General features: G+C 64.9%; 51 protein-coding genes (1 of these 51 only partly in view). 24 read left to right on the forward strand and 27 right to left on the reverse strand.

The window, feature by feature from the left end; translation table 11 throughout:
• Window positions 1-267 precede the first annotated feature (267 nt).
• Window positions 268-1,392: a lysozyme inhibitor LprI family protein gene (locus tag CT676_RS25515; RefSeq protein ID WP_085398856.1), complete on the forward strand. Its 1,125-nt coding sequence runs from the start codon at window positions 268-270 to the stop codon at window positions 1,390-1,392.
• A 200-nt stretch (window positions 1,393-1,592) separates the two neighbouring features.
• On the opposite strand, the gene CT676_RS25520 is transcribed toward CT676_RS25515, so the two are convergent.
• The 6 genes from CT676_RS25520 to CT676_RS25545 all read right to left on the reverse strand — a co-directional run bounded on the left by CT676_RS25520 (window position 1,593) and on the right by CT676_RS25545 (window position 8,410).
• Window positions 1,593-2,792: an ABC transporter substrate-binding protein gene (locus CT676_RS25520; protein WP_085398855.1), complete on the reverse strand. Its 1,200-nt coding sequence runs from the start codon at window positions 2,790-2,792 to the stop codon at window positions 1,593-1,595.
• Window positions 2,793-2,873: 81 nt separating this feature from the next.
• Window positions 2,874-4,712 (reverse strand): AMP-dependent synthetase/ligase, encoded by a 1,839-nt coding sequence (locus tag CT676_RS25525; RefSeq protein ID WP_085398865.1) that lies wholly within the window; start codon window positions 4,710-4,712, stop codon window positions 2,874-2,876.
• A 118-nt stretch (window positions 4,713-4,830) separates the two neighbouring features.
• Window positions 4,831-5,619 carry an ABC transporter ATP-binding protein gene (locus CT676_RS25530; protein ID WP_085398854.1) on the reverse strand — a complete coding sequence of 263 codons (789 nt, stop codon included), beginning with the start codon at window positions 5,617-5,619 and terminating at the stop codon, window positions 4,831-4,833.
• Between the two features lie 3 nt (window positions 5,620-5,622).
• Window positions 5,623-6,381, reverse strand: coding sequence for an ABC transporter ATP-binding protein (locus CT676_RS25535; protein WP_085398853.1), 759 nt, complete (start codon window positions 6,379-6,381; stop codon window positions 5,623-5,625).
• On the reverse strand, window positions 6,378-7,529 hold the full coding sequence (locus CT676_RS25540; protein WP_085398852.1) for a branched-chain amino acid ABC transporter permease: 1,152 nt from the start codon (window positions 7,527-7,529) through the stop codon (window positions 6,378-6,380). Before CT676_RS25540 ends, CT676_RS25535 begins: the two co-directional genes overlap by 4 nt.
• A gap of 5 nt (window positions 7,530-7,534) precedes the next feature.
• A complete protein-coding gene (locus tag CT676_RS25545) occupies window positions 7,535-8,410 on the reverse strand; it encodes a branched-chain amino acid ABC transporter permease (RefSeq protein ID WP_085398851.1) in 876 nt (291 codons plus the stop codon).
• Window positions 8,411-8,673: 263 nt separating this feature from the next.
• Between CT676_RS25545 and CT676_RS25550 the strand changes: the two genes are divergently transcribed.
• The 5 genes from CT676_RS25550 (at window position 8,674) to CT676_RS25570 (ending at window position 13,619) form a co-directional block, all read left to right on the forward strand.
• Window positions 8,674-9,423 carry an ABC transporter ATP-binding protein gene (locus CT676_RS25550; RefSeq protein ID WP_085398864.1) on the forward strand — a complete coding sequence of 250 codons (750 nt, stop codon included), beginning with the start codon at window positions 8,674-8,676 and terminating at the stop codon, window positions 9,421-9,423.
• Window positions 9,420-10,946, forward strand: a complete 1,527-nt coding sequence (locus CT676_RS25555; RefSeq protein WP_135215602.1) for a permease — start codon at window positions 9,420-9,422, stop codon at window positions 10,944-10,946. Before CT676_RS25550 ends, CT676_RS25555 begins: the two co-directional genes overlap by 4 nt.
• A gap of 105 nt (window positions 10,947-11,051) precedes the next feature.
• Window positions 11,052-11,867, forward strand: coding sequence for an MBL fold metallo-hydrolase (locus tag CT676_RS25560; protein ID WP_071916860.1), 816 nt, complete (start codon window positions 11,052-11,054; stop codon window positions 11,865-11,867).
• A gap of 65 nt (window positions 11,868-11,932) precedes the next feature.
• Window positions 11,933-12,454, forward strand: a complete 522-nt coding sequence (locus CT676_RS25565; protein WP_085398863.1) for a hypothetical protein — start codon at window positions 11,933-11,935, stop codon at window positions 12,452-12,454.
• 112 nt (window positions 12,455-12,566) lie between these two features.
• Window positions 12,567-13,619, forward strand: coding sequence for an amidohydrolase family protein (locus tag CT676_RS25570; RefSeq protein WP_085398848.1), 1,053 nt, complete (start codon window positions 12,567-12,569; stop codon window positions 13,617-13,619).
• 80 nt (window positions 13,620-13,699) lie between these two features.
• Here the strand turns inward: CT676_RS25570 and CT676_RS25575 are convergent, their stop codons facing one another.
• Window positions 13,700-14,155 (reverse strand): cupin domain-containing protein, encoded by a 456-nt coding sequence (locus CT676_RS25575; protein WP_028157215.1) that lies wholly within the window; start codon window positions 14,153-14,155, stop codon window positions 13,700-13,702.
• Window positions 14,156-14,393: 238 nt separating this feature from the next.
• On the opposite strand from CT676_RS25575, the gene CT676_RS25580 reads away from it, so the two are divergent.
• Window positions 14,394-14,948 (forward strand): hypothetical protein, encoded by a 555-nt coding sequence (locus CT676_RS25580; protein ID WP_135215603.1) that lies wholly within the window; start codon window positions 14,394-14,396, stop codon window positions 14,946-14,948.
• 13 nt (window positions 14,949-14,961) lie between these two features.
• On the opposite strand, the gene CT676_RS25585 is transcribed toward CT676_RS25580, so the two are convergent.
• Both CT676_RS25585 and pcaB read right to left on the reverse strand, forming a co-directional pair.
• Complete coding sequence (locus CT676_RS25585; protein WP_085398846.1) at window positions 14,962-16,218, reverse strand: aminopeptidase; 1,257 nt, start codon at window positions 16,216-16,218, stop codon at window positions 14,962-14,964.
• 112 nt (window positions 16,219-16,330) lie between these two features.
• A complete protein-coding gene (gene pcaB / locus CT676_RS25590) occupies window positions 16,331-17,692 on the reverse strand; it encodes a 3-carboxy-cis,cis-muconate cycloisomerase (RefSeq protein WP_085398845.1) in 1,362 nt (453 codons plus the stop codon).
• A gap of 492 nt (window positions 17,693-18,184) precedes the next feature.
• On the opposite strand from pcaB, the gene CT676_RS25595 reads away from it, so the two are divergent.
• The gene (locus CT676_RS25595) at window positions 18,185-19,744 is read left to right on the forward strand and encodes a winged helix-turn-helix domain-containing protein (protein WP_085398843.1); all 1,560 of its coding nucleotides are present in this window, start codon (window positions 18,185-18,187) and stop codon (window positions 19,742-19,744) included.
• 202 nt (window positions 19,745-19,946) lie between these two features.
• Here the strand turns inward: CT676_RS25595 and CT676_RS25600 are convergent, their stop codons facing one another.
• Both CT676_RS25600 and mddA read right to left on the reverse strand, forming a co-directional pair.
• The gene (locus CT676_RS25600) at window positions 19,947-20,369 is read right to left on the reverse strand and encodes a GFA family protein (protein WP_085398345.1); all 423 of its coding nucleotides are present in this window, start codon (window positions 20,367-20,369) and stop codon (window positions 19,947-19,949) included.
• A 207-nt stretch (window positions 20,370-20,576) separates the two neighbouring features.
• A complete protein-coding gene (mddA, locus tag CT676_RS25605) occupies window positions 20,577-21,365 on the reverse strand; it encodes a methanethiol S-methyltransferase (RefSeq protein ID WP_085398346.1) in 789 nt (262 codons plus the stop codon).
• A 133-nt stretch (window positions 21,366-21,498) separates the two neighbouring features.
• Between mddA and CT676_RS25610 the strand changes: the two genes are divergently transcribed.
• Window positions 21,499-23,049 (forward strand): winged helix-turn-helix domain-containing tetratricopeptide repeat protein, encoded by a 1,551-nt coding sequence (locus CT676_RS25610; protein WP_135215604.1) that lies wholly within the window; start codon window positions 21,499-21,501, stop codon window positions 23,047-23,049.
• Window positions 23,050-23,104: 55 nt separating this feature from the next.
• On the opposite strand, the gene CT676_RS25615 is transcribed toward CT676_RS25610, so the two are convergent.
• The 5 genes from CT676_RS25615 to CT676_RS25635 all read right to left on the reverse strand — a co-directional run bounded on the left by CT676_RS25615 (window position 23,105) and on the right by CT676_RS25635 (window position 27,727).
• Window positions 23,105-24,349 (reverse strand): acyl-CoA dehydrogenase family protein, encoded by a 1,245-nt coding sequence (locus tag CT676_RS25615; protein ID WP_085398347.1) that lies wholly within the window; start codon window positions 24,347-24,349, stop codon window positions 23,105-23,107.
• A gap of 95 nt (window positions 24,350-24,444) precedes the next feature.
• Window positions 24,445-25,377, reverse strand: a complete 933-nt coding sequence (locus tag CT676_RS25620) for a helix-turn-helix domain-containing protein (RefSeq protein WP_085398348.1) — start codon at window positions 25,375-25,377, stop codon at window positions 24,445-24,447.
• A gap of 193 nt (window positions 25,378-25,570) precedes the next feature.
• Complete coding sequence (locus tag CT676_RS25625) at window positions 25,571-26,140, reverse strand: DUF2147 domain-containing protein (protein ID WP_085398352.1); 570 nt, start codon at window positions 26,138-26,140, stop codon at window positions 25,571-25,573.
• A 32-nt stretch (window positions 26,141-26,172) separates the two neighbouring features.
• Window positions 26,173-26,835 (reverse strand): DUF3313 domain-containing protein, encoded by a 663-nt coding sequence (locus CT676_RS25630; RefSeq protein WP_135215605.1) that lies wholly within the window; start codon window positions 26,833-26,835, stop codon window positions 26,173-26,175.
• A gap of 253 nt (window positions 26,836-27,088) precedes the next feature.
• Window positions 27,089-27,727: a TetR/AcrR family transcriptional regulator gene (locus CT676_RS25635; RefSeq protein ID WP_085398350.1), complete on the reverse strand. Its 639-nt coding sequence runs from the start codon at window positions 27,725-27,727 to the stop codon at window positions 27,089-27,091.
• Window positions 27,728-27,942: 215 nt separating this feature from the next.
• Here CT676_RS25635 and CT676_RS25640 point away from each other — a divergent pair, with 215 nt between their 5' ends.
• The 4 genes from CT676_RS25640 to CT676_RS25655 all read left to right on the forward strand — a co-directional run bounded on the left by CT676_RS25640 (window position 27,943) and on the right by CT676_RS25655 (window position 33,160).
• Window positions 27,943-29,493 carry an ABC transporter substrate-binding protein gene (locus CT676_RS25640; RefSeq protein ID WP_085398351.1) on the forward strand — a complete coding sequence of 517 codons (1,551 nt, stop codon included), beginning with the start codon at window positions 27,943-27,945 and terminating at the stop codon, window positions 29,491-29,493.
• A gap of 237 nt (window positions 29,494-29,730) precedes the next feature.
• Entirely contained in the window at window positions 29,731-30,702 is a 972-nt protein-coding gene (locus CT676_RS25645; RefSeq protein WP_085402596.1) for an ABC transporter permease, read from the forward strand.
• Entirely contained in the window at window positions 30,699-31,538 is an 840-nt protein-coding gene (locus CT676_RS25650; RefSeq protein WP_028148686.1) for an ABC transporter permease, read from the forward strand. Before CT676_RS25645 ends, CT676_RS25650 begins: the two co-directional genes overlap by 4 nt.
• Window positions 31,539-31,540: 2 nt before the next feature.
• On the forward strand, window positions 31,541-33,160 hold the full coding sequence (locus tag CT676_RS25655; protein WP_167768156.1) for an ABC transporter ATP-binding protein: 1,620 nt from the start codon (window positions 31,541-31,543) through the stop codon (window positions 33,158-33,160).
• 18 nt (window positions 33,161-33,178) lie between these two features.
• On the opposite strand, the gene CT676_RS45350 is transcribed toward CT676_RS25655, so the two are convergent.
• Window positions 33,179-33,451, reverse strand: a complete 273-nt coding sequence (locus CT676_RS45350) for a hypothetical protein (protein ID WP_085402681.1) — start codon at window positions 33,449-33,451, stop codon at window positions 33,179-33,181.
• A gap of 383 nt (window positions 33,452-33,834) precedes the next feature.
• On the opposite strand from CT676_RS45350, the gene CT676_RS44285 reads away from it, so the two are divergent.
• The 3 genes from CT676_RS44285 to CT676_RS25670 all read left to right on the forward strand — a co-directional run bounded on the left by CT676_RS44285 (window position 33,835) and on the right by CT676_RS25670 (window position 35,254).
• Window positions 33,835-34,008 (forward strand): hypothetical protein, encoded by a 174-nt coding sequence (locus CT676_RS44285; RefSeq protein WP_167768152.1) that lies wholly within the window; start codon window positions 33,835-33,837, stop codon window positions 34,006-34,008.
• The gene (locus CT676_RS25665) at window positions 34,005-34,214 is read left to right on the forward strand and encodes a hypothetical protein (protein ID WP_028148688.1); all 210 of its coding nucleotides are present in this window, start codon (window positions 34,005-34,007) and stop codon (window positions 34,212-34,214) included. Before CT676_RS44285 ends, CT676_RS25665 begins: the two co-directional genes overlap by 4 nt.
• Before the next feature lie 104 nt (window positions 34,215-34,318).
• Complete coding sequence (locus tag CT676_RS25670) at window positions 34,319-35,254, forward strand: AEC family transporter (RefSeq protein WP_135215607.1); 936 nt, start codon at window positions 34,319-34,321, stop codon at window positions 35,252-35,254.
• 30 nt (window positions 35,255-35,284) lie between these two features.
• Here the strand turns inward: CT676_RS25670 and CT676_RS25675 are convergent, their stop codons facing one another.
• Together CT676_RS25675 and CT676_RS25680 are read right to left on the reverse strand one after the other, a co-directional pair.
• Window positions 35,285-35,572: a hypothetical protein gene (locus CT676_RS25675; protein ID WP_071917770.1), complete on the reverse strand. Its 288-nt coding sequence runs from the start codon at window positions 35,570-35,572 to the stop codon at window positions 35,285-35,287.
• A gap of 126 nt (window positions 35,573-35,698) precedes the next feature.
• Window positions 35,699-36,040, reverse strand: coding sequence for a hypothetical protein (locus CT676_RS25680; protein ID WP_063980791.1), 342 nt, complete (start codon window positions 36,038-36,040; stop codon window positions 35,699-35,701).
• A 120-nt stretch (window positions 36,041-36,160) separates the two neighbouring features.
• Between CT676_RS25680 and CT676_RS25685 the strand changes: the two genes are divergently transcribed.
• The 4 genes from CT676_RS25685 (at window position 36,161) to CT676_RS25700 (ending at window position 40,952) form a co-directional block, all read left to right on the forward strand.
• A complete protein-coding gene (locus CT676_RS25685; RefSeq protein WP_085402600.1) occupies window positions 36,161-36,481 on the forward strand; it encodes a hypothetical protein in 321 nt (106 codons plus the stop codon).
• A 224-nt stretch (window positions 36,482-36,705) separates the two neighbouring features.
• Complete coding sequence (locus CT676_RS25690; protein ID WP_085402682.1) at window positions 36,706-37,431, forward strand: outer membrane protein; 726 nt, start codon at window positions 36,706-36,708, stop codon at window positions 37,429-37,431.
• A gap of 167 nt (window positions 37,432-37,598) precedes the next feature.
• Window positions 37,599-39,755, forward strand: coding sequence for a methyl-accepting chemotaxis protein (locus CT676_RS25695; RefSeq protein ID WP_085402601.1), 2,157 nt, complete (start codon window positions 37,599-37,601; stop codon window positions 39,753-39,755).
• Window positions 39,756-39,890: 135 nt separating this feature from the next.
• Window positions 39,891-40,952 (forward strand): MBL fold metallo-hydrolase, encoded by a 1,062-nt coding sequence (locus tag CT676_RS25700; protein ID WP_085402602.1) that lies wholly within the window; start codon window positions 39,891-39,893, stop codon window positions 40,950-40,952.
• A gap of 59 nt (window positions 40,953-41,011) precedes the next feature.
• Here CT676_RS25700 and aroQ read toward each other — a convergent pair whose 3' ends face one another.
• From aroQ to CT676_RS25720, 4 genes are read right to left on the reverse strand one after another with little or no spacing between them, the layout of a single operon-like run.
• Window positions 41,012-41,443: a type II 3-dehydroquinate dehydratase gene (gene aroQ, locus CT676_RS25705; protein WP_085402603.1), complete on the reverse strand. Its 432-nt coding sequence runs from the start codon at window positions 41,441-41,443 to the stop codon at window positions 41,012-41,014.
• 19 nt (window positions 41,444-41,462) lie between these two features.
• Complete coding sequence (locus CT676_RS25710; RefSeq protein ID WP_085402604.1) at window positions 41,463-42,743, reverse strand: TRAP transporter large permease subunit; 1,281 nt, start codon at window positions 42,741-42,743, stop codon at window positions 41,463-41,465.
• Window positions 42,740-43,288 (reverse strand): TRAP transporter small permease, encoded by a 549-nt coding sequence (locus tag CT676_RS25715; RefSeq protein WP_085402605.1) that lies wholly within the window; start codon window positions 43,286-43,288, stop codon window positions 42,740-42,742. Before CT676_RS25715 ends, CT676_RS25710 begins: the two co-directional genes overlap by 4 nt.
• A 25-nt stretch (window positions 43,289-43,313) precedes the next feature.
• Complete coding sequence (locus tag CT676_RS25720) at window positions 43,314-44,342, reverse strand: TRAP transporter substrate-binding protein (protein WP_085402606.1); 1,029 nt, start codon at window positions 44,340-44,342, stop codon at window positions 43,314-43,316.
• A gap of 158 nt (window positions 44,343-44,500) precedes the next feature.
• Here CT676_RS25720 and CT676_RS25725 point away from each other — a divergent pair, with 158 nt between their 5' ends.
• The 3 genes from CT676_RS25725 (at window position 44,501) to CT676_RS25735 (ending at window position 50,457) form a co-directional block, all read left to right on the forward strand.
• Window positions 44,501-45,235, forward strand: a complete 735-nt coding sequence (locus tag CT676_RS25725) for a GntR family transcriptional regulator (protein ID WP_085402607.1) — start codon at window positions 44,501-44,503, stop codon at window positions 45,233-45,235.
• A gap of 198 nt (window positions 45,236-45,433) precedes the next feature.
• A complete protein-coding gene (gene hemA / locus CT676_RS25730; RefSeq protein ID WP_071916882.1) occupies window positions 45,434-46,663 on the forward strand; it encodes a 5-aminolevulinate synthase in 1,230 nt (409 codons plus the stop codon).
• A 284-nt stretch (window positions 46,664-46,947) separates the two neighbouring features.
• Window positions 46,948-50,457 (forward strand): PAS domain-containing hybrid sensor histidine kinase/response regulator, encoded by a 3,510-nt coding sequence (locus tag CT676_RS25735; RefSeq protein ID WP_085402608.1) that lies wholly within the window; start codon window positions 46,948-46,950, stop codon window positions 50,455-50,457.
• A 7-nt stretch (window positions 50,458-50,464) separates the two neighbouring features.
• Here CT676_RS25735 and CT676_RS25740 read toward each other — a convergent pair whose 3' ends face one another.
• The 4 genes from CT676_RS25740 to CT676_RS25755 all read right to left on the reverse strand — a co-directional run bounded on the left by CT676_RS25740 (window position 50,465) and on the right by CT676_RS25755 (window position 53,426).
• Window positions 50,465-51,289: an SDR family NAD(P)-dependent oxidoreductase gene (locus tag CT676_RS25740; protein ID WP_085402609.1), complete on the reverse strand. Its 825-nt coding sequence runs from the start codon at window positions 51,287-51,289 to the stop codon at window positions 50,465-50,467.
• A 17-nt stretch (window positions 51,290-51,306) separates the two neighbouring features.
• The gene (locus tag CT676_RS25745; protein ID WP_085402610.1) at window positions 51,307-51,870 is read right to left on the reverse strand and encodes a cytochrome P460 family protein; all 564 of its coding nucleotides are present in this window, start codon (window positions 51,868-51,870) and stop codon (window positions 51,307-51,309) included.
• Between the two features lie 72 nt (window positions 51,871-51,942).
• Entirely contained in the window at window positions 51,943-52,971 is a 1,029-nt protein-coding gene (locus tag CT676_RS25750) for an alpha/beta hydrolase (RefSeq protein WP_085402611.1), read from the reverse strand.
• A gap of 35 nt (window positions 52,972-53,006) precedes the next feature.
• Window positions 53,007-53,426, reverse strand: coding sequence for an organic hydroperoxide resistance protein (locus tag CT676_RS25755; RefSeq protein WP_063980781.1), 420 nt, complete (start codon window positions 53,424-53,426; stop codon window positions 53,007-53,009).
• 199 nt (window positions 53,427-53,625) lie between these two features.
• Between CT676_RS25755 and CT676_RS25760 the strand changes: the two genes are divergently transcribed.
• Window positions 53,626-56,421, forward strand: partial view of a winged helix-turn-helix domain-containing protein gene (locus CT676_RS25760; protein WP_085402612.1) — the 5' portion only. It continues 39 nt past the right edge of the window; 2,796 of the gene's 2,835 nt are visible here — the first part of the coding sequence; it begins with the start codon at window positions 53,626-53,628; the stop codon falls past the right edge of the window.

The following is a 56,421-nucleotide window of genomic DNA, read 5'->3' on the forward strand; positions in this document are numbered from 1 at the left end:
CGATCTCATCCTTCGGCCGCCGTCTCAGCAGTGCCCATATTGCCGAAAGCAAATCCTTGAAAAACAGGGGCGCAAACACATTCTGCCAAAGTAGTGCTAACCACTAGCACCGGCCCCGGATTACGCGGAGCCTGTCATCGGGCGGCGCTTTGCGCCGACCCGTTGGCTCCATCCGGGCTACGGGTCTCGCGTAAACCGTCACGCCACAAAGCCGTTTCGCCGCGCGATCCGGGGCGCTAGCATGGCGCCTTTGCGGGGGCGTCTGGAATGCGGTTCATCTTGCTGTCTGTGCTTGCGCTGCTGGTATTGCCGGCGGCACCAGGCTCCGCGCAATCGGGCCCGTCTGACCGCTCCATCGCCGACAGGCTGCCGCTATTTGCCCGAAACAACTGCCAGCAGATCCGCGATCCCGGCAATCAATTGTTCTGCGGTGACGCCGAGCTGGCCGCCGCCGCCGAGAAGCTCGGCACGGCGATCGAGGCGCGGCTCGCCCGCCTGCCCGATCGCCTCCCCGCGATCGAGGAGAATGCGATCTGGATCCGACAGCGCAACCTCGGCTGCGGCATCGTTGGCCAGACCGCGATCCGCGCCGACGATTTCGACCGCGTGAAGGCGTGCCTTCTCAAGGTCACCGAAGAGCGCGCCGCAATAGTGCGTGATCCGGATTTCGATTGTCTCGCGGCCAACACGGCCGCGGGCGCGCTGATCTGCGCGGACCCGTCGCTGGCGCTCGCCGAAACCGAGCTCAACAGCCAGGTACTGGGCCTGATCGGCAGGCTGGACCCGACCGCGGCCCGCTTTGCCTTCGCCGAATACGGCCGATGGACGAGAGAGCGCGATCGCAAGTGCAATCTCGTCGGCAAGGAGAACGTGCCGCTTGCCGAGCTTTCGTCCGCGGAAGATTGTCTCGCCGAGCATCTGAAGCGCAAGACCGAGGAGATCGCCGCCGCCAAGGGCGATCCGAAGAAAGTGTTCGGCCGGCAGGTCGCGGCGCGCTCGCCCGACACCGACGCCGTCGATTTCTGCGCCGCACGGATTCACGCCGCCAATTCGTGCGGCAATTTCCTCCGCATCAACCGCGTCTACGCGCTCGACAGCCAGGTGACCGACCAGGAGGCGCAGGTCACGGGCGAGATCGAGATGGTCGTGCTGGCGCCCTTCACCATGTGCAGCAAGGTCGCTTCCACCTGCACCGGCACCTGCTGGGACCCCAGGACGGGCCGTCCGCAGCCCGGCCTCGGCAGCAAGGAGCGATCCGGCGAAGCCTTCAACGTCACGCGCCGCCTGAGAATCCAGCGGACCTTCGCCTTCGTCAAAGCCGCCGACGGCTGGCGCTGCCGGGAAGACGAGCTCGCGCCGGTGAATTCGGGCACGGCGGGTGGGGGATCGTAGGTTCTCCCCGTGGCGTGCTTTCTTCCTTCTCCCCTTGTGGGAGAAGGTGGCGCGCACATCGTGCGCGCCGGATGAGGGGTTCTCTCCACTCGCACGACCATTCATGAGGATAGAGACCCCTCACCCGGCTTCGCTCACGCGAAGCCACCCTCTCCCGCAAGGGGAGAGGGTGCACCGTCAGCGCCGCAAGAGCGAAGCCATCAAAACATCAGATTGTCCTTCACCAGCACCCAGCGGCCGTTCTTCACCTGCTGCACCTGGGTGACGGTGGTGGCGAGATGGTTGGTCTTCGAGAACACCGTCGGCGGCGAATTAAAGATATCCTGGAACTTGTCGCCGGACTCCAGCGCGTCGAGCATCTTCTGGCCAGTGAGATCCTTGCCGGCCTTGTTGGCATAATGCGCGAACGTCATCACCGCATTGTAGCCGATGATCGCCTGGGTGTTGGCGTCGGCGTTGAACATCTTCTTGTAATTGACGAGCCAGTCCTTCACCTTTCCCTTCGCGGTGTCTTCGTAGGGAATTTCGAAGTTCGAGGCGGAATACAAGCCTTCCACCACTTCCTTGCCGAGCGCCGGCACTTCGAGCACGTTAACGGGCGTGGCGCCGAGGAAGGTGACGTCCCATCCGAGCTTCTTCGCTTCACCCATCGTGCCGATCGGCTCACGGAGGACCGCGCCGAGCACGACGAGGTCGCAACCGTCGGACTTCATCTTGGCGACCTGCGCGCTGAAATCGGAGGCGCCGCGCTTGTAGCTCGTGATCGAGGCCGGCTGCAGCTTCATGGCGGTGAGCTGCTGGTTGAAGCCGTCGAGCACGTTTTTGCCGTACTCGTCGTCCTGATGCAGGATGCACGGCTTCTTGAAATTCTTTGCCTCTATCATGTATTTGAGCGCTGCGCGTGTGCTCTCGACATAGGGCAGGAGGTTGTTGAACTTCAGCCGCTCCTGCGGCTTGGCCGGATCGAACTTGAAGGTGAACTCGGCCGCCGTCAGCGGGAAGAGCTGAAGCACGCCGGCGTCGAGCAGGATATCCTGCGCAGCGAGCACGGTCGGCGATCCCATTGGTCCCACCATCGCGAAAATCTTGTCGCGCTCGATCAGCTTTTGCGAAGCCAGCACCGCTTTCTTCGGATCGTAGCCCGAGTCCTCGACAACCAGCTTGATCTTGCGGCCCTGGACACCGCCGGCCGCGTTGATCTCCTCGACCGCCATCTTCATGCCGTTGGAGACCGGGACGCCCCAGCCCTTGATCGGCCCCGACAGGTCCTGATGGGTGCCGATGACGATCTCGGATGCCGAGATGCCATCGTTGGTGACCTTGGTTTGCGCCGCGGCCGGCAGACAGGTGAGCACCACGGCGCTCACAGCAAGGCCGAGCGTGCTGAACGATTTCGACATTGACGTCTCCTCTCCTTTGGGCCCGTATGGTGCGAAGGGCGGGGGCCACAGCTCCTTCGCTTTCTCGAACTGGCAGGCTCGTCACGCCACCGCGCGCTGGCGATACATCGCCTCGATCTCGGCAGCGTAACGCTTGTTCACGAAGCCGCGCTTCAGCTTCATGGTCGGCGTCAGCTCCTCGTCCTCCGGGGTCAGCTGGCGCTCGATCAGGTAAAATCTCTTGATGGTCTCGACGCGGGCGAAATTGCCGTTGACGCCTTCGATCTCGCGCCAGATCAGGTCCTGGATCTCCGCCGCGCGGCACAGGCTCGCATAATTGGTGAAGGGGATGTCGTGGTCCTGGGCGAATTTCTCGACATTCTCCTGGTCGATCATCACGAGGCAGGTGAGATAAGGCCGCTTGTCGCCGATCACCACGGCATCCGAGATGTAGGGCGAGAATTTGAGCTGGTTCTCGATCTCGGACGGCGTGACGTTCTTTCCGCCGGAGGTGATGATGATGTCCTTCATCCGGTCGGTGACGCGGACAAAGCCTTCGTTATCGATGGTGCCGACGTCGCCGGTGTGCAGCCAGCCGCGATGGTCGATGGTCTCGGCGGTCTTCTCGGGCTGATTCAGATAGCCCATGAACAGGAAGTCGCCCTTGATCAGGATCTCGCCATCGGGCGACAGCGCGACCTCGCCCCAGGACACGGCAGTGCCGACCGAGCCGAACTTGATGCGTTCCGCCGGCATCATAGTCGCGACGCCGCAGTTCTCGGTCTGGCCATAGACCTCGTGCATGTCGATGCCGAGCGCGAGATACCAGCGGATCAGCTCTGGTGCGATCGGCGCAGCGCCGGTGAACGCGATGCGGCAGCGGTCGAGCCCCATCATGCGGCGGATGTTGCGGAACGCGAGCCGGTAGGCGATGCCGTTGGCGATGCGCAGCGAGAGCGGGGGCGCCCTGCCCTCGATCCGGCAATCGACCATGCGATAGCCGACCTTGATGGCGCGGCGATAGACCCATTGCTGGAGCGGCGTCGCGTCCTTCAGCGCGATCGTGACGGAGGAATAGAACTTCTCCCAGATGCGAGGCACCGCAAAGAAGACGGTCGGCTGCACCTCGCGCAGATTGTCCGGCACCGTCTCCGGGCTCTCGGCGAAATTCATCACCGAGCCGAGTGCGACCGAGATGTAGTAGCCGGCGACCCGCTCGGCGACGTGGCAGAGCGGAAGGAAGATCAGCCGGTCTTCGTCCTCCCGCGCCGAGATGAAATCGTTGGCATGCCGCATCTGGTGCGTCACGCTGCGGTTCGCGTGCATCGCGCCCTTGGGCGGACCGGTGGTGCCCGAGGTGTAGACGAGGATGACAAGGTCGTCCGCGCTGCGGCTGTCGATCATCTCCTGCCACAGCGCCTCGCGGCCGACCATGTGGTTGCGGCCGAGCGCACGGAACTCGTCGAGCGACATCACCATGTCGTCGAAGAAGCCGCTGAGGCCCTCCATGTCGAACACGATGACCTTTTGCAGGGACGGACAGCGCGCGCGGCAGGCGAGCACCTTGTCGAGTTGCTCCTCGTCCTCGGCGAAGATCACCTTGGTCCGGGAATCGTTGACCAGGTATTCGACCTGGGAGGATGCATCGGTCGGATAGATTCCAGAGGAAACACCGCCGGCGCACAAAATCCCCATGTCGGCATGAACCCATTCCGGCACGGCATTGGCGATGACGGAGGCGACGTCGCCGGGCAGAAAGCCGGAGGCGCGAAGCGCGTAGGCGATCTCCTTCGAGATCTCCAGCCACTCGCGCCAGCTGGTCGGCTGCCAGATGCCGAATTTCTTCTCGCGAATAGCCGGCCTGTCGCCCCGCGTCTCGGCGGCGCGCAAGAAGCTCTTCGCGATCGTATCAGCGACCGTCAGCACCGCCGGTCGGGCCATGCGCGTCTCCTCCTTGTCGCTCTCCCCTCCGCTGCCTGCCTTGCCGGCGGTCTGTCGTTGCGGATGGGCCAATCCATTTAACGCCTTCCCCTAGCGCCAAGTCTTCGGCGCCAAATCTTCAGCGCCAGGTCTTCTTCTTTTTCCAGCGGCGCTCGCCTCGCGCGCCCGCCTCCTTGGCGCCGAGGTAGAATTCCTGGATGTCCTGGGAATGCATCAAGCGGTCGCAGGTGTCATTCATCACGACGCGGCCGATCTCGAGCACGTAGCCGTAATGCGCCGTCTCCAGCGCCACCTTGGCGTTCTGCTCGACCAGCAGGATCGACATGCCCTGCTCCTCGTTGACGCGGCGGATGATGGTGAAAATCTCCTTCATCAGCAGCGGCGACAGGCCGAGCGAGGGCTCGTCGAGCAGCAGCAAGGTCGGCCGGTTCATCAGCGCACGCCCGATCGCGAGCATCTGCTGCTCGCCGCCGGAAAGCTGGCCGGCCGGCTGGTTGATGCGCTCCTTCAGACGCGGGAAATAGCCGTAGACGCGCTCCAGATCCTCCGCGACGCCATCACGATCCCGGCGCGGATACGCCCCCATCATCAGGTTCTCACGCACCGAGAGGAACGGGAACACCTCGCGCCCCTCCGGCACATGGCTGAGACCCAGCCGCACGATCCGGTCCGCCTCCATACGCTGGATCGACTTGCCCATGAATTCGATCGTGCCCTTCTGCGGATCCAGAATGCCCGAGATCGTCTTCAGCACCGTCGTCTTGCCGGCGCCGTTGGCGCCGAGCAGGGTGACGATGCGGCCGCGCGGCACCTCCAGCGAGATGCCGCGGATCGCCATGATCGGCCCGTAATAGCTCTCGATGTTGGAGAGCTTCAGGATGATGTCGGGCGTGACGGCGGCATCCATGCGTCAGGCTCCCAGATACGCGGCGACGACATCGGGATGCTGCTGCACCTCGGCAGGCGAGCCCATCGCCAGCACGCGGCCATAGTTCAGCGCGATGACGCGATCGGAGACGCGGTTGACCAGCGACATGTCGTGTTCGACCATCAGCACGGTGACGCCGAGCTCGTTCTTCATGTCGCGGATCCAGAAAGACATGTCGCCGGTCTCCTCGACATTCAGTCCGGAGGACGGCTCGTCGAGCAGGATCAGTTTCGGCTCCGAGCAAAGTGCGCGCGCCAGCTCGATCACCTTGCGCACGCCGTAGGGCAGGCCGGAGATCAGCTTGTCGCGATAGGGTTCGAGATCGAGGAACTCGATCACCTGCTCGACCCTGCGGCGATGCACCTTCTCGTTCGCCCGCACGCTCGGCAGGAACAGCAGCTCCTGCCAGAGCTGGGTGGTCGAGTGACGGTGGCGGCCGACCAGGAGGTTGGCGAGCACGGTCGCGTTCTCGAACAGCTCGATGTTCTGGAAGGTTCGCGCGATGCCGAGCCTGGCGATGTCGTAGGGCGGCTGCTCCGTGATGTCCTGGTCTTCGAAGAAGATGCGGCCCGTGGTCGGCCGGTAGATCCGCGAGATCAGGTTGAAGATCGAGCTCTTGCCGGCACCGTTCGGCCCGATGATCGAGAGGATCTCGCCCTTCTCGACCGCGAAGGATACCGCATCGACCGCCTTCAGCCCTCCGAAATGCAGCGACAGGTTCTCCGCGCGAAAATAGCTCATCGGTTGCGCTCCGACTTCACGTAGATCTTCTGCCGCTTGAAGGTCGCGCGCTTGTAGAGCGGGAACAGCTGGAAGAAGAGCTTGATCTTGAGCCAGCGGCCGTAGAGCCCGAGCGGCTCGAACAGCACGAACAGCACGATGATGATGCCGTAGATCGCGCCCTTCAGCCCGTTGAGCGAGGCGAAGGCCGCGACTTTCGACTGGATATTGCCCGCAGTCGCCGCGCCCGCCCCGAACGTCGCGGCAATGCCGGCGATGATGCCGGGCAAGTCGTCCTTCAGATAGGTCAGGAACGGGTCGATCATCACGATGAAGATCGCGCCCAGCACCGCGCCGTGCAGGCTGAAGGTGCCGCCGATCAGGATCACGATGATGAACTCGATCGAGAGCTGGAGCGTGAACATCTCCGGCGAGATGAAGGAGAGCTTGTGCGCGAACAGCACGCCGGCAAAGCCGGTGATCGCCGCCGAGATCGCAAAGGACTTCACCTTGTACAGCGCGACGTTGACGCCCATGCTGCGCGCCGCGGTCTCGCTGTCGCGGATCGCGACGAACGCGCGCCCTGTCGGCGAGCGCAGCAGATTGAGCGTGCCGACGATGGTCAACACCAGCACGGCCAGGCAGAGGAAATAGAAGGTCGGGCTGTCGCGCGGGACGGTGACGCCGAGCAGCGACAATGTCTTGACCCGCATGCCCTCGTTGCCGTTGGTGACGCTCTCCCAGCGCGCCAGGATCTCCTCGACGATCAGGGCAAAGGAGATGGTGGCGATGACGAGGTAGATGCCGGTCAGGCGCAGGGCGGGAAAGCCGACCATCGCGCCGATCAACCCGGTCAGGGCACCGGCGGCGAGGAAATAGACCGGGAACGGCACGTTGTATTTCTGCAAGTATGCCGCCGTGTAAGCGCCGATCGCGAGGAACGCGGCGTGGCCCAGCGAGGCTTGCCCGGTAAAACCGGTCAGGATCAGAAGGCCGACACCGACCGTCGCGTAGATGCAGACGAAGACGAGCTGGCTCATCAGATAGCTGGAGAGCACATAGGGCGCGATCAGCAGCAGCGCGAGCAGGATGCCGTAGGAGACGACGTAGCCCGAATGCGGGAACAGCTTGATGTCGTCCTCATAGTCGGTCTTGAACAGGAAGCGCATGGCGTTCAGACCTTCTTGCGGACGTGAAGGCCGAACAGGCCTTCAGGCTTGAGCAAGAGCACGGCGAGCAGCACGAGATAGGGCGCGACGTCCTTCCAGCCCTCCGCCAGATAGAAGCCGGCCATGCTCTCGATCACGCCGATCAGCACGCCGCCGACGACCGCGCCGGGGATCGAGCCGAAGCCGCCGAGGACTGCGGCGGGAAACGCCTTGAGGCCGAGCACGAGGCCGACATTGGAATGGATGAACGTGATCGGCGCCAGCAGCACGCCGGCGCAGGTCGCGACCGCCGCGCTGATCGCCCAGACCACCGACACTACGCGCTTGACCGGGATGCCCATGTAATAGGCCGCCAGCATATTCTCGGAACTGGCGCGCATCGCGGTGCCGAGCGTGGTCCTGTTGAAGAACAGCCAGAGCAGCGCGCACAGGATCATCGTCGCGGCGATCACCGAGAGCTTGTCATAGGCCAGCACCAGCGAGCCGACGCGCAGCACGCCATGGCTGAACGGCGTCTCGATCTTCAGATCGTCGGTGCCCCAGATCATCCCGGCGACCGAGCGCAAGAAATAGCCGAGGCCGATGGTGGCCATGATGATGGAGAATTGCGGATAGCCGAGGATCGGCCGCACCACCACGCGCTCTGCCAGCATGCCGAACAACGCCATGGCAGCCACCGCACCGGCAAAGCCGATCCAGTAGTTCAGTCCCATCATGCCGATGAAGGTGAAGGCGAAGAAGCCGCCCAGCATCATCAAATCGCCCTGGGCGAAATTGACGACCTCGGTGGCCTTGTAGACGAGCACGAAGCCGAGCGCGATCAGGCCGTAGACGCAGCCGAGCGCAACACCGCTGACCAGCTGCTGAACGAAATCCAGCATCGCCGCGCTTCCTCCCGATACAACCGGCGGCTCTTCGCGACCGCCTTGCTGCATCTTGTGTCCAGTCGCTACGCGGTCGTTTCGCCGCGTTAGCGCCATTTGTCCCGACGCCAATTCAGCCTGAACCGTCCAGCGCTGTCAACAAACGGTGACTTGCCATTAGTAGCAACCGGATGGCGGAATTTGTGGGCCGTAGATTCACGGTGCCGAAACATCTTGGGATCATGGTCGCGAGCGATGCAAAACCGGATGGTATGGCCGTCATGAAGCCGGACAGATCGGCGCTGGAAGTCCTGGGGTTAACGAAGCGTTTTGACCGTCTGGCGGTCGACAGCCTCGATCTCACTATTCACGCCGGCGAATTCTATGCGCTGGTCGGCCCCAACGGCGCCGGCAAGACCACCACTTTGCGCATGGTTGCGGGCCTGTTGCGGCCCGATGCCGGCGCGGTCACGATCTTCGGCATCGATGCGCTCGCAAATCCCGTCGCCGCCAAGCAGGTGATGGCGTGGGTGTCCGATGAGCCCATGATCTACGACAAGCTGACGCCGCTTGAGTACCTCGAATTCGTCGCCGGGCTCTGGGGCATCGCGCCGTCGGTCTCGGAACCGGTCGCGCAGGACCTCCTGACCTCGCTCGGGCTCGAGCCGCACCGGCACGAACGCTGCGAAGGCTTTTCCAAGGGCATGCGCCAGAAGGTCGCTCTCGCCGGCGCGCTGGTGCACGATCCCCGCCTCATCATCCTCGACGAACCGCTGACCGGCCTCGATGCCGTTTCCGCCCGCCACGTGAAGGGGCTGCTGAGCGAGCGCGTCCGCGCCGGCTGCACGGTCATCATGACCACGCATATTCTCGAGGTGGCCGAACGCATGGCCGACCGCATCGGCGTGATCGCCTCGGGCCGTCTGGTCGCCGAGGGCACGCTGACCGAGCTGCGCCAGCAGAACGGCCATGCCGACACCAGCCTGGAAGATCTCTTCATCGCGCTGGTCACGCTTCCGGAAGCCGCATGAGCTCGGCAACCGCACTGTCCTGGTTTGCCCGCCACGAGCTCCGGCTCGCCTGGCGCGAATGGTTCGCCATGATGACCGGCGGGCGGCGCAAGCGGGCGCGCGCCGCAATGATCGGCCTGCTGTTCTTCGCGGCCCTCCTACACGTACCGGCCTGGGCTGTGATCGGCCGCTTCGCCGACCTGCAGCTGCCGCTCGACAAATCCTCGCTGATCGTGATCTCGGCGACGATCTTTCTCGCCTGGACGCTGATGCTGTCGCAGGCGATCGAATCGGTGACGCGGGTGTTTTACGCCCGCGCCGATCTCGACCTGATCATGTCCTCGCCCGCGATGCTGGCCAATCTGTTCTCGGTGCGCATCGCCGCGATCGCACTGGCCGTCACCGTGATGGCGCTGCTGTTCTCGACGCCGTTCATCGACGTGCTGGTGATCGGCGGCGGCGCGCGCTGGCTCGCGGCGTTCGGCGTCGTCGTCGCCATGGGCCTCTCGGCCGCGGCGATCGCGATCGCCATCACCATCCTGCTGTTCCGCCTGATCGGCCCGGCGCGCACGCGCTTCGTCGCCCAGGTCCTCGCCGCGATGATCGGCGCCGGTTTCGTGATCGCGCTCCAGGTCGCCGCGATCATGTCCTATGGCACGCTGTCGCGCTTCACCATCCTGACCTCGGGCAGCTTCGCCGCCTACGCGCCCGACGTCGACAGCATCTGGTGGTGGCCGGCGCGGGCGGCCATGGGCGACAGCGAGGCGCTGCTGCTGCTCCTGGCGCTCGGGCTCGTGCTGCTCGGCAGCGTGATGGCGGTCTTCTCGCACCGCTTTGCCGATACCGCAATCGATGCCGCCGCTTACGGCGCCTCCGGCAGCAAGGCCGCGAAACAGCGCCCGTTCCGCGGCGGATCGCGGCAACAGGCGCTGCGGCGCAGGGAATTTTCGCTGCTCTGGCGCGATCCCTGGCTGATCTCGCAGACGCTGATGCAGCTGCTCTATTTGGTGCCGCCGGCGCTGCTGCTCTGGCGCAATTTTGCCGACAGCTCCGCGGCGCTGACGCTGATCACACCTGTCATCGTGATGGCGGCGGGACAGCTCGCGGGCGGGCTCGCCTGGCTGACGATCTCGGGCGAGGACGCGCCCGACCTGGTCGCGACCGCGCCGCTGACGCCGTCCAGCGTCATCCGCGCCAAGATCGAGGTGGTGCTGATCGCCATCGCCGCCATCTTCTGCCCGCTGATCGCGGCACTCGCTTTCGCCTCGCCGTTCCAGGCCGCGGTCAGTGCCGGTGCTGTCATCATCAGCGCGGCCTCCGCCACCGCAATCCAGCTCTGGTTCCGCGTGCAGGCCCGGCGCAGCCAATTCCGCCGCCGCCAGACCTCGTCGCGGCTCGCGACCTTCGCCGAAGCCTTCTCCTCGATCGGCTGGGCCGCCAGCGCAGCGCTGCTGCTCGCCCTCCCCATCGCCGGCCTCATCAGCGGCCTGATCACCGCGGGCCTCATCGCCATCACCTGGAAGTTCAGCCCAAGGCGCAACTAAAAGCCGGGAGTAAGGCTGCGACACTGACGCGCTGTTGATCGCTGCCTATTGGCCACGCGCTGCATTGCACGCTAGACTTCTTCCGAAGTCATCGGGGACGGATTCATGCGGCGACTGGTTTCAGCGGCTCTGGCGCTGTTCGGCGCATTCCTCTCTCCTGCTCTCGCCCAGCAGCCACCTCAGCGGAGCGAATGCCTGGCGATGGCAAACGCCATGCCCCGCGCAATGCCGGCCGCCTTCCGGCAGGCCGCAGGCTCGGCTGAAGTCCAGATCACCTATGCCGGCCATTCCACCTATTTCATCGACACGCCCGGCGGCTTGCGCATCGCGACCGACTACAGCGGCGCCTACCAGGTCGGACGTCTGCCCGATGTCGTCACCATGAACCGGGCGCACAGCACCCACTACTCTTTATTTCCCGACAAGCGCATTCCCCATGTGCTGCATGGCTGGGGCGAGGACGGCAAGCCGGCCGTCGTGTCGGAGCGCATCGGCGACACCTTCATCCGCAACGTCACGACCGACATCCGCCGCTATTTCGGTGACGATTCCGGCACCGATATGATCCGCGACGGCAATTCGATCTTCATCTTCGAGGTCGCCGGCCTCTGCATCGGCCATCTCGGCCATCTCCACCACAAGCTCGACGAAACCCATTTCGCCCAGATCGGGCGGCTCGACATCGTGATGGTGCCGATCGACGGCACCTACACCATGTCGCTCGACGGCGTCTCCGAGATCACCAAGCGGCTGCGCGCCTCTGTGGTGCTGCCGATGCACCGCTTCGCCACCCCGCTCGACGAGTTCATGCACCTCATCGGCCGCCAGTTCGAGATCGACCGGCGCAGCGAGCGCTCCTTCCGGATGTCGCGGGACGCGCTGCCGACGACGCCGACAGTGATCATCCTCGACGGCGTCTGACGCGCAATTTTCTCCAAGTCGATTGGCGTTCGTTCGTGCTGATCTCCTCACGACAGGAGATCGACATGACCGACTTTGCCAGACTTTTGCACGCGGACGGACCGAACCCCGAGCACGCGGCAGCGCTCCAGCTTTACGGCCGCTTCGTCGGCGACTGGGATGCCGGGATCACCGCTCATGGCCCCGACGGAACCAAGCACACCGCGCCCGGCGAAATCCATTTCGGCTGGGTGCTGGAAGGCCGCGCCGTTCAGGATGTCTGGATCATCCCTCGCCCAGCGGCTGCGCCGGCGTTTGCGATCGCCGGCAATTGGTACGGCACGACGCTGCGGGTCTACGACCCCTCCATTTCCGCGTGGCGGATTTCCTGGTTCGATCCCGGTCGTAGCGTGTTCCGCCAGCAGGTCGGCCACCCGCGCGGCGCGGACATCGTGCAGGAAGGCACGACCGATGCGGGCGACCTGACACGCTGGAGTTTCACGGAGATTACCGATGATTCCTTCCATTGGCTCGGCGAAGTGAAGCCGGCAGCCGCCGTCGATTGGCGGCTTGTGGTCGATGTGAGGGCGAAGCGGCGCAAGGGCTAACGACGGCGTCGCTGTGCTCGCGATGACGGGTGCGGTTGCGCAGCACGCGCAGCTGGATGCGGAGACGAGGTGCTAGGCTCCCCCCACAAAAAACATAAGGGAGCGAATGCCGATGGCTGCAAGCGGTGTGCCCGCCAACACGAGCGGGCTATTCGTCGAGCCGCGCGAGGACTGGCTCGCGCAATATCAGGAGGAGATCATCGATCCCTTGCGGCCGATCGTCGATCCTCATCACCATCTCTGGAATCGCGGGCATCGCTATCTGATCGAGGAGATGGCGGCCGATATCGCCTCCGGGCACAACATCATCGCCACCGTCTATGTCGACTGCCGTTCGATGTATCGCGCGCACGGGCCCGAGGCATTCCGGCCGGTCGGCGAAGTCGAGTTCGCCAACGGCGTCGCCGCCATGAGCGCAAGCGGCGGCTACGGCACGGCCGCGATCTGCGCCGGCATCGTCAGCCACGTGAACCTGCTGCTGGGCGATGCCGCCAAGCCGGTGCTGGAAGCCGAGATCGCGGCGGGCAACGGCCGCTTCCGCGGCATCAGGCATTCCTCGGCCTGGGACGAAGACCCTGTCGTCGCCGGCATGTATGCCAACCGGCCGAAGGGGTTGTTGCGGGATCCGACTTTCCGCAAAGGCTTTGCCTGCCTCGCACCGCTGAACCTGAGCTTCGATGCCTGGCTGTTTCACCCGCAGATCGGCGAGCTGACCGAGCTCGCGCGCGCCTTTCCCGACACCAAAATCGTGCTCGACCATTGCGGCGGCCCGGCCGGCGTCGGTCGCTTTGCCGGGCGGCGCGAAGAGGTGTTTCCGCAATGGCGCGCCTCGATCCAGGAGATCGCGAAGTGCGGGAACGTCTCGGTGAAACTCGGTGGGCTCGCGATGTGCCTGCTCGGCTATGACTTCCATCTGCGCGCGAAGCCGCCGTCATCCGAGGAGCTTGCCGCGGCCTGGCGGCCCTATGTCGAGACCTGCATCGAGGCGTTCGGCCCCAGGCGCGCGATGTTCGAGAGCAATTTCCCGCCGGACAAGGGCCAGTGCAGCTACCAGGTGATCTTCAACGCGTTCAAGCGTATCGCGGCGCCCTTGAGCGAGGCCGAGAAGACGGCGCTGTTCTCGCAGACGGCGACCGATGTCTACCGGCTCGAACTGCCGTCATGACGAGAAGAGGGGCCGGGATGTCGGTCCCGGCCCCTCTTCCGTCGTGGCCGCTGGGAAGCGTCCTTGGATATGCTTGAACTCTAGCCAGCCCCCAACAGCGAGGCGGGGCGGCGCTCGCCGGCGGAGACGAACATCCGCTTGAGCTTGTTGACGACGCGGATCAGGAATCCGATCATCACGGGATTGGTCTTGCGGCAGAAGGCGATCTTCTTGACGTGGCCTTCGACATGCCATTTGGCATGCGCGCCGTCGCGGAAGAAGATGACGTCGCCGGGCCCATAGCGCTTCGGCGGCATGCCGTCGCTTTCGAGCACGATCGATCCTTCCATGATCATGATCGTCTCGTCGATGTCGTAGTACCAGTTGAAGCGGCCTTCGGTGCACTGCCAGATGATGGTCGAGGCGGTGCCGTCTGCGCTGGTGGACAGGATGTGCGAGCGCGACACCGGATTGCCTTCGATAATCCAGGACGGCTCGATCGGCCGCAGCTCGAGATCCACGTTGCAACTGCTGATTTCAATCAATGACGGCGACATCTGCTTCCCCAGGGAATAAAATATGTATGGCCGGGTCTGGGCCCGGATTGTTTCCAAAGATGTTGGAACGCTAGTAGCCGGTTTTTAATTCTTTCTTACGCAGGCGCCGACAATCAGCCGCAAGTTGCAGTGCGAAGAGGTTAACGTCGGGATTTGCCTGCAAATTCGCGCACATGAACCCATTTTTTCCGGGGTGCGACAAAGTGCGCGAAAGTGACCAGCGAAGGAGCCCACACCGATGCCCCTCACCCCGGAGGTTCTGACAGCCCAAGGCGAGGTCGTCGCGTGGCTCGGCAGCCTCGATGTTTCCTTCGCAACCGAAGATGAGCCCTGGTTCACCATCGACGGCGTCGAAAACCCCCGGCAGATCGGCAGCGACGGCTGCGGCGGCACCTTCGTGCTGCTGCCGTCGCGGAATGTGCTCTACGTCTCATCGGAGGGCCGCGCAGGAATTATCGCCGGCACGTTCGAGGCCTTCATCCAGCTCGTTGTCGCCCGCCCCTACTGGCTGGACATCCTCAAATTCTCCGCCGGCGGCGATCTCGCGGAGATGCGGCGCGCGGCGGATGCGCTGGAGGCGACACTGGACGAGGAGGATGACGTCAACGCGGCCCGCGAGGAAATTCGCGGCGGCCTCGACCTGCCCGAGGCGGACGATCCCATCGGTGCGCTTTACGAGGCGGTCGCCACGTCCGACGCCATCGTGCGGGCCACCGACGGCAGCCCGTTCACGACGCTGTTCAACCGCTTCAGCATCGACAACAACCGGATGCTGCGCAACGCGGCGGCGTAAGAGAACGAACGGACTACTTCGCCCACTCGCCCTTGCGGAACACCGGCACCTTGCTTCCGTCGGCGAGAATGCCGTCGATGTCGGTCTCGGCAGAACCGATCATCCAGTCGATATGGATCAGGCTCTGGTTGCCGCCTTGCGCGGCGATCTGCTGCGGCGTCAGCTGCGCGCCGTTGACGAAGCATTTCGAATAGCACTGGCCGAGCGCGATGTGCGAGGCCGCGTTCTCGTCGAACAGCGTGTTGTAGAACAACAGCCCGCTCTGCGAGATCGGCGAGGAATGCGGCACCAGCGCCACCTCGCCGAGACGCCGCGCGCCTTCGTCGGTGTCGAGCACCTTGTTCAGCACCTCCGCGCCGCGCGATGCCTTTGCGTCGACGATCTTGCCGTCCTCGAAGCGCACCGCGATGTTGTCGATCAGCGTGCCCTGGTAGGACAGCGGCTTCGAGCTCACGACATGGCCAAAGACGCGCCGGCAATGCGGCGTGGTGAAAACCTCTTCGGTCGGGATATTGGCGTTGCAACTGATGCCGTTCTTGGACAGCGAGGCGCCGCCCTCCCACTCGTGTCCGTCGGCAAGCCCGATGGAGAGGTCGATGCCGGGACCTGAATATTGCAGCGCGCGAAAACGCTGGCCGTTGAGCCAGTTGGTACGCTCGCGCAACACCGCGTTGTGGCTCGCCCAATTGCCCATCGCATCCTCGCGGTCGACGCGGGAGGCCGCGAAGATCGCGTCTGCCAGCTTGCCGATCGCAACGTCCTCGGGATCATCTGGGAAGACCTGTTTGGCCCATGACGGGCTCGGATAGGCGATGATGTTCCAGTTGGTGTCGAAATTGACGATTTTTTCCAGCGCCGGCTGATAGGCTATCGAATTGGCCTTGCTGGCGCGCGCCACCTTGGAAGGATCTTCGCCGGACAGCAGCATCGGATTGTCGCCGACGATGGCGAGCCGCGCGGTGTTGTCGGAGAACGCCTTGGCCATGCCCTCATAGAGCCAGTTGGCGGCACGATCGAAGCTGTTGTCCTGGCCGTGGCGGTAGCGCGCCAGCGTCATCTCCTCATCCGACAGGATCGGCGTCACGATACCGGCGCCGGCCTTGTAGGCGTGCACGGCGATCCGCCGCACCAGCGGCAGCGCGATCGCGGGCGCCGTCAAGAGCAGATCCTGTCCCGGCCGCAAGCCCAGGCCCACCTTCACCGCCACCTCGGCCAGCCGGTCGAGTTTCACGGGATCGATGGGAACGGCGGAATTGCGGTGATCAATCATGCGGGGTCCTCTGCCGAAGCTCTCTCGTTCAATCTAAGTCTAGCATCGCAAGGCGCAAGTGCGCGAGCGCCTTGCGACACGGAGAGATACGGAGTTTCGCGCATTTTGGTTTTCAACGCGTTGCCGATTTCAGCACCCGGTCGACCATGGCAGGCGCAAGGCCGAGGTAATTTTTCGGTGAAGTCAGCGCTTCGATCGTGGCACGGTCGATCCTGACGGAGACGCGGGCGTCGGACGAGAGCGCGTCCGCCAATGTCAGACCCTTCTCATTGGCGAGCCGGCAGGCATCATAGACCACGTCATGCGCCTCCTGCCGCCCGATCTGCGGCGCCAGCCCCATCATGACCGCTTCGGCCACGATCAGGCCGCGGCTGATGGAGAGATTGTCGTTCATCTTCCTTTCATCGACGATGAGGCCTGCTAGCGCAAACTTCGCCTGGTGCAGCGCGCCGGCGGTCAGCACGAAGCTTTCCGGGATCGCCATCCATTCGGCATGCCAGGGCCCGGTGGCGCGCTCGAAATCCTGCACCATCGCATCCAGCATCAGACCGGCATGCTGGCGCACCGCCTTGGACGCCGCGAGCATCAGCTCCGAGGAGATCGGGTTGCGCTTCTGCGGCATGGTCGAGGAGGCGCCGCGGCCCTTGACGAAGGGCTCGTAGACCTCGGCGAACTCGGTCGAGGCCATGATCATGATGTCGAGTGCGATCTTGCCGAGCGAGCCTGTGACCAGCGCGAGGAAATTCACGGCCTCGGCAAAGCCGTCGCGCGCGACGTGCCAGGTCGAGGCGGGAACGCCGAGCCCGAGCTCGGCGCAGAGCGCCTCCTGCACCTCGAACCCCTTGCCGCCGAGCGAGGCCAGCGTTCCGGCGGCGCCGGCGAACTGTCCGACCAGCACGCGCGGCTTCAATTGCACGAGCCGCTCGGCGTGGCGGTCGAACATCGCGAGCCAGATCGCGGTCTTGTAGCCGAACGTCACCGGCAGCGCCTGCTGGAGATGGGTACGCCCGGCCATCGGCGTGTCGCGGTAGCGCTTCGAGAGGTCCGCGAGGATGTTTCGCAGCTCGGCGATGTCGCGCTCGACGATCCCGAGCGCGGCGCGCAATTGCAGCACCACCGCGGTATCCATGATGTCCTGCGTGGTCGCGCCCCAATGCACATAGCGGCCGGCCTCGCCGCACTGCTTCACCATCTGATGAACCAGCGGCAGGATCGGATAGCCGACGATGTCGGTCTCCTGTCGCAGCAGATCGAAATCGAATGCGGCGACGTCGGTCAGCGCCGCGATCTGGTCGGCGGCTTCCTGCGGGATCACGCCGCACTTCGCCTCCGCCTTCGCCAGCGCCACCTCGACCTCGGCATAGCGCGCCACCAGCGCGACATCGGAAAACACCTCGCGCATCTCGGGCGTGCCGAAGGCGTCGCGGAACAGCATGGAATCGAGCACGGTCGTCGAGGCGGGAAAAGCGGGCATGGGCGTTTCTTTATGGTTTGCGTTTGTGTGAGAGCAGCTTACGCGGGCCGCGCTGTTCGGCAATGGACATTCATGGCTCGCCACCCATTCGATGCCGTACGACGACATTACGACGGCGCATCGCTCCATCACCCCCGCCATCCTGAGATGCGAAGCGTGCGACGCGCGGCGGCGCACGAAGCGCCTCGAAATGATGAGCGGCCGCGATGCAGCCGGGCCGTCGCCCTTCGACGGCCGTGACAAGGCGGCCACTTCAGGGGAACGGGGATAAATTGTGCGCGCGGCAAGATCGGGCTATGTGCGCAGCCCGCGACAGTCCACCAGACCCGCCACATTCTCATTCAAGTTGCATTCCTATCCGAAAACGGCATAGCAGCCATCACGCGATCGTGGTGAACCCGGCAGGCCGCTCAGCGGACTCACAGTCTTAGAGTCGAAATCCATTCTGATTTCATCATTGCCTGATGTCATTGCGAGGGTTGAGTTTTCGACGTGCAGTTTATGTTCCGGGACCACCTTCTCGACACCGACCGGCGCGAGCTGAGCCGCGAGCAGGTTCCCGTGGCCGTGGAGCCGCAGGTCTTCGACCTCGTCGTCCACCTCATGGAGAACCGCGACCGGGTGGTCAGCAAGGATGAGCTGATCGACAAGATCTGGCACGGGCGCAGCGTCTCCGAATCCACCCTGACCAGCCGGATCAACGCGGCGCGCAAGGCGATCGGCGACAGCGGAGCCAACCAGGCGCTGATCCGCACCATCGCGCGCAAGGGCTTTCGTTTCGTCGGCGCTGTCCAGACGCAGCGCGGCGCGGCCTTGCCGGAGCTGGGCCGTGTCGCCCAGGCGCCGCAGGCGGCGCTCGCGCTGCCCGACCGTCCCGCGATCGCCGTTCTGCCCTTCACCAATATGAGCGGCGACCGCGAGCAGGACTATTTCTCCGACGGCATCAGCGAGGACATCATCACGGCGCTGTCGAAGCTGCGCTGGTTCTTCGTCGTCGCCCGTAACTCTTCCTTCGTCTACAAGGGCCGCGCCGTGCACATGCACGAAGTCGCGCGCGAGCTCGGCGTACGCTATGTGCTCGAAGGCAGCGTGCGGCGCAGCGGCGATCGCCTGCGCATCTCGGCGCAGCTCAACGACGTCTCGACCGGCAGCCATCTCTGGGCCGAGCGTTACGACCGCGAGCTTGCCGACATCTTCGCCGTGCAGGACGAGATCACCGAGGCGATCGTCGCCGCGATCGAGCCGCAGCTCTATACCGCCGAAAGCTTTCGTGCCCAGCAGAAGCCACCGGGCAGCCTCGACGCCTGGGACCTCGTGATGCGTGCGCTGTCGCATTACTGGCGCATCACGCGCGAGGACAACGCCGCCGCGCAAGGACTGCTGGAACAGGCGACCGCGATCGATCCCGCCTATGGCAAGGCGCTGGGCCTGCTCGCGACCAGCCATATCTTCGGCGCGCATATGGGTTGGGCCGACATGGCCATGACCGTGCCGGTCGCCGAACGCGCGGCGCTCGCGGCGGTGGAAGCCGATCGCGAGGACGCCTGGGCCCATCACGGTCTGGCTTACACTTATTTGTTCCGCCGCCGCTTCGACGACGCGCTGGCTGAGTTCGAGCTGACGCTGCAACTCAATCCGAATTTTGCGATGGCGCACGCTTTCTACGGCGTGACGCTGTGCTACGCCGGGAGATGGCGAGACGGCGATGCCGCCGCACGCCGCGCGCTGCGGCTGAGCCCGCGCGATCCGCTCGCGGCGATCTATTGCGGCGTAGCCGCCTATGCCCAGTTCATCGGCCGCAACTATGAGGGAGCCGTGCAGATGGCGCGGGAATCGATGCGACAGCGCGCCGATTTCGTCGGCGCCCATCGCGTGCTGACGGCAGCCGCCGGCATGTTGGGCGATCCTCAGCTCGCGGCGTACGCGTTGCGGGGCCTGCAACGCACCCAGCCCGGCATCTCGCTGGCCTGGCTCACGCGCGAGCTTCCGATGCGGCGGGCAGAGGATCGCGAGCACTATCTGCAGGGGTTTCGGCGCGCGGGAATGAGGTGATGCTGTTTACCCTCCCCTGGAGGGGTCCGGGACGAGCGTAGCTCGCCCGTGGGTCGGCTCGCATCTGAGCGCAGCGAAGATGAGAGACGGGGTGGGGTGACGGTCTCTCCACAACGAACACTGCCTGCGTGGAGAGATCACCCCACCCCGCTCGCGCTTCGCGCGATCGACCCTCCCCCTCCAAGGGAGGGTAAGAGCACCTCTACTCCTGCATCATCTCGCCGCTGCCGCCGAACTCGGCCGGAAAGTCCTTCAGCTTCGGCAGGCCGTCGCGCATCGGCAGCACCGTCTCCGAATAGTTGACGTGGACGCCGGGCGTGAAGGCGAGCGTGGGGATGGTGGCGGTGAAGACGTCGATCAAGTCGAGCGGCGGGTGGTTGGTCATGAGATGACCGCCGCACTTCTTGCAATATTTGCGCTGGCTGAGCGGCGTCTTGGCAAAGGTCTCGACGTTCTGGGCGCCTTCGGTGATGCGCACGGCTTCCGGCTTCCACAGGCTGAAGGCATTCACCGGTCCGCCCGACCACGAGCGGCAGGAGCGGCAATGGCAATAGCCCATCGCCGCCGGCTCGCCTGTGACCTCGATTGTGACCGCGCCACAGAAGCAGTTTCCGACATGTTTCATTGGGTCGTCTCCGTTGGATGAAGGTTGAAATTCCTCTCCCCGCTCCGGCTCGCCGATAAACCGGCAAAGGCGGATGCGGGGAGAGGCGTCGGAGCGGAGGGAATCACCCCGAGGGACGTTGAAGGCTGGAGGCCGGCAACGTCCGTTACGCGCTTCGGTTCCGCCGCGCGTCCTCCTTTCGGTGGACGCGGCGGAAAGATGCTACGGCTATACCGATCTGCGCCAGGGAATAAGCATCGACACCCGTTGTTTGTACTGCCGGTATTCGTCGCCGAAGAGATCGACGAGGTCGTGCTCCTCCAGCGCGATGCCGACGAAGATGTAGAGCGTGGTCACGGCCGCGAACAGCAGATGGCCCGCCGTCATGACCGGCGCCGCCCAGAACGCGATGATGAAGCCGAGATAGATCGGATGACGAACGAACTTGTAGAACAACGGCGTCTTGAAGCGCGGCGGCGCCGCCTCATTGCCCACGAGATGGTTGGTCACCTGGTGCAACCCGAACAATTCGAAGTGATTGATGATGAAGGTCGAGGCGAACACCAGCACCCAGCCCGCGAGGGACAGCGTGACCAGCGTCACGGCGAGATCCGGGTTTCCGACATCCCATACGACCGTAGGCATCGGACGCCACTGCCAGAACAGGAGCAGCAATGACAGGCTCGCGAACAGCACGTAGGTCGAGCGCTCGACCGGCTTGGGGACGAACTGCGTCCACCACGCCTTGAACTGCTTGCGCGCCATCACGCTGTGCTGAAGGGCGAACAGCGTCATCAGCAGTAGATTGATGATGACGGCTTCGGCCGTCGGCGTGTCGGTTCCGGTGTCGATGGTCTTCGGCACCACCAGCCCCATGACGAAGCCGATGGCATAGAGAATGGTGACGAAAAACACGAGATATGCCGCAATTCCGTACAGAAAGCCGATGAATTTGAAAATGCGTGAGCCCGCAACCTCCGGGCCGATGGAATGAAGCTGGTGATCAAGTTGGGTCATAGAACGCTCCGTTGTGCCGAGGCATCGGCACTGTTTAGTGTTCGCACCATGCCGGATCGGACACCCCCTGACTTTCGCGGACGGTTGATTTTCGCCTGAGACCACTTTGATTTTTGCTTGAGACGACAGAAACGTGCGATTTCTCTTTGAAAACAACGTGCTCGACGGCGACCTGCGGGAACTGACCTGCAGCGGCGCGGCCGTGCCGCTGCAGCCGCAGGTGTTCGATCTGCTGCTCTATCTGGTCGCGCAACGCGCCCGTGTGGTCAGCAAGGATGACCTGATCAGCCAGATCTGGAGCGACCGCATCGTCTCGGATTCCGCCCTGAACAGCCGAATCAATGCCGCACGCAAGGCGCTTGGCGACGACGGCGCGACGCAGCGGCTGATCAAGACGATCCCGCGCAAAGGCTTTCGCTTCGTCGGCGACGTCCGGGAAGATGTGGCAGCGACGCTTGCGCCGGTGGAACCCGGCCCTGCCCCGGTGCGCGCCGTGACGGACCGCCCGGCGATCGCGGTGCTCGCCTTCGAGAACATGAGCGGCGATCCCGCGCAGGAATATTTCGGCGACGGGATCAGCGAGGACATTCTCACCGCGCTGTCGAAGCAGCGCTGGTTCATGGTGATCGCCCGCAATTCGTCCTTCACCTACAAGGGGCGCTCGGTTCATATCAGGCAGATCGCCGAAGAGCTCGGCGTCCGCTACATCGTCGAAGGCAGCGTGCGCAAGGTCGACAACCGTGTGCGCATCACCGCGCAGCTCAACGACGCCACCACCGGCAGCCATCTCTGGGCCGAGCGCTACGACCGCGAGCTTGTCGACGTCTTCGCCGTGCAGGACGACATCACCAACGCGATCGTCGCGGCGATCGAGCCGCAGATCCATGCGGCAGAGAATTTTCGCGCCGACCGCAAGCCGCCCGCGAGCCTCGATGCCTGGGACCTGTTGATGCGCGCGCTGTCGCATTACTGGCGGGTGACGCAGCAGGACCACAAGGCTGCGCAGGCGTTGCTCGAACGCGCCATTTCGATCGACTCGAACTACGGTCAGGCGCTGTCGGTGCTCGCGGCAAGCCACATGTTCGGCGTCCATCTCGGCTGGGCGGAGCTTGCCACGACGGTGCCGATCGCGGAGGCCGCCGCGCTCGCCGCGGTGCGCCATGACCACGAGGATGCCTGGGCGCATGCCGCGCTCGGCAGCGTCTTCTTCTCGACGCGCAGGCTTTCCGACGCGCTGTCCGAGTTCGAGCAGGCGCTCGCGCTCAACCCGAACTTCTCGCTGGCGCAGGGTTATTACGCGCTGGCGCTGTCCTACGCCGGCCGCTCCGGGGAATCGTTCGATGCGGCGCAGAGGGCGATCCGGCTCTCGCCGCGCGATCCGTCACTGGCGATCTATTACGGCATTGCCGGCTATGCGCGCTTCACCGAACGGCATTACGACGAGGCGATCGCGCTGGCGCGCGAGGCGATCCGCCATCGCGGCGACCTCACCGGCGCCTACCGCGTGCTCGCGGTGTCCGCCGGCATGACCGGCGACGGCGCGCTCGCCGAGATGGCGCTGGGTGAACTCCGACGTACCCAGCCCAACATCTCGCTGCACTGGATCGCGACGCAGCTGCCTTGGGCCAGTGACGCCGATCGCGAGCACTATCTGGAGGGATTCCGGCGCGCGGGGTTGGGGTAGAGACTCCCTCTCCCCGCAAATGCGCAAAGGGCGGATGCAGATACGACGCGTCGTCTCAGGCTCCTCCGCACGCGGTCAGTGGATCGTAATCGGGCCGCATCAGCATCGCGTGGAGCTGGCGCCGCCGAACGCCCATGTTGCCACCGTCGAAGATCGGCAGCGCCAACGCGTCCTGCAACAAGCGGCCGAACGGCGCCGCGTGATCATAGCTGTCGATGCCGACCACGCGCATCAGGTCGGTGATGACCCGCACCGCGGCTTCGGAGCCGAAAATCTTGGCCTGGACCGCGAGCTCGTCGGCGCCCGGTGATTGCGTATCGAGCGCATGGCAGGCCCGCCAGCTCAGGTAACGCGCGGCTTCGATAGTGGTCTTGGCATCGGCGAGTGCATAGCCGACCGCCTGATGCTCGATGATCGCCTGTACCCCGCCGCGTTTCTCGGTGCGGGCAAAATGCAGTGCGAAGTCGAAGGCGGCCCGCATCAGGGCGACACCGAAGATGCCGACCAGCGCCGCCGTGCCGGTGAAGGCGGCGGACGCCAGCATCAAGCCGCCCCCCTCCTGCCCGAGCAGATTGCCGTGCGGCGCGGTGACGGCACGCAGGCTGAATTCCGGCACGAGGTGAGCGCGGTGGCCGATCGAATCAATGGCGCGTTCGAACACGATGCCATGCACCGGGCCTTCGACCGCAATGATGGAGACACCCTGCTCCGGTGGCGCGGCGGGATTGGTCCGGCACACCACGCACAACACGTCGGCGCCATTGCGGTCCCACCCGGTGGCGGACGACACCCATTTCTTGCGGCCGTTGATGATCCAATTGCCGAGCTCGCGTTTTGCGGTGGTGCGCACGCCCTCGCCCGGCGGCGGTGCGGCAGCATTGGCGCTGCCGCCGGGTTCCGAGGAGCAGAAGCCCGCAAGCGGAGCGCCGCTCGTCTTCAGGAACGGTGCAAGCAGGCGGGCGCATTGCTCCGCGGTGCCACCAAGCAGAATTGGCAGCAGACCGAGCACCGTGCCGAGCATGGTCAGCGTCACGCTCGGATTCACAGCGTAGAATTCTTCCGCCAGGATCGCCATGTCGATGAGTCCGGCATTGTCGCCGCCCGCCGGCGCCGGAATGCATTTGCGCAGATAACCAGCAGCGACCATCGCCTCATAGGTCGGCTTCGTCGCGAGGAAGCGCTCTTCCGGCGTCGCCAGCAACTCGGCCTTGCCGGCGCCGGCCAAGACCTCCGCCGCGAATTTTCGCGATTGAAGCTGCAACGCGCGCTGCGCAGGTGAAAGCGTGAAATCAATCGCCATCGAACATCTCCCTCGCTCCGGCAGGTCACCAGGGTGAGCCGAGCGAGGGCGGAAAATCTTGGTCGGCAGCGACCTAATTCTTGGCTGGAGGTGAACTACTCGCCCTTCCCCTTCGTCCTCCGAAATTCGCGCGGGGCGAGGCCGTGGCTGCGCTTGAAGAGGCGGTTGAAGTGCGAGATGTCGGAAAAGCCGGCCTCATACGCGATCGTGGAGATGGCCTTGTGACGATGCTGCGCGTCGAGCAGGTCGCGGGCGCAGATCAGGATCCGCCGATCGCTGACATGCTCGCCGACGGAGCGGCCGGTCGCGACGAACAACCGGTGCACATAGCGCTCCGAGCAGCGGAACTTCCGGGCAAGCAATTCGGCATCGAGACCGGGATCGTCGCTGTGGCGGTCGATATGGTCGAGCATCATCGACAGCAGCACGGGCGCATTCACGCGCGCAACCGGCATTTCACCCAGCATCTCCGGTGCATGCGCGATCAGCTCGACCACATGCGTGCCGCTGCTTGCCGCAACGGCGGGTGCTGCCAGGCAAAGCTCGGCATAGCCTGCGAGCGTGCGCGACAACGCGCGGCCATTTTCCGTCCTCGACAACGCAAGCCGCGGAGAATCCGCAAAGCTCTTTGGCAGGTGCCGCCGCGGCACGGCAAAGCAAAAGAGGCGGAAGTCGCGGCCGTTGGCAATCTCGAACGGCTCGGTCGTATCGGCGACCGCGAGGTCGCCGGGCGCACAGACCTGCTCGTGTCCCCGCTGCGTCGTGCGGCCCAGACCCTCGAGCTGGAGATTGACGAAGCAGAGATCGTCCGTGCTTCGCGCAATATGGGGCCGCAGCCGGAGAACGCAGTGCCCTGTGGCTTTCACCAGCGAAATCTGGACCGACGCAGCGTCGGTACGCGCGATCGAACCTTCGAAGGGACGGTCGGCGATTTTACGCGGCTCGAGCCGGACAAAGGCCGCAGCGAGATCGTCGGCCCAACTGCCGAAGGGCTGATCGGCGCGAGATGGCTTGGCTGACCATTCCATAGGTGCGCCCCCGGAACGAGGAATTCGCGCGTGCAAATTCAGATTGGACGACCCAGCGGGACGGAAGGATAGCTTTTGGCGAACAACCGGTCAAATCTCGAAGGCGCGCAATATGCGACCGTCATCACGTCGTCATTGCGAGCGCAGCCGTCGGCGCACCGGAAACCAAGTGAGTGGTTAGAGGAGCAATCCGCTACCTGGCTTTCGCCTGCATCGGCTTCGGTGCCGGCACGGCGGCCCATTCCTTGTCGGCGCGGGGGCCGTTGAGATCGCCGGTGAGGCCGACGAGCTGGCCGGGCAGCACGTCGAGGGTCTGTTGCCAGGTCTGGGTCTGGCACAGGAACTTGATCAGGCAACCCCTGAGCTTGAGGCGATCGGCGGAGTCGCGCCACAGCGAGACCGAATAGGATTTGCCGTCCTCGGCATTGTAGATCTCGCCGGCGAACTGTCCCTCCGGCGTCGCCTGCAAACCCATGATGAGCTGATGGCCGAGCAGCGCGCGGGCGCGCTTGTCGGGATCGGGATTCTCCTTGTCGCGATAGGGCTGGCCGCGCTTGTCGGCCGGCTCCTTCATCCAGATGATGAAGCCGCAGATGCGGTCGCGCGACGGCCCGCAACGCTCGAGCCTGATGCGCGCGCGGCCGTCCTGGACGAGCCAGGTGCCGCTGGGATCGGGCGGCGCCGCGGCGCCGGCGCGGCCGCCAAACACCATCATCAGGATCGTGATCGCAACGCGCAACACGAAGCGAAGGACAATGTTCATCAGCGGCACCTTTCGTTGGATGGGTCGCGGCGTCAGTTCAATTGCGCCATCAAGGCGTCGGCGCCCTTGTCGAGGCCGGCGGTGGCGGCGGCGAGCGCGCCGGCGGTGGCCTTGATGTCGTAGGCAGCCGGGTATTGCTTGGTGACGTAAGCGGAGAGCAGGCGCGCGGTCGCGGCGTCGAAGATCTCGACGCCGTAGATCACCGAGCCGGTCATGGTGCCCTCGCCGTCGCGCGCGGCCTGCACGCCGTTGTAGACGGCGCCGGCGACGTCGAAGCGGGAGAGCGTGCCGAGCACCGGCGTGTTGGCGACGGCGCCGGTGAGTGTCAGCCTGATCCGCAGTGTCTCCGGCCCACGCTCGCGCACCAGCGCGAAGCGGCCGCGCAGACCCTCGGCGAAACGGGTCTGCATGTAGGCGGCAAGCGTCGCCTTGTCCTTGTCGGACATGTCGCCGAACTGGTGATCCCTGCCGCGATAGACCACGACCGGTTCGAGGATGACTCTATTATAAGCGCGCCAGTCGACCGGCGTGGAATAGCGGTAGGGCACGCGGCCGGAGGCGTCCGAATTGTCCGGAGCCATGTAGGCTGAGGACGCCATCCCGGAATACGGCACGGGCGCGACGGTGGCGCAGCCCGCGACGGCTGCGCCGAGCAGGAGCGTTCCCAGACCGCGCAGGGCGATCGAGCGATTCATTCCAGACTCCTCTAGCGGCTTGCTGCCCAGGCAGTGGCGACCGCAGCCGCGTACGGGACCAGACGCGGCTGCGGCGCTCACCAGTGCCAACCCGAGGCTTCGTCCGGGGCCATTTCGGAAGCCTTGGGCCGTCTCAGTGTGTCCATGTGTAAAACCGACTAGGCGGTTTGTAAAGTTCAAAAACACGGGCCTGGCGCATTTGGCCGCAGGCGCGGCTTTGGGCAGCTATCGGCGGGAAATCGTTAACGATGAATCAGGCGCGCTTGCGCGGCGTTGCGGCCTTCGTAGCCGATGGCGCGCGGGATTTGGCGGTGCCTTTGGCGGCCGGCCGTTCGAGGCCGGTCCACTGCGCGTCGTCGAGCAGACGCGCGAACAGCCGCTGATGCTCGTCCTTGCTGAGCGGCGACATGCCGAACAACGAGCTCAACAACAGCCCCATCGCGCCGGCCCAGCGCAGCATCGCGAGATCGGGATCAGTGGCCTCTTCCCTGATCGCCGCCATCCTCTCCATCTCGCGCTCGCGCGGCAGCGCCATCAGGCTGGGATTCTCGACCATGGCCGCAACCAGCGCCAGCGCGGCAGAATTCGGCGAGGTGGCCGCTTCGCGCACGGTCGCGAGCTGGGTCGCCAGGTTGGGATTCGCGGAGGTCGCGCTCACCTTTGCCATGGTGCTGGTGGCGAACTCCTCGAAATGCGCCATCTGCCGGTCGAGCAACGCCTTCAGCACCGCTTCCTTGGTGCGGAACTGATGCATCACGCCGCCCTTGCTGAGTCCGCTCTCGCGCGCGATCGCATCCAGCGTCAGCCGGCCCGGCCCGTCGCGCGCGATGATCGCGATGGCCGCTTCGAGTGCGGCGTTACGGGATCGTTCGGAGCGGCTGGCATTGTCCATGGCCGACTTGTCTCCGTGACAAGACAATGAATCAAGTGAAAACAGGACGCGCTGTACATTTTTTGTGCGAACACTGTCGAGACTTTCATCTTGCGGCCCCGAATGAGACTGTGTGAGCCTCGATATCGGATGGGGACTGGGATGGGCCGGCCGGAGCTTCGCGCGCCATGACGTGCGAAGCGTTTTCGGCCGGTCTCGCTTGAGAAAGATACGACATGCCAAAACGAGTGTTGCTTGGTGCCCTCCTGGCTTGCGGCCTCACGGCCTCGGCGCTGGCGCAAGAGCCGAGGACGGGGGGCGTGATCAACGCCGTGATCCAGCCCGAGCCGCCCGGCCTGATGCTTGCGCAGGTCCAGAACGGCCCGACTCAAATGGTCTCGGGCAACATCTTCGAGGGCCTGCTGCGCTACAGCCCCAAGCTCGAGCCGCTGCCGGAGCTTGCCGAAAGCTGGAGCGTCAGCGAGGACGCCAAGACCTACACCTTCAAGCTCAAGAAGGGCGTGACCTGGCATGACGGCAAGCCCTTCACCGCCGCCGACGTCCTGTTCTCGATGGAGATGCTGAAGCAGACGCATGCGCGTGCCCGCACCAATCTGGCGCAGGTCGACAAGATCGAGACGCCGGACGACTATACGGTGGTGTTCACGCTGAAGCAGCCGTTCGGACCGTTCCTCGGCATCTTCGAGGTCGGCTCGATGCCGATGGTGCCGAAGCATCTCTATGAAGGCACCGACTGGAAGACCAACCCCTACAACAACGCGCCGGTCGGCACCGGCCCCTTCATGTTCAAGGAGTGGCAGAAGGGCTCGTTCATCCGCCTGGTCAAGAACCCGAACTACCACGAAAAGGGCAAGCCCTATCTCGACGAGATCTACTGGCAGATCATTCCCGACGCCGCCGCGCGCTCGGTGGCGTACGAGACCGGCAAGGTCGACGTGCTGCCCGGCGGCTCGGTCGAGAATTTCGACGTGCCGCGGCTGTCCAAGCTGAAGGACACCTGCGTCACCGGCGCCGGCTGGGAGTTCTTCTCGCCGCTGGCCTGGCTGTGGCTCAACAACCGCCAGGGTCCGCTCGCCGACAAGCGGGTGCGGCAGGCGATCATGTTCGCGATCGACCGCGACTTCGCCAAGGACGTGATCTGGAACGGGCTCGGCAAGGTCGCGACCGGCCCGTCCGCCTCGACCATCAAGTACTACACCGACGACGTGCCGAAATACCCTTACGATCCTGCCAAGGCCAAGGCGCTGCTGAAGGAAGCCGGCTACAAGGGCGAGAAGATCCGCCTGCTGCCGCTCGCCTATGGCGAGACCTGGCAGCGCTGGGGTGAAGCCGTGAAGCAGAACCTCCAGGACGTCGGCATGAACATCGAGACGATCGCCACCGACGTTGCCGGCGGCAACCAGAAGATCGGCGACTGGGACTACGACATCGCCTTCACCTATCTCTACCAGTATGGCGATCCCGCGCTCGGCGTCGGCCGCAATTATATCTCCAGCAACATCGCCAAGGGGCAGGTCTTCAACAACGTCGAGGGCTACTCCAACCCGGAGATCGACAAGCTCTTCGCCGACGGCGCGACCGCGACGCCGGACTCGAAGCGCAAGGAGATCTACGAGAAGGCGCAAAAAATCCTGGTCGAGGACGTGCCGGTGGCCTGGATGCTGGAATTGCAATTCCCGACCATCACCCGCTGCAAGGTCAAGAACCTGATCACCACGGGCATCGGGGTCAATGACGGCTTCAAGGACGCATGGCTGGACAAGTGATGGCTGCCCTCTTCACCTCTCCCCGCTCGCGGGGAGAGGTCGAATGTGCGCATAGCGCACATTCGGGTGAGGGGGAGTCTCCGCGAGCCCAACTATCACCGTCCCCGCGGAGAGTCCCCCTCACCCCAACCCTCTCCCCGCATCCGCCTTCGCCGAGGCTTCGGCGGACAAGAGCGGGGCGAGGGAGCCCACTGTCTCCGTGGCTCCAGGTCACGCTACAAGAGATGACTCTCTAATATGCTCTCCTTCGTCGCTCAGCGTGTCCTGAAGGGCGTGATCGTCCTGCTCGCGATCGTCGTCCTCAATTTCTTCCTGATCCGGCTTGCGCCCGGCGACCCCGCGGTCGTGATGGCGGGCGAGGCCGGCGCCAGTGACCAGGTCTTCGTCAAGCAGCTCCGGGAAAAGTTCGGCCTCGACAAGCCGCTGCCCGAGCAGCTCTTCATCTACGTCAAGGGCGTCGTCACGCTCGACCTCGGCTTCTCCTTCCGCCAGCAGGCGCCGGTCGTGAAGCTGATCGGCGAGCGGCTGCCGGCGACGCTGCTGCTGACACTGACCGCATTCGCGATCTCGCTCATGCTCGGCGTTCTCTTCGGCACCTTCGCCGCGCGCTTTGCCGGAACCTTCCTCGACACGGCCATCACCGTGTTCGCGCTGATCTTCTACGCCATGCCGATCTTCTGGGTGGCGCTGATGGGAATCCTCCTGTTCTCGGTCACCATGGATTGGCTGCCGAGCTTCGGTTACGAGACGGTCGGCGCCAACCTCACCGGCCTTGCCCACGCAGTCGACGTCGCAAAGCACCTGATCATGCCGGCGATGACGCTCGGCCTGTTCTTCATGGCGACCTACACCCGCATGACGCGCGCTTCGATGCTGGAAGTGAAACGCCTCGACTTCGTCAAGACCGCGCGCGCAAAGGGCCTCTCCGACGCCGTGATCCAGCGCCGCCACGTGCTGCGCAACGCGCTGCTGCCGGTCGTGACGCTGGCCGGTGTGCATTCCGGCACGCTGATCGGCGGCGCCGTCATCACCGAGACCGTGTTCGCATGGCCCGGCATCGGGCGTCTGATGTACGACGCGCTGCTCCAGCGCGATTACAACCTCCTGCTCGGCGTCTTCGTGATCTGCTCCGCCATGGTGCTGATCTTCAACCTCATCACCGACCTCGTCTACCGACTGGTCGACCCGCGCATCGAATTCGCCTCATGAAACAGTTCTGGAAATCGATGCTGAAGAGCCCGAGCGGCGTCGTCGGGCTCGTCATCCTTGTCCTTGCGATCTCGATCGCGGTGTTCGGGCCGATGCTGTTCCCGAATTCACCCTGGCGCATGGTGCAGCGGCCGTTCCTGCCACCCTTCACGCTCTCGACCGTGCCGCTCGGCACCGACGCGCTCGGCCGCGACGTGTTCGCCGGCATGATCTTTGGCGCGCGCGTCTCGCTGCTGGTGGGTCTCGTCTCCACGCTGGTCGCGCTGGTCGTCGGCGTTCCCATTGGCGCCATGGCCGGCTATTTCGGCGGCAAGGTCGACGACGCCCTGATGCGCTTCACCGAGTTCTTCCAGACCATTCCGAGCTTCGCGCTCGCGATCGTGCTGGTCGCGATCCTGCAGCCCTCGATCTACTCGATCGTGGCCTCGATCGCGGTGGTGAGCTGGCCGCCGGTCGCCCGCCTCGTGCGTGGCGAGGTGCTGTCGCTGCGCACGCGCGAATATGTCCAGGCCGCCGTCGTCACCGGCCAGAGCAACACCTGGATCATCCTGCGCGAGATCCTGCCGAACGCGCTGTCGCCGGTGATCGTGCTGGCTTCGCTGATGGTGGCGACCGCCATCCTGTTGGAATCCTCGCTAGCATTCCTCGGGCTCGGCGATCCCAATCTGATCTCCTGGGGCTACATGGTCGGCGCCGGCCGTACCGTGATCCGCCAGGCCTGGTGGATCACCGTGTTTCCCGGCGTCGCCATCCTGATCTCGGTGCTCGGGCTGAACCTGATCGGCGAAGGCCTCAACGACGCGCTCAATCCGCGCCTGTCGCGGGAGGGCCGGTGATGATGACCGCCCCGCCCGCCGTCTCGATCAAGAATCTGCGGATCGCGCTGCCCAAGGGCGCCGAGCGTCCGTTCGCCGTCGACGGCGTCTCGCTGGATTTGCGGCCCGGCAAGATCGTCTGCGTCGTCGGCGAATCCGGTTCCGGCAAGTCGATGTGCGCGCATGCGCTGATGGGGCTTCTGCCTGATACGGTCACCGTCACCTCCGGCGAGATCCAGTTCGAAGGCCGCGACCTGCTCGAGCTCGATGACGACGGCTGGCGCGATTTGCGCGGCCGCCGGCTCGCGATGATTTTTCAGGAGCCGATGACCGCGCTCAATCCGTTGATGCGGATCGGCGACCAGATGGCGGAGATGTTCGAGGCCCACGGCCTGCTGACGCCGAAGGAGCGGCGCGCCAAGGCCCTGTCGCTGGCGCGCGAGGTCGGCCTGCCCGACCCCGAGCGCATTGTCCGCGCCTATCCGCACCAGCTCTCCGGCGGCCAGCGCCAGCGCGCCATGATCGCGATGGCGCTCGCGCTCGAGCCTGCGGTGCTGGTCGCGGACGAGCCCACCACCGCGCTCGACGTCACCACGCAGGCGCAGATCCTGAAACTGATCCGCAACCTCCAGCGCAACCGCAACATGGCGGTGATGTTCATCACCCATGATTTCGGCGTGGTCGCCGACATCGCCGACCAGGTCGTGGTGCTCAGGCATGGCAAGGTCGTCGAGGAAGGCCCCGCTAGCTCCGTCTTCAAAAATCCGCAGCACGACTACACCAAGGCGCTGCTCGCCGCCGTGCCGTCGATGGATCCGCCGGCGCGCGAGCCGCTCGATGACCAGGCCAGGGCCGTCGAGGTGATTGGGCTGGACAAGACCTATGTCACATCAGGCGGCTGGTTTCGCGAGGACCGCCGCGTCGATGCCGCGCGCGAAGTCAACTTCAACATTCTCAAGGGCGAGACGCTCGGCCTCGTCGGCGAATCCGGCTCCGGCAAATCGTCGGTGGCGCGTCTGGTGATGCGACTGATCGAAGCCGACCGCGGCACGGTGCGGATCGGCGAGACCGATCTCACGCAGCTCTCGGGCAAGGCGCTCCGCGCCGAGCGCCATCGCATCCAGATGATCTTTCAGGATCCGTTCGCCTCGCTCAATCCGCGCCGCAAGGTCGGGCACATCATCGCCGACGGTCCGATCGCAGCCGGCATCGATCCGAAAGTGGCGTTCGACCGCGCCCGCGATCTCCTCAGGATGGTCGGGCTGGACGCCGGCGCGCTCGACCGCTACCCGCATGAATTCTCCGGCGGCCAGCGTCAGCGCATCGGCATCGCGCGCGCGCTCGCGCTCGAACCGGAGATCATCGTCGCCGACGAAGCCGTCTCCGCGCTCGACGTCTCCGTGCAGGCGCAGGTGTTGCGACTGCTCGAAGACCTCAAGGCGCGCCTTGGCCTCTCGATGCTGTTCATCACCCACGATTTGCGCGTCGCGGCGCAAATCTGCGACCGCATCGCGGTGATGCAGCGCGGCGCCATCGTCGAGTTGAAGCCGACCGCGCAACTGTTCGCCGCGCCAGAGCACGCCTATACGCGCGAACTGTTGGCGGCGGTGCCGGGCCGGAAGGAGCGCGCGCCGGCGGCGTGAGGCGGCCGATCGCGGTTGCTACTTGGCCGGAGGGTTGGTGTTCCTCCAGGTGGGGACTGAGTTGGTCACGCCGACCGATGGTTGATTAGACGTTCCGATCGACGGCGCAGTGACGGTCCCGACGGTCTGTCCGGAGCTTCCATAAGTTGTGCCTTGCGTTGCTGGCGCTCCGGAAAGACCGCCCGTGTTGCCTTGGGTGCCCGCCGCAGACGTCTGCGCGCCTGCAGCGAATGGCGATGCCGCAAATCCGACCGCGATAAGTACCGCAATCGAGCGTCTCGTTCTTGTCATGGCTAATCCTTTCGGGCGCGGTGTCTCAGTCGCGTCGGCCATTCGCTCGTCGAACCACTCGTGCACTGAGCAATCTTACAACTCCACGCGCGCGAAAATGTGCCGCAACACGACCACACTGCAGGGCCTTACGCTCCATCACGATGGCGCGACGAGCAGCTCCAGCCGAACGCGGGCGATCCCGGGACACGAGGAGCGGGCGCCGGCAACGTCAGGCCAGCTCATGGCTAAGGTATTCCGCTCCTCTTCACGCAACGGAACACTCACGGGCTTTTTATCCCTCGTGACCGTCCGCACAGATGCGAAACAGAGGCCGACACCCCAGATTCGCATGGAATGATTTCCATCATCTGATGATGGATGTCCGATCCATTGGAGCCGATATGGGCCAGGTTATTCAGTTTGTCTCGAAATCCGAACGCGAGCGCGTTCGCCTCATTCAGGAGGCACGCGCGATCTACGACAGCATTTTTCCGCCGGCTGATCCGAGCGGCGAGCCGCAGGGCAAGGCGACGATCGGCCGCGCGGCCAACGGCGACGCAGGAAATCTGGCGTGATCAAGATCATCGCGGTGCTGTGCAGCCTCTCCTCTCCGGCAAATTGTCACGAGCAGATCGTCACCACCTCGGACTTCGCCAACGTCTCGATGCAGTCCTGCCTGATGGGCGCGCCGCAGCTCGCCGAATGGATGAACCAGCATCCGGCCGAACGCCTGGCTGGATGGCGCTGCGTGTTCGGTCAACAGACCGGCAGGGGCGCCTGAGGCCACCGGCCGTCTGGTCGAGGGCGGCGCCATCCAGTTGAACCGTGACGAGCATGCATCGCCAGGCTAGAATGGCGGCGCTGCTTGGCAGAGGGGGACGCCGGATGGAGGTCGCCAGCCTCGTTCTTCCCGTGTTCGCAATCATCGTCACCGGCTGGTTTGCCGGTGTATCAGGTTATCTCTCCCGCTCGCTTGCGGACGCGCTGGTGCATTTTGCCTACAACGTGGCGATGCCGGCGCTGCTGATCGTCACGATCGCCCAGGAGCCGGCGCGCAACCTGCTGGAATGGCGCTTCCTGCTCGCGTTCGGCGGCGGCTCCCTCCTCTGCTTCGCGCTGGTCTTCCTGGCGGTCCGCGCGGGCGGCAAGCACGACCTCGCCAGCAGCACGATCCATGGCATGGCGGCGGCCATGACCAATACCGGCTTCGTGGCGCTCCCGATCCTGCACGCGATCTACGGCCAGCCCACCGTCTTGCCTGCCGCGGTGGCGACGGTGTTCGTCGCCGGCGTGATGTTTCCGCTCACGGTCATCCTGCTGGAAAGGGACGTGCGCGGCCCTTCGCATTCCGCCGGGCTGGTGAAGCAGATCCTGCTCAATCCGATGGTGCTGTCGACGCTGATCGGTCTCGTCTGGGCGATCACGGGCTTGCCGATTCCGGCGCCGGTCGCGGCCTATCTGAACATCATTGCCGCTGCGCTTACGCCCTGCGCACTGTTTGCCATCGGGCTTGGCCTGTCGGTCGACGGTCTGCGATCCAACCTGAAGGCCTCGTTCGCGCTCGCGACCGTCAAGCTGGTGGTGATGCCGCTGATCGTCTACGGGCTTTGCGTGGTCACCGGCCTCAATCCGCTCTACACGGTTGCCGCCGTCATATGCGCGGCCGTGCCGACGGCGAAGACCGTCTATGTGCTGGCACACGAGCACAAGGTCGAGGAGAAGCTGGTCGCGGCCACCGTCTCGGTCACGACGATGCTGTCGGTCGCGACATTGCTGGTCGCGCTCTACCTGCTCTCCGGCCTCGCGCCCGGCACGCGTTGACGATCACCGGCGCGCCTGGCGAGGTGTTCTCTATCTCGTGGTGTTGCTCCAGGTCGGCACCGAATTGGTCACGCCGACCGACGGCCAATTGTACGAGCCGATCGAGGGCGCCGTGACCGTCCCGACCGTCTGCCCGGACGACCCGTAGGAGGTCCTGGGCTGCGCGACCGGCAATGCGGCGGCGCCATAGGTCGGGGCCACCACGCCCGTGCTGTAGTGATGCCGGCTCGGCCGGGCCTTCTTCGCTTCGGCTGCAAAGGGCGCGGCCAGCAGTCCGACAGTGATGAGTGCGGCAATGGCGGGTTTGATGCTTGTCATGGCGGTTCCCTTCATTGGCTGCGAGCCCACTGTGCCATGTGTTCATTCAACACGGAATTTCCATGGGCACCCGTTCATAACTTCGTGCACGCCCGAATGTGCCTGACCCAGACACCGCTGCCGTGGTCATCGTCGCTTCGGACGACATGCCTTGCGGCCATGTCGCTCCTTGACTGTCGCGACAGAGTGCATCAGCGCCTTGAAGGCGACGATCGCCGGATCGTCAGCGAGCGCGTGGTCGGGCCGCGACTCCAGATGCTCGACCACGGCCAGCAGCGCGTCCGCGATCTGTCCGATCTGCTTGCCGTAACCGGCGACATCCGACAGCACGTCCTTCTCGACATCTGGCGCCGAGGATTGCCCCACCGTGATGTTGACGAGACCGAACTGGCCGCCGGTGGGACTGAAGAACGACGGATAAATGGACTGGACGACATCCCCCGACAGGGGCAGCTTGAACACAGGCATGCGATTTCGCCTCGCTGATGCTCGACCGGCATGGACACACTATCACGACCACCGGCCTTCGGATGGACCCGAATCAGCGCTAGTGCATCGCCTTCAGTGACTTCCCTGGACGCAAGCAGCATGACCGGCCCCGAACTGAAGCAGCTCCGCAACGACCTTTCCGATGCGCTCGAGCGCAAGCTCACCGCGGCCGACATGGCCAAGCTTTGCGGACTGCCGGAGAAGGGCGGCGCCGATACCATCCGGCGCTGGGAGGTCAGTGGCCCGACGCCGTCCGCGACCAAGGTGCTGCGCGTGCTCGCGATGGCGAGCGAGCGCTATCCGATCATGGAGAAGTTCGACGTCTTCGATCGCCACGACGTACGCGAGGAAGACCGGCCTGCAAGGCGCGCGGCCTTCCGCCAGCAGATGCGCGATGAGGCGCGGCGGCGTCTTGGTTAACGAGAGACGCGCGCAAGTTACCCGAGACTTGCGACGTTAAGCCTTCCTTCACCACTTCTTAAGCCGCCATTAAGCACGAAAATCATTTACAGCCCAATAAGTTAGGTTGGCTGTCGCTGTGCCACGGATGTGACAGCATTTTCGTCAAAAGCGAGCTATCTGCAAAACCAACGACGGCGCGGACAGCGCGCCTGCCGGGGACCAAAGTGCTGGAGTTCAAGACGATGAAGAAGATTTTGTTTGCAACCGTTGCGCTGCTCGTGGTGAGCGCTGCCGCGCCGGCCGTCGGCGCCGATCTCGGCAACCGCAACTATTACAAGGCGCCCGCGCCGGCCTATGCCGCGCCGATCTACAACTGGACGGGCTTCTATGTCGGCGGCCATGTCGGCGGCGCGTTCTCCAGCGACAACAATTTCAACGGCCTCTCCACCGGCAACAACGGCAACGGCCGTTTCCTCGGCGGCGTGCAGGTCGGTGCGGACTGGCAGTTCAACCCGAACTTCCTGGTCGGCGTCGAAGGCCAGTATTCCTGGCTCTCCGGCAGCGTCGGCGCGGCGTTCCCGGGCGGCGTCGCCTACAGCAACGACCAGCGTGGCCTCGGCTCCATCACCGGCCGCGTCGGCTACACCTGGGGTCCCGGCCTGCTCTACGTGAAGGGCGGCTACGCCTATTCGGACAACAACGAGAAGGTGACGATTGGCGGCGTGCCGACCGGCTTCATCATCGATGGCGATCACCGCAACGGCTACACCGTCGGCGCCGGCCTCGAATACATGTTCGCCCCGAACTGGTCGGCCAAGGCCGAGTACCAGTACTACAATTTCGGCGACGCCCACTTCACCGCGGGCCCGCTGGTGGGCACCGGCAACTTCACGACCGACGACCACACCTTCAAGGCGGGCGTCAACTACCGCTTCAACTGGGCCAACTCGGCGGTCGCGCGCTACTGATCGCGCCTCCAAAAAATCTCTTCGCAATCAAGGGCCGGCAACTCTGCCGGCCCTTTCTTTTTCGCTGTGCGGAACAGGCGCAACCGATTGTGCAACTTGCGATTTTTTAACCCGACCCAGGGATACTCCGCGGCGAAAATATAAAGATCACGCGTGGGGGAATTTCGATGGCGATCCGTCTGGGTGCTGGCCGTGTCCTTGGCCGTCTCAAGCCTCGTTTCAAGATGCCAAGGTGGGGCGTGCGCGGCAGCCTGTTCGCCGCCTTCGCATTGATCGCGGGCATGGGCCTCGTCATCGCAGCCGGCGCCGGCTTCGTCTTCAATCACCTCGGCGCGACCATGATGGATCTGAGCGGCCGCGACATCCCGCGCCTCTCCGCCAGCCTGCAGCTCGCCTCGCAGAGCGCGACGCTCGCCGCGCAAGGCCCGGGCCTGCTGGCATCGCCCTCCGACGAGGCGCTGAAGGAACGCACCAAGAGCGTGAAGGACATCCAGCAGCTCGCCATGGCCAAGCTCGGCGAGATCATCGAGCTCGGCGCCGACAAGCAGATCGCAACCGCGCTGCGCGACACCGCCAAGAGCATCGACGAGGCGACCCAGAGCCTGGTGTCGGCCGCGCGTGAGCGGCTCGAGACCGGCGCGCTGCATGACAAGCAGTATGAGGCGCTGCGCAAGGCGCAGCTCACCTTCGTCGGCGCGGCCGGTCCTGCGATGCTGGACGCACAGACACGCTTGAACGCGATCCTCGGTGCGGCGGAAGTTTCCGCCGATGATGCGACTGAGGCCGCCCGCACCGTCTCCCAGGTCGCGACAATCTCCGCCAACGGCAATCTCATGGCCGCCGACATGATGGCGGCGCTGTCGGCCAACAACAGCGACACGCTGGAGGCGATCGAGAAGGAGTTCAAGGCGACGCGCGACCGCGTCAAGTCGAACCTCGAGGACCTCCCGAACATGCCCTCGATGCAGACGGTGCGCGACGCCGTGCAGAAGCTGTTCGCCTTCGGCGAGGGCAAGACCGGCGTGTTCAAGATCCGCCAGAAGGAGCTCGACGCCATCGACTACGGCCAGACTATCCTGGACGAGACCCGCAAGCTCAATGTCGGTCTCGGCATCAGCGTGCAGCAGCTCGTCGACGGCGTGCAGAAGGAGACCAACGCGTCGACGTTCCAGGCGCGCCAGGAGATCTCGCTCGCCACCACCGCGATGCTGGCGCTGGGCGCGCTGATGCTGGTCGGCTCGGCGCTGTTCGTCTGGCTCTATGTCGGCCGCAACATCCTGCGGCGGATCGGCGCGCTGCATCAGTCGATGCAGCTGCTCGCGAACGGCGACCTCGAGACGGAGATCTACCGCTCGAAGCACCACAACGACGAAATCTCGGTGATGGCGAGCACGCTGCAGGTGTTCCGCGAGAGCATGATCGAGGCCCGCGCGATGTCGAGCGAGCAGGACAAGGACCGTGTCGCCAAGGCCGAGCGTGCCGCGCGCATGGAAGCGAAGATCGCCGAGTTCGAGGGCGCGGTACGCAACGCGCTCGACAATCTCGCGCAATCGGCCAATTCGATGCAGTCCACCGCGCAGAGCATGTCGAACACCGCCGACCAGTCCAACGCGCTGGTGAACGCGGTTGCATCCGCCGCGGAGGAGACCTCGGTCAACGTGCAGACCGTGTCATCAGGCACCGAGCAGCTGTCGTCCTCGATCGAGGAGATCAGCAAGCAGGTCGTCACCTCGGCCGCGATCGCAAGGAAGGCGGTCGACGAGGCCGGCGCCACCGACACCACGGTGCAGAGCCTTGCCGACAGTGCGAGCCGCATCAGCGTCGTGGTTGACCTGATCCAGACCATCGCCTCGCAAACCAACCTGCTCGCGCTCAACGCCACCATCGAGGCGGCGCGCGCGGGCGAAGCCGGCCGCGGCTTCGCAGTGGTCGCCTCCGAGGTGAAGAGCCTCGCGAGCCAGACCGCCAAGGCGACGGAAGAGATCCGCACCCAGATCGCCAGCATGCAGTCGGTCACGACCTCCGCGGTCGGCGCCATCCAGGGCATCGGCCGGATCATCGGCGAGATCAACGACGTGACGACGACGATCGCCGCCGCGGTCGAGGAACAGGGCGCGGCCACCCGCGAAATCGCCCGCAACATCCAGCATGCCGCCGGCGGCACCAGCGAGGTCTCCAGCAACATCATCGGCGTCTCCACGGCGTCCGCGGAAGCCGGCGCGGCGGCGAGCGAAGTGCTGGGCGCCTCCGACGCGCTCCGCCGCGAAGCCGACATGCTGCGCGGAGAGATCGACGCATTCCTCAACAACATGCGGGCGGCGTAAGCCGCCGGCCCGTAGCCCGGATGGAGCGCCGCGTAATCCGGGCTACGGAAAACTGCAGGTATGACCGCCATGCGGAGACCACGGCCCGGCCTTTTTCGGCTGGCGCCCCGCGCCCGGCGGGTTTAAGCCGGTAGCATGAACCCGAAAACCGACACCGTGCAGTCCTCGGCCGAGGCCCTGCGCTATCCCTGGGAACAGCATCCCGGCCCCGAAGAGATCGTCGAGGTGCGTCCCGGCGTGTTGTGGGCGCGGCTGAAACTGCCGTTCCGCCTCAACCACGTGAACATCTACCTGCTCGCCGACGGCGACGGCTATGCCATGATCGATGCCGGCTTCGGCAACGAGGAAACGATCGAGGCCTGGACCAGACTGTTCGAGGGGCCGCTGAAGGGCGTCAACATCACGCGCCTGATCGTCACGCATTCGCACCCCGATCACGTCGGCCTCGCGGGCTGGATCGTCGAGCGGTTCAACTGCCCGCTGGTGATGACGCAGGTCGAATATCTGCAATCTGTCTACCACCAGAACCGCGGCACCGAGGAGCGGCGCGAAGCCCAGCGGCTGTTCTTCCGCCGCCACGGCATGGACGAGTCGCTCACCGAAAAGCTGCTCGGCCGCGGCCAGGATTATCTCAAGCGCGTCTCGGTGCTGCCGCCGTCCTACCGCCGCATCTCGCATGGCGACGAGGTCGTGATCGGCACGCGCCGCTTCAAGGTGATCACCGGCGGCGGGCACGCGCTCGACCAGGTGATGCTGTATTGCGCCGACGACAAGCTGTTCCTCTCCGCCGACCAGGTGCTGAGCAAGATCTCGCCCAATGTCAGCGTGTGGGCGGTCGAACCCGACCAGAACTCGCTCGGCGAATATCTGGCCTCGCTCGCGAGCCTGACCACCACCCTGCCCTACGATCTGCTGGTGCTGCCCGGCCACGGCGTGCCGTTCTATGGTCTGAAGACCCGCATCAAGCAGCTCGCCGATCACCACGAGGAGCGCTGCCGCCTGATCGCGGAAGCCTGCAGCGAGGTGCCGCAGACCTCGCGCGCCCTGGTGCCTGTCGTGTTCAACAAGCACGTGCTTGACGAGCACCAGATGGGCTTTGCCGCCGGCGAACTCGTTGCCCACGTCAATTACATGATCGTCGAGGGCCGGCTGACGGCGGAGACGAAAGACGGCGTGCTCCAGTTCAGGACAACGTGAGCTTTTCGCCTCTCCCCGCCTGCGGGGAGAGGGAGCAGACCTCCGCCGCGGCTACCAGCTCACTTCATATTCGCGATCGCGTGCAGCGCCGCGACGTAGCCGAACGGGCCCAGCCCGCAGATCACACCGGTGGCCACGAACGAGATCTTGGAGTGGCGGTGATATTCGTCGCGGGCGTGGATGTTGGAGATGTGGACCTCCAGCACCGGGCCTTCGAAGGTCTTGATCGCGTCCATGATCGAGACCGAGGTGAAGGAGAGGCCGGCCGGATTGATGACGATCGCATCGGCGTCCTGCCGCGCCGACTGGATCAGATCGACCAGCACGCCTTCATGGTTGGACTGGTGGAAGGCCAACTTGAGCCCGAGCTTGCCGGCCGCTTCCTCGCAGCTTGCATTGACCTCCGCGAGCGTGGTCGTGCCGTAGATGTGCGGCTCGCGGATACCGAGCATGTTGAGGTTGGGACCGTTGAGGATCATCACGCGTTTCATGGACAGGTCCTTCTGGAAGTTAGCCACCGAACCACTTGGCCGGACCGGTGACGAGAACGGGAAACAGCGTCAGCAAGGCTAGCACGACGAGCTGCGCGATCAGGAAGGGCCAGACGCCGCGGATCAGATCATCCATCGAGACGCGGGCAACGCCACAGACGACGTTGAGCACGACGCCGACCGGCGGCGTGATCAGCCCGATCGCATTGTTGATGATGAAGAGCACGCCGAAATAGACGGGGTCGATGCCGGCCTGCTTGACGATCGGCATCAGGATCGGCGTCAGGATCAGGATCGTCGGCGTCATGTCCAGCGCGGTGCCGACGATGACGACGATGATCATCAGAACGAAGGTGAGGAGGGTCTTGTTGCCCGCGAACGGTTGCACGAGCGCCACGATCTGGTCGGAGATCTCGGCAACCGTGATCAGCCAGGACGATACCAGCGCCGCGGCGACGAGGAACATCACGACAGCCGTGGTCTGCGCGGTCGAGACCAGCAGCGCCGGCAATTGTGCCGGCCTGAGCTCGCGATAGACGCCCATCGCCACCACCAGCGAGTAGACGGCGACGACGACGGCCGCTTCCGTCGGCGTGAAGATGCCGAAGCGCAGGCCGAAAATGATGATCATCGGCAGCATCAGGGCCCAGAAGCCGTCGATCAGCGCGCACCAGATCTCGGCGATGCTCTTGCGCGGCAGGCGCGCCGGGTTCTCCTTGCGCACCACCCACCACCAGGCAAAGCACAGGCCGACGCCGAGCAGCAGGCCCGGCACGATGCCGGCCAGAAACAGCTTCGAGATCGAGACATTGGCGGCGACGCCGAAAATGACGAAACCGATCGACGGAGGAATGACGGGCGCGATGATCCCGCCGGCAGCGACGAGGCCAGCCGCGCTGGCGCGATTGTGGCCAGCGGCGGCCATCATCGGCACCAGGAGCGCACCGAGCGCCGCGGCGTCCGCGACCGCCGAGCCCGACAGCGAGGCCAGGATGCATGACGTCAGGATCGCGACATAGCCGAGCCCGCCGCGGAAATGGCCGACCAGCGCGATCGCGAAGTTGAGGATGCGACGCGCCAGGCCGCCGGTGTTCATGACCTCGCCGGCGAGGATGAAGAACGGCACTGCCATCAACGGAAAGGAATCGACGCCGTTGATGACGTTCTGCGCGATGATCTGGGAATCGAACATCGCGAGATAGGTCATCAACGCGATGCCGCAGATGATCAGCGCAAACGCGATCGGCATGCCGATCGCCATGGCGCCGAGCAGCGAGAAGGTGAAGACGGCGACAGTCATGCCTGCTGCTTTCCGCTCGCGGCGCCAGGAGAATGCGGGAGCTCCTCGGACTCGCTGATGGCGATCAGATCGGCATCGGCGACCTGCCCGGTCACGAGCCGATAAAGCTCGTGCACGATGATCACGCAGGAGGAGGCGCCGAACACGATCCCGGCAGCGTAGAACAGGCCGACCGAGAGCCCCGAGGCGGGCGCCACCGTATCCCAGTTCAACACCGTCTGCTTCCAGGAGCCTTCCGTCAGCAGCACGGAGGCATAGAGCATCAGCGCGTGGCTGAGGCCGTAGCAGACCTTGCGGCCGAACGGCGACAGCACCTTGACGAGGCTGTCGACGCCGAGATGGGCATGCTCCTTCAGGCCGATGATCGCGCCCAGAAACACCATCCACACGAACAGCCAGCGCGACAGCTCTTCCGAGATCGCAATCCCGGAATTGAAGCCGTAGCGCAGCACGACGTTGCCGAACACCAGCACCACCATGGCGGCAAGCAGCACCGCGATCACCGCGCGGAGCAGCCAGAAATAGGCGTTGACCACTGTCTTCATCAGGTCCGTCCTGCTGCGCGTCGGCTTACGGCTTCAGCGCGTGCACGCGGTCGAGCTCACTGTTGAACAGCTTGACGATGGCTGGGTCGTAGTCGGCCGAGAATTTTTCCGCGATCGGCTTTGTCTTCTCGCGCATGCGATCGAGCTCGGCGGGTGCGATCTCGTTGACGGCCATGCCCTTGGCCTTGAGCTCGTCGATCGCGGCAGCGGCCTGCTCGCGGCTGACCTTGCGCTGGTAGTCGCGTGCCTCGATCGCCGCGTCCTGCAAAATCTTCTGCTCGTCGGGCGAAAGCCCGTCCCAGAATTTCTTGCTGATCAGGATGATGTTGGTCGAGTAGGTATGATTGGTGACGCTGAGATACTTTTGCACCTCGAAGAACTTGTTCGACAGGATCACGGAGAACGGGTTCTCCTGGCCGTCGACGGTGCCCGTCTCCAACGCGCTATAGAGCTCCGAGAAACTCATCGGCACCGGGTTGGCGTTGAAGGCCTTGAAGGTCTCCAGATAGACCGGGTTCGGGATCACACGGATCTTGATGCCGCCGAGGTCCTCGCCCTTGGTGATGGCACGCTTGCTGTTGGTGACGTTGCGGAAGCCGAGATCCCAATAAGCGAGACCAACCAGCCCCTTCTCAGGCAGCTTTGCCAGCAGCGCTGCGCCGAGCGGACCATCGAGCAAGGCGTCGGCCTGCTGCGGCGTCGAGACGATGAAGGGGAAATCGATCAGGCCGTAATCCTTGACGATGCCGACCAGCGACGTCGTCGCCGGCGACTGCATCTCCTGGGTGCCGGCGCGCAGCGCCGATTGCTGCTGCATCTCGCTGCCCAGCTGATTGGCCGGATATTCGCGCACCCTAATCTTGCCGCCGCTCTTCGCCGCGACGATCTCGGCGAATTTCTGCACGCCTTTGCTGACGGGATGGTCGGTGTTGTTGAGGTGCCCCCAGCGGATGGTGCGCTCCTGAATGGCCTGCGCCGAGGCCGGCCCCATCGCGCCCAAGGCGACCGCGCCGATCGCCGCCACCAAAGCCAGACCTTTGAACCGAACGGGCATCGCTCCCTCCCCTGTTGATCTCGTTCTTAGGGACAGGAACGTCTTATATGACGAATTATAAATCAACCTATATTTTTGATTTTGTCTGATATTACATGAAACACTTGATAAAGTTTCGAAATTTGGCAAAACGCACGTCCAACGCGCTAGAATGAGGCATGGACACCCTTCCCGACACGACAGCCGAGACGGTGGGCGACAGCGCCTACCGCCGCATCCGCACCGACCTGATCTTCGGCAAGCTGACGCCGGGGCAGAAGCTGAAGCTCGAGCGGATGAGCGGCGCCTATGGCACCAGCATCTCGACGCTGCGCGAGACGCTGAACCGGCTGTGCTCGGAAGGTTTTGTCGTCGCCGAAGGCCAGCGCGGCTTCGAGGTCGCGCCGATCTCGGCAACCGAATTCCAGGAGATCGCGGAGCTGCGCGAGCTGCTCGAGAGCCACATGATCGAGAAGTCGTTTGCGGCCGGCGATCTCGACTGGGAGGCGCACATCGTCTCGGCGCATCACAAGCTCGCGGCGATGGAGCGGATGCTGCTGTCAGGCGAGCGGTCCGATGCGGAAAGCTGGAAACAGTGCGATTTCCAGTTTCATCGCGCGCTCGTCGCGGCCTGCGGCTCGAAGGTGCTGCTCGATGCGCATGCCGCGGTCTATGACCGCTATCTGCGCTACCAGATGATCGCCGTGGTGTTCCGCGGCGAGATGGCTGCTTCCGAGCATCGCGAGCTGAAAGAGCTGGCGCTGAAGCGCGACGCCAAGGGCGCGAACAAGGTGCTGCACACCCACATCCATGATTGCGTGGCGCATGCCTTGCGCAATTCGGATTGGTTAAAGCCGGTGGCCGCCGTCAAGGACGCGCGGAGCGAGCCGCGCAAGAAGGCCAAGGCCGGGTAGACCCGCAGCGCCGCCGATGGTGCAAAGCAACATTGCCTCTCGCGCGAACTTGATCGGGATCAAGTTTCAAATCGCACGATAGGGCATTTTGCCCAAATGCTCCCCATGCCCAAATGTGGGATAGCGCATAGACTCTAGAGCTGGAAAAGCTCTAAGAAGATGCGCCCTTTTTGGTCAGTTCCGTCTTAGGTTTTGCCGATGGATTACGCCCAGTTCTTCAATACCGCCCTCGATCGTCTCCACACGGAGCGGCGCTACCGCGTGTTCGCCGATCTCGAACGCATCGCCGGCCGGTTCCCGCATGCGCTGTGGCACTCGCCGAAGGGCAAACGCGACGTCGTGATCTGGTGCTCCAACGATTATCTCGGCATGGGCCAGCACCCGAAGGTGGTCGGCGCCATGGTCGAAACCGCGACCCGCGTCGGCACCGGCGCAGGCGGCACCCGCAACATCGCCGGCACCCATCATCCGCTGGTGCAGCTCGAGGCCGAGCTCGCCGATCTCCACGGCAAGGAAGCGTCGCTGCTGTTCACCTCGGGCTATGTCTCGAACCAGACCGGCATCGCGACCATCGCGAAGCTCATTCCGAACTGCCTGATCCTGTCGGACGAGCTCAACCACAATTCGATGATCGAGGGCATCCGCCAGTCCGCCTGCGAGCGCGTCGTGTTCCGCCACAACGACCTCGCCGACCTCGAAGAGAAGTTGAAGGCCGCAGGTCCGAACCGGCCGAAGCTGATCGCCTGCGAAAGCCTCTATTCGATGGACGGCGACGTCGCCCCGCTCGCCAAGATCTGCGATCTCGCCGAGAAATATGGCGCGATGACCTATGTCGACGAGGTCCATGCCGTCGGCATGTACGGCCCGCGCGGCGGCGGCATCGCCGAGCGTGACGGCGTCATGCATCGCATCGACATTCTCGAAGGCACGCTGGCCAAGGCGTTCGGCTGCCTCGGCGGCTACATCGCCGCCAACGGCCAGATCATCGACGCCGTGCGCTCCTACGCGCCGGGCTTCATCTTCACCACCGCGCTGCCGCCGGCGATCTGCTCGGCCGCGACCGCCGCGATCAAGCATCTGAAGACCTCGAACTGGGAGCGCGAGCGCCACCAGGACCGCGCCGCCCGCGTCAAGGCGATCCTCAATGCTGCCGGCCTGCCTGTGATGTCGAGCGACACCCATATTGTGCCACTGTTCATCGGCGATGCCGAGAAGTGCAAGCAGGCGTCCGACCTGCTGCTAGAACAGCACGGCATCTACATTCAGCCGATCAACTATCCGACGGTGGCCAAGGGCACCGAACGCCTGCGCATCACACCCTCGCCCTATCACGACGACGGCTTGATCGATCAGCTCGCCGAAGCGCTCTTGCAGGTGTGGGACCGCCTGGGTCTGCCGCTCAAGCAAAAGTCGCTGGCGGCGGAGTAGGCCTGCTTCCACCCTCCCTTGGAGGGAGACGGGGTGGGGTGACAGTCTCTCCACCTCTGACGCTGCTCGTGTGGAAAGATCACCCCACCCCGATCGCGCTTCGCGCGATCGACCCTCCCCCTCCAGGGAGGGTAAGCGGGATCCGCGTCCGCTCGCACCTTAACGACAACCCCAGTTCCCGCCCCGGTACGGCATTTCGCTGTCGCTTGCGACCGCCCAACGCGCTAGATTTGCAGGGAAAATGAGTTCGGGCGCCCCCGCGCCCAGGGAGAAGCGCGCTCGCCATGCTGCACGACTGGGGCGTGATCGCTGCCGCCTTCGGCTATATCGGCTTCCTGTTCCTGGTGGCGAGCCACGGCGACCGCCGCTCGCCGGCCGGGCGCGGCCGCGCGTCCGGGCTGATCTATCCGCTGTCGCTGGCGATCTATTGCACCTCCTGGACCTTCTTCGGCTCGGTCGGCTTCGCCACCCGCGCCTCGACCGACTTCCTCGCCATCTATGTCGGCCCGATCCTGATGATCGGGCTCGGCGCCGGCGTCCTGCGCCGCGTGATCCAGCTCGCGAAAGCGCACAACATCACCTCGATCGCCGACTTCATCGGCGCGCGCTACGGCAAGAGCCAGGCGGTGGCGGCGACGGTGGCGCTGATCGCGATCATCGGCTCGGTGCCCTACATCGCGCTCCAGCTCAAGGCGGTCGCCTCCTCGCTCGAAACGATCCTGAGCGAGGACCAGGCGTTCTCCCACATCCCGATCCTCGGCGACATGGCGCTGATGGTGACGCTGGCGATGGCCGCCTTTGCCGTGCTGTTCGGCACGCGGCAGACCGACGCCACCGAGCACCAGCACGGACTGATGCTGGCGGTCGCAACCGAATCCATCATCAAGCTGATCGCCTTCCTTGCCGCCGGCATCTTCGTCACCTTCTGGATGTTCTCGCCACACGAATTGATCGAGCGCGCGATGAGGACGCCGGAGGCGGTGCGCGCCATCAACTATTCGCCGTCGATCGGCAACTTCCTCACCATGACGCTGCTGTCGCTCTGCGCGATCATGCTGCTGCCCCGCCAGTTCCACGTCAGCGTGGTCGAAAACTCCTCGGATGCCGAGGTCAGCCGCGCGCGCTGGCTGTTCCCGTTCTATCTCGTCGCCATCAATTTGTTCGTGATCCCGATCGCGCTCGCTGGCCTCGTCACCTTTCCGTTCGGCGCGGTCGAACCGGACATGTATGTGCTGGCGCTGCCGATGGAGGGCGGCGCGGGACTTCTCAGCGTCGCCGTCTTCGTCGGGGGGCTGTCGGCGGCGACCGCGATGGTGATCGTCGAATGCGTCGCACTCTCCATCATGGTCTCGAACGACCTCGTGGTGCCCCTGGTGCTGCAGCGGCGGCCGGAGGGGCGCACCGGCGGCGCCGATTTCAGCGACTTCCTGCTGCGCTCGCGCCGGCTTGCGATCTTCGCCATCATGGTGATGGCCTATTTCTACTACCGCGCGCTCGGCAACACCCAGCTTGCGGCGATCGGCCTGCTCTCCTTTGCCGCCATCGCCCAGCTCGCGCCCAGCTTCTTCGGCGGGCTGTTGTGGCGGCGTGCCACCGCGCGCGGCGCCATCGGCGGCATGCTGGTTGGCTTCGCGGTGTGGCTCTACACGCTGTTCATCCCGAGCTTCATGGATTCCTCGACGGCGGGCATCCTGCTGCTCCAGCACGGCCCGTTCGGCATCGAGGCACTGCGGCCGCAGGCGCTGTTCGGCGCCGACCTGCCGCCGCTGATGCACGGCGTGATCTGGTCGCTGTCGCTCAACATCCTGACCTATGTGCTGCTGTCGCTGGCGCGGCGGCCATCTTCGATCGAGCTGGTGCAAGCCGATCTGTTCGTACCCAACACGCTCGCGCCGATCTCCCCGAACTTCCGCCGCTGGCGCACCACCGTTACGGTGCAGGACATCCAGACCACGGTCGCGCAATATCTCGGACCCGACCGCGCCCGGCATTCGTTCGAGGCATTTTCGGTACGGCGCAATGTTCGCCTGGAATCCGGGGCGCCCGCCGATTTCGAGCTGCTGCAGCACGCCGAGCACCTGATCGCTTCTTCGATCGGCGCGGCCTCGTCGCGGCTCGTGATGTCGCTGCTGCTGCGCAAGCGGACGGTCTCGGCGAAGGCGGCGCTGAAACTGCTCGACGATTCCCACGCCGCGCTGCATTTCAATCGCGAGATCCTCCAGACTGCGCTCAACCATGTTCGCCAGGGCATCGCCGTGTTCGACGCCGATCTGCAACTGATCTGCTCCAACCGGCAGTTCGGCGATCTCCTGAACGTGCCGCCGCATTTCATCCAGTTCGGCACGCCATTGCGTGAAATCCTGGAATTCATGGGTGTGAGCGAGCCGGACAATCCGGTCGAGCGCGAAGCCATGCTGGAGCGGCGGCTCGCGGCTTACACCACCGACGGCGAGCCTTATCTCGAGCGCCTGCCCGACCGCCACATGGTGATCGAGATTTTGACCAACCGCATGCCCGGCGGCGGCTTCGTCATCACCTTCACCGATGTCACCCCCACATTCGAGGCCGCCGAAGCGCTGGAGCGCGCCAACGCGACGCTCGAAAAGCGGGTGCGCGACCGCACCGAGGAGCTGACCCGGCTGAATTCCGAGCTGGCGCTGGCCAAGAGCGCGGCCGAGGACGCCAGCATCTCCAAGACGCGATTCCTGGCGGCAGCCAGCCACGACATCCTCCAGCCCCTGAACGCGGCGCGGCTGTATGTCACCAGCCTGGTCGAGCGCCAGCACAGCGGCGAGGAGACGCGGCTGGTCGAGAACATCGACGAATCGCTCCAGGCGATCGAGGAGATCCTCGGCGCACTGCTCGACATATCGCGGCTGGACGCCGGCGCGATGACGACCTCGATTTCGAGCTTCAAGATGGCCGATTTGATGCGCTCGCTGGAGATCGAGTTTGCGCCGATCGCGCGCGCCAAGAACCTCGAGCTCGCCTTCGTGCCCTGCTCGCTGCCGGTCGAGTCCGATCGGCTGTTGCTGCGGCGCCTGCTCCAGAACCTGATCTCCAACGCGATCAAATACACCCCGCGCGGACGCGTGCTGGTCGGCTGCCGCCGCCAGGGCCCTTCGCTGAAAATCTGCGTCTACGACACCGGCGTCGGCATCCCGCCGGTCAAGCGCGGCGAGATCTTCAAGGAATTCCACCGCCTCGAACAGGGCGCGCGGATCGCCCGCGGCCTTGGACTCGGCCTCTCGATCGTCGAGCGTCTTGCACGCGTGCTCAAGCACGGCATCGCCATCGACGGCAACAAGAGCGGCGGCTCGGTCTTCTCCGTGACGGTGCCGACAGCCAAGGCGATCACCCACACCGCTGCCGTCACCAGCGCGACGCCGCTGGCGCGTAGGCCGATCTCGGGCGCCCTCATCGTCTGCATCGAGAACGACGCGGCGATCCTCGACGGCATGCGCACGCTGCTCAAGGCCTGGGACGCCGAGGTGATCGCGGTCGCCGACCCCGAGGGCGCGATCGCCGCGATCGAAGGCGCGGGCCGCCGCGTCACCGGCCTGCTGGTCGATTATCACCTCGACCGCGGCAACGGCATTGCCGCCATCCGCGAGATCCGCCGCCGCTTCGGCGACGGCATCCCTGCGATCCTGATCACTGCCGACCGCAGCCCCGCGGTGCAGGTCGCCGCGCGCGAGGAAAATGTCGCGGTGCTCAACAAGCCGGTGAAGCCGGCTTCGCTCCGCGCCCTGCTGGGACAGTGGCGCACGCAGCAGATGGTGGCGGCGGAGTAAGACGCGGTCAGTAGTCGGTCGAGACGCTGAGCGCGCGCCACTTCTCGAGCTCGTCGAGGCGTTGCCGGTCCGTCGCCGCGATGGCGTTCACGGCGTCGCTGCCGAACGCGATCCGCAGCGGTGGGCTGTCCATGTCGACGAGCTTCAGCACAAGTGCGGCGGCCTTCGCCGGATCGCCAGGCTGGCGGCCATCATAATCGCGCTGCATCCTGACGGCCGCGCCAACGACGGCATCGTACTCCGCCCGCCCTTCGCCGGTCGCATGCGCTGACTGCGCAAAGCCGGTACGGAAGCCGCCGGGTTCGACGATCGTCACGTGCACGCCGATCAACGCCATCTCGCGCGCCAGCGATTCCGAAAAGCCCTCGATGCCCCATTTTGCGGCTGAATAGGCCGCGCGTGCGGGGGCTCCGATCCGTCCGCCGACGGACGAGAACTGCACGATATGCCCGCGGCGCTGCCGGCGCAGCACGGGGATCGCCGCCTTGGTGACGATGATGGTGCCGAGCAGATTGACCTCGATCTGCTGACGGAACGAGGCCAGGCTCGTATCCTCGACCGATCCGAGATCGCCATAGCCGGCATTGTTCACGACCACATCGACGCCGCCGAACGCCTCCACGGCGAGGCCGATGGCCACTTGCGCGGCCGCCTCGTCAGTCACGTCGAGCGTTGCGAGCCGCAGTCTTTCCCCAAAGCGTTCCCGCATCGATTCGAGCGGACCGAGATTCCGGGCAGTGGCAACCACCCGGTGGCCCGCCGCAAGCGCGGCTTCCGTGATGGCGCGTCCGAGCCCGCGTGAGCTGCCGCTGATGAACCAGATCTTTGACACGGTGGGCTCCTGACCGCTCAGGGCGCAAGCCGGGTGAAGACGTAGTCGTGGCTCTTGGCGCGGGCGTCGTGGCAGGTGAAGCAGGTGCGGTGCTGGGCCTCGTCGACCGGCTTGCCATTGATGAAGCGGCCGAATCCCCAGCCGCCGGTGGACGCATATTTCCTGGAATCCTTGACCATCACCTGCACCGTGGTGGCCGCGCCGGGGATCGTCGCGGATGCGAATTCCGGTGACTGTTTCCGCTTCCACGCGCGCTTGACCAGAATGGTGCCATCGGGGAACGGAAGCTTGCCGGCCTGATAAGCGTCGATTGCCGTCTGGTTGCCGACAACGGCGCGAAGCTCGTCGAGTGGCGCCGCCTCCTCGGCGGGCGCGATCAGCTCCCACTGCTTGTAACCCGCAGGAATCGTGACGCCGAAGATCGGCGATGCGTCTGCCGTGTTGCCTTGTGCCGGCCCCTCGGCGAGAGCGATCGAGACCAAGTAGGGCACGCAAGTCAGGAGAACGACGAGAAGGAGCGCGGCAAGCGTGAGAGCCGTCGCATAAGAGCGCTTTTTCATTTCAGGTTCGATGGACGTCATGACGTTCCTTCATGCTGGGAGCGCGGCATAGCCTCGGTCCAGCCGCGCTGGACCGAGGCATCGAATGAACGCTCAGGCGCCGTCGGCGTCGATGACGGCCTTGGCGAAGGCTTGCGGCGCTTCCTGCGGCAGATTGTGGCCGATGCCGCCGGTGATCAGGCGGAAGTCGTACCGGCCTGAGAACCTCTTGGCATAGGCGCTGGGGTCGGGATGCGGCGCACCGTTGGCGTCGCCCTCCATCGTGATCGTCGGGACGCTGATCACCGGAGCTGCGGCGAGCTTCTTTTCGAGCTCCTCGTATTTCGCTTCGCCCTGGGCGAGCCCGAGCCGCCAGCGGTAATTGTGGATCGTGATGGCGACATGATCCTTGTTGTCCAGCGCCGCAGCGCTCCGGCTAAAGGTCGCGTCGTCGAACTTCCATTGCGGCGAGGCGAGCTTCCAGATCAGTTTTGCGAAATCATGCGTGTACTTCTCGTATCCGGCTCGGCCGCGCTCGGTCGCGAAATAGAACTGGTACCACCATTGCAGCTCGGCCGACGGCGGCAGCGGCGCGTTGCCTGCGGCCTGGCTGGAGATCAGATAGCCGCTGACCGACACCAGCGCACGGCAGCGATCCGGCCACAACGCAGCGATGATATCGGCGGTGCGCGCGCCCCAGTCGAACCCGGCGATAACAGCCTTCTTGATGTCGAGCTTGTCCATCAGCGCGATGATGTCGACGGCCATGGCGGCGGGCTCGCCGTTGCGCGGCGTCTCGCTGGAAAGGAAATGCGTCGAGCCGTAGCCGCGCAGGTACGGGATGATCACGCGATAGCCGGCCTTTGCCAGGATCGGCGCGACATCGACGAACGCGTGAATGTCGTAAGGCCAGCCGTGCAACAGGATCGCCACGGGACCGTTCGAGGGACCTGCCTCCGCATAACCGACATTGAGGGCGCCGGCGTCGATCTGCTTGATCGGACCGAACGACGCATTCGATGCGGACGACTTCGGCGCGTCCGTTTCGGCACGGGCGAGGTCGATGACACCGAGACCGACGGCGACGGTTCCCGCGGCGACGCCGAAAAATTTGCGGCGGTGCTGGTCGATGATCTGTTTCATGGTGGTGCTACCTTGTTGATAGTTGGTGATGTCCGTCAGATCAGCGCGACCGTGACGTCGATATTGCCGCGGACGGCCTTGGAATAAGGGCAGGTCTGGTGCGCCTCATCGACGATGCCGCGCGCGATCTCGCGGTCGAGGCCCGGCAGGCTGACGTTGAGGCGCGCGCTGAGCGAATAGGCGCCCTCGTCGAGCACGAGATCGATCTCCGCATCGATCGCGCATTTCCGGGGAAGCTCGATCTTGCGCTTGCGGGCAGCGATCTCCATCGCGCCTTCGAAGCAGGCCGACCAGCCGGCCGCGAACAATTGCTCAGGATTGGTGCCGATGCCTGTGCCGCCCGGCGGCGACAGCTTGACGTCGAGGCGGCCGTCGGAGCTGCGCGATATGCCGTCGTGTCGTCCGCCGCTGGTGTGGGTGCTGGCCGTGTAGAGCAATTTTGCCGCTTGCGTCATGAAGGTCTCCTTGCCGTCGCGCAACTGACTAGCAGCGGCGGCGGCAGGACTCCCGTTTGGACTTGTGAGAAGTTGTGAGGCCCCGGCGCACAGTCCCGCCACAAGGCCTGCATCAGCGGTCTGATGCCGATGCAGGTGCGGCCTTGCCGGATTGCGATCATCTGGCTATCCGGTCCGTTTGAAAGGACAACATTTCGCCATGACCGAGTCGGCCGGCACCGCAACGGGAACCCAATCGTTCGGGCCATTCACCGTGACATCGCATGAAAGGCTCGTGATGCGCGACGGCGTCGCGCTGCCGCTCGGCGCGAAGGCCTTCGACACGCTGATCGCGCTGATGTCGCGGCCAAACGAGGTCGTCAGCAAATGGGACCTGATGGCGCTGGTGTGGCCCGGGCTGACCGTCGAAGAAGCCAATCTGCGCTTTCACGTCGCAGCCCTGCGCAAGGCGCTCGGCGACGGCAAGGACGGCGCCCGCTACATCACCACGCTCTCCGGCCGCGGCTATTGCTTCGTGGCGCCGATCTCGAACGCGGAAATCGCGGCAGAGCGGCGTCCCGCGCAGCGGACGGAATTACCACCCGTCAAGCTGCCGAACCGGCTGCAACGGATGGTCGGGCGCGACGATGCGGTCGCCGCCGTCTCCAACAAGCTCATCGGCTCGCGCTTCGTCACGATCGTCGGCCCGGGCGGCGTCGGCAAGACCGCCGTTGCGGTGGCGATCGCGCACGACCTGCTCGAGACTTTCTCCGACGCCGCGCATTTCGTCGACCTCGCCGCGCTCAGCGATCCCGATCTCGTGATCACCTCGATTCTGCTGATGCTGGGCTTGCCGGCGCAGACCGACGATCCCCTGCCTGCACTGCTCGCGCATCTCGGGGACAAGCGGATGCTGCTGATCCTGGACAATTGCGAGCACGTCATCGCCGCCGCGGCGCCGCTGGCAGCCGAAATCTTTCACGCGGCGCCCCATGTCCATATCCTCGCCACGAGCCGCGAGGCCCTGCGTGTCGAGGGCGAGCAGGTTTATCGATTGGCGCCGCTCGCCGTTCCGCCTGACAATCCCGGGCTGACCGCGGCAGCCGCGCAAACTTATCCCGCGCTTCAGCTCTTCCTCGAACGTGCCATGGCCGGCGGCGCGCAGATCGCGCTCGACGATGCCAATGCCGCGATCGTCGCCGGTATCTGCCGCAAGCTCGACGGCATGGCGCTGGCGATCGAGCTCGCCGCCGGCCGGGTCGAGGCCTACGGCCTGGAGCAGACGGCCGCACTGCTCGACGAACGCCTCAATCTGCTCTGGCAGGGCCAGCGCACCGCGCCGCCGCGACAGAAGACGTTGCAAGCGACACTGGACTGGAGCTACGGGCTCCTGTCCGACACCGAGCGCCTCGTGCTGCGCCGGCTTGCCGTCTTCGCCGGTCACTTCACCATCGACGCCGCGCTCGAAATCGTGCCGGACGAGCGCGTCGACCGCTCGCGCCTGTTCGATGCCATCGACAGCCTGGTCGCCAAGTCGATGGTCGCGCCGCGACCGGTCGGCGCCATGATGCGCTACCGTCTGCTCGACACGACGCGCGCCTATCTGCTCGATATCGAGCCGAACGAGACCGCGCTTGCCGCCCGCCACGCAACCTACTACCGGCGATGGCTGGAGCAGGCCGGCACGACATGGGCGACCGTGCCGAGCGCCGACGAACGCGCGATCCATTTCTCCGCGCTTCACAACGTGCGCGCCGCGCTGGACTGGTGCTTCGGCACGGGCGGCGATGTCGGCATCGGCATTGCGCTCGCCGCCGCGGCGGCTCCGATCTTTCTCGCCATGTCGCTGCTGATCGAATGCCGGCGCTGGTCGGAACGGGCGCTGCTTGCGATCGATCCGCCCTCGCGCGGCAGCGCCGAGGAAATGCACATCCAGGCCGCCCTCGGATTGACCTTGATGTTCACGCGTGGCGGCAGCGAGGCTGCGCGTGCCGCCCTGAGCAGGAGCCTGGCGATCGCCGAGGCGCGCGGCGACGCGACGAACCAGCTCCAGCTGCTCGGCCGCATGCACATCTTCCATGAGCGGATGGGACAGTTCGACGCCGCGCTCGGTTATGCGCAGCAGAGCCTCACGGTCGCCGAGACGCTCGGCGATGCCGCCTCCATCGCGCTCGCCCATTCGCTGCTGGGTGTCTCCTTGCATCTGGCCGGCGAGCATCGCGACGCCCTGAGCATGCTGGAGGCCGCCTGGCACGGGCCGGGCACGGAGCGGATCAGCACGGTCCACGGCTTCGATCACCGCAACCGGGCCGGCATCTCGCTCGCGCGCGAGCTTTGGTTGCAGGGCCGGCCGGCGGCTGCGCGGCAACTGGCGCGGCAGACGGTCACCGAGGCCGCGCAGATGGACCATCCGATCACGCTCTGCATCGCGCTGATCTGGGCGGTCTCGATCGATCTCTGGAGCGGGGATCTCGACGGCGCGGAAGAGAACCTCGACCGCTTCATCGCACATGCCGAAACGCGCTCGATGGGCCCTTATCTCGCGGTCGGCCGCGGCGTCAAAGGCGAGCTGGCGATCCGGCGCGGCGACGCCGCTGGCGGCGTCGAGACGATACGGGCCTGTCTGCGAGAGCTCCACGACGCCGGCTACGAGCTGCTCACCACGACCTTCAACATCGCACTCGTGCATGGCTTGTTGGCGCTCGGGCAGATCGAGCGGAGCGCGCGCCTGATCGACGACGCGATCGGCCTCGTCGAGCAAGGCGGCGACCATCTCTACATGCCCGAGCTGCTGCGCATGAAGGGCAATGTGTTGCTGTCACTGCCGGAGCCGAACCGTGGAGAGGCCGAAAACCACCTGATGCAGTCGTTGGAACTGAGCCGTCGCAACGGTGCAAAAGCCTGGGAGCTGCGGGCTGCGATCGATCTCGCCGAGTTCCTTGCTGAACGTGGCCGGTGTGAGGAAGCGAAGCGGTTGCTGCAGTCGGCGCTCGAGGGCTTTGCCGAGGGCTCCGAA

This window comes from Bradyrhizobium sp. MOS001, assembly GCF_004634465.1.
Taxonomy (GTDB): Bacteria; Pseudomonadota; Alphaproteobacteria; order Rhizobiales; family Xanthobacteraceae; genus Bradyrhizobium; species Bradyrhizobium barranii.

Excerpts from the sequence above, each read along its gene's own strand:
- CT676_RS25515 (WP_085398856.1), top strand. The coding sequence starts at position 268 with ATGCGGTTCATCTTGCTGTCTGTGCTTGCGCTGCTGGTATTGCCGGCG.
- CT676_RS25520 (WP_085398855.1), bottom strand. The coding sequence starts at position 2,792 with ATGTCGAAATCGTTCAGCACGCTCGGCCTTGCTGTGAGCGCCGTGGTG.
- CT676_RS25525 (WP_085398865.1), bottom strand. The coding sequence starts at position 4,712 with ATGGCCCGACCGGCGGTGCTGACGGTCGCTGATACGATCGCGAAGAGC.
- CT676_RS25530 (WP_085398854.1), bottom strand. The coding sequence starts at position 5,619 with ATGGATGCCGCCGTCACGCCCGACATCATCCTGAAGCTCTCCAACATC.
- CT676_RS25535 (WP_085398853.1), bottom strand. The coding sequence starts at position 6,381 with ATGAGCTATTTTCGCGCGGAGAACCTGTCGCTGCATTTCGGAGGGCTG.
- CT676_RS25540 (WP_085398852.1), bottom strand. The coding sequence starts at position 7,529 with ATGCGCTTCCTGTTCAAGACCGACTATGAGGACGACATCAAGCTGTTC.
- CT676_RS25545 (WP_085398851.1), bottom strand. The coding sequence starts at position 8,410 with ATGCTGGATTTCGTTCAGCAGCTGGTCAGCGGTGTTGCGCTCGGCTGC.
- CT676_RS25550 (WP_085398864.1), top strand. The coding sequence starts at position 8,674 with ATGAAGCCGGACAGATCGGCGCTGGAAGTCCTGGGGTTAACGAAGCGT.
- CT676_RS25555 (WP_135215602.1), top strand. The coding sequence starts at position 9,420 with ATGAGCTCGGCAACCGCACTGTCCTGGTTTGCCCGCCACGAGCTCCGG.
- CT676_RS25560 (WP_071916860.1), top strand. The coding sequence starts at position 11,052 with ATGCGGCGACTGGTTTCAGCGGCTCTGGCGCTGTTCGGCGCATTCCTC.
- CT676_RS25565 (WP_085398863.1), top strand. The coding sequence starts at position 11,933 with ATGACCGACTTTGCCAGACTTTTGCACGCGGACGGACCGAACCCCGAG.
- CT676_RS25570 (WP_085398848.1), top strand. The coding sequence starts at position 12,567 with ATGGCTGCAAGCGGTGTGCCCGCCAACACGAGCGGGCTATTCGTCGAG.
- CT676_RS25575 (WP_028157215.1), bottom strand. The coding sequence starts at position 14,155 with ATGTCGCCGTCATTGATTGAAATCAGCAGTTGCAACGTGGATCTCGAG.
- CT676_RS25580 (WP_135215603.1), top strand. The coding sequence starts at position 14,394 with ATGCCCCTCACCCCGGAGGTTCTGACAGCCCAAGGCGAGGTCGTCGCG.
- CT676_RS25585 (WP_085398846.1), bottom strand. The coding sequence starts at position 16,218 with ATGATTGATCACCGCAATTCCGCCGTTCCCATCGATCCCGTGAAACTC.
- pcaB (WP_085398845.1), bottom strand. The coding sequence starts at position 17,692 with ATGCCCGCTTTTCCCGCCTCGACGACCGTGCTCGATTCCATGCTGTTC.
- CT676_RS25600 (WP_085398345.1), bottom strand. The coding sequence starts at position 20,369 with ATGAAACATGTCGGAAACTGCTTCTGTGGCGCGGTCACAATCGAGGTC.
- mddA (WP_085398346.1), bottom strand. The coding sequence starts at position 21,365 with ATGACCCAACTTGATCACCAGCTTCATTCCATCGGCCCGGAGGTTGCG.
- CT676_RS25615 (WP_085398347.1), bottom strand. The coding sequence starts at position 24,349 with ATGGCGATTGATTTCACGCTTTCACCTGCGCAGCGCGCGTTGCAGCTT.
- CT676_RS25620 (WP_085398348.1), bottom strand. The coding sequence starts at position 25,377 with ATGGAATGGTCAGCCAAGCCATCTCGCGCCGATCAGCCCTTCGGCAGT.
- CT676_RS25625 (WP_085398352.1), bottom strand. The coding sequence starts at position 26,140 with ATGAACATTGTCCTTCGCTTCGTGTTGCGCGTTGCGATCACGATCCTG.
- CT676_RS25630 (WP_135215605.1), bottom strand. The coding sequence starts at position 26,835 with ATGAATCGCTCGATCGCCCTGCGCGGTCTGGGAACGCTCCTGCTCGGC.
- CT676_RS25635 (WP_085398350.1), bottom strand. The coding sequence starts at position 27,727 with ATGGACAATGCCAGCCGCTCCGAACGATCCCGTAACGCCGCACTCGAA.
- CT676_RS25640 (WP_085398351.1), top strand. The coding sequence starts at position 27,943 with ATGCCAAAACGAGTGTTGCTTGGTGCCCTCCTGGCTTGCGGCCTCACG.
- CT676_RS25645 (WP_085402596.1), top strand. The coding sequence starts at position 29,731 with ATGCTCTCCTTCGTCGCTCAGCGTGTCCTGAAGGGCGTGATCGTCCTG.
- CT676_RS25650 (WP_028148686.1), top strand. The coding sequence starts at position 30,699 with ATGAAACAGTTCTGGAAATCGATGCTGAAGAGCCCGAGCGGCGTCGTC.
- CT676_RS25655 (WP_167768156.1), top strand. The coding sequence starts at position 31,541 with ATGACCGCCCCGCCCGCCGTCTCGATCAAGAATCTGCGGATCGCGCTG.
- CT676_RS45350 (WP_085402681.1), bottom strand. The coding sequence starts at position 33,451 with ATGACAAGAACGAGACGCTCGATTGCGGTACTTATCGCGGTCGGATTT.
- CT676_RS44285 (WP_167768152.1), top strand. The coding sequence starts at position 33,835 with ATGGGCCAGGTTATTCAGTTTGTCTCGAAATCCGAACGCGAGCGCGTT.
- CT676_RS25670 (WP_135215607.1), top strand. The coding sequence starts at position 34,319 with ATGGAGGTCGCCAGCCTCGTTCTTCCCGTGTTCGCAATCATCGTCACC.
- CT676_RS25675 (WP_071917770.1), bottom strand. The coding sequence starts at position 35,572 with ATGACAAGCATCAAACCCGCCATTGCCGCACTCATCACTGTCGGACTG.
- CT676_RS25680 (WP_063980791.1), bottom strand. The coding sequence starts at position 36,040 with ATGCCTGTGTTCAAGCTGCCCCTGTCGGGGGATGTCGTCCAGTCCATT.
- CT676_RS25685 (WP_085402600.1), top strand. The coding sequence starts at position 36,161 with ATGACCGGCCCCGAACTGAAGCAGCTCCGCAACGACCTTTCCGATGCG.
- CT676_RS25690 (WP_085402682.1), top strand. The coding sequence starts at position 36,706 with ATGAAGAAGATTTTGTTTGCAACCGTTGCGCTGCTCGTGGTGAGCGCT.
- CT676_RS25695 (WP_085402601.1), top strand. The coding sequence starts at position 37,599 with ATGGCGATCCGTCTGGGTGCTGGCCGTGTCCTTGGCCGTCTCAAGCCT.
- CT676_RS25700 (WP_085402602.1), top strand. The coding sequence starts at position 39,891 with ATGAACCCGAAAACCGACACCGTGCAGTCCTCGGCCGAGGCCCTGCGC.
- aroQ (WP_085402603.1), bottom strand. The coding sequence starts at position 41,443 with ATGAAACGCGTGATGATCCTCAACGGTCCCAACCTCAACATGCTCGGT.
- CT676_RS25710 (WP_085402604.1), bottom strand. The coding sequence starts at position 42,743 with ATGACTGTCGCCGTCTTCACCTTCTCGCTGCTCGGCGCCATGGCGATC.
- CT676_RS25715 (WP_085402605.1), bottom strand. The coding sequence starts at position 43,288 with ATGAAGACAGTGGTCAACGCCTATTTCTGGCTGCTCCGCGCGGTGATC.
- CT676_RS25720 (WP_085402606.1), bottom strand. The coding sequence starts at position 44,342 with ATGCCCGTTCGGTTCAAAGGTCTGGCTTTGGTGGCGGCGATCGGCGCG.
- CT676_RS25725 (WP_085402607.1), top strand. The coding sequence starts at position 44,501 with ATGGACACCCTTCCCGACACGACAGCCGAGACGGTGGGCGACAGCGCC.
- hemA (WP_071916882.1), top strand. The coding sequence starts at position 45,434 with ATGGATTACGCCCAGTTCTTCAATACCGCCCTCGATCGTCTCCACACG.
- CT676_RS25735 (WP_085402608.1), top strand. The coding sequence starts at position 46,948 with ATGCTGCACGACTGGGGCGTGATCGCTGCCGCCTTCGGCTATATCGGC.
- CT676_RS25745 (WP_085402610.1), bottom strand. The coding sequence starts at position 51,870 with ATGACGTCCATCGAACCTGAAATGAAAAAGCGCTCTTATGCGACGGCT.
- CT676_RS25750 (WP_085402611.1), bottom strand. The coding sequence starts at position 52,971 with ATGAAACAGATCATCGACCAGCACCGCCGCAAATTTTTCGGCGTCGCC.
- CT676_RS25755 (WP_063980781.1), bottom strand. The coding sequence starts at position 53,426 with ATGACGCAAGCGGCAAAATTGCTCTACACGGCCAGCACCCACACCAGC.